The organism is Dermabacter sp. HFH0086 (assembly GCF_000413375.1).
Lineage (GTDB): Bacteria > Actinomycetota > Actinomycetes > Actinomycetales > Dermabacteraceae > Dermabacter > Dermabacter hominis.
This window is the reverse complement of the sequence record NZ_KE340308.1, coordinates 1,300,209-1,356,526: the sequence shown is the minus strand read 5'-3', so window position 1 is coordinate 1,356,526 and position 56,318 is coordinate 1,300,209. Positions and strand designations below refer to the sequence as shown.

At 62.7% G+C, this 56,318-nt stretch carries 54 protein-coding genes and 1 pseudogene (1 of these 55 only partly in view); 23 read left to right on the top strand and 32 right to left on the bottom strand.

The genetic code is table 11. The features are described from left to right. Nucleotides 1–576: the 5' portion of an antirestriction protein ArdA gene (locus HMPREF1484_RS10950; protein WP_255348421.1), read on the bottom strand. Its footprint begins 258 nt before the window's first position; the window shows 576 of its 834 coding nt (coding positions 1–576); the start codon lies at nucleotides 574–576; its stop codon lies beyond the left edge, outside the window. Between the two features lie 68 nt (nucleotides 577–644). Continuing rightward, complete coding sequence (locus tag HMPREF1484_RS11560; RefSeq protein ID WP_016664121.1) at nucleotides 645–1,469, bottom strand: BPL-N domain-containing protein; 825 nt, start codon at nucleotides 1,467–1,469, stop codon at nucleotides 645–647. A gap of 78 nt (nucleotides 1,470–1,547) precedes the next feature. Between HMPREF1484_RS11560 and HMPREF1484_RS11555 the strand changes: the two genes are divergently transcribed. Further along, a complete protein-coding gene (locus HMPREF1484_RS11555) occupies nucleotides 1,548–1,724 on the top strand; it encodes a putative glycolipid-binding domain-containing protein (protein ID WP_147594896.1) in 177 nt (58 codons plus the stop codon). Nucleotides 1,725–1,765: 41 nt separating this feature from the next. Here the strand turns inward: HMPREF1484_RS11555 and HMPREF1484_RS05920 are convergent, their stop codons facing one another. After that, nucleotides 1,766–2,233, bottom strand: coding sequence for a hypothetical protein (locus HMPREF1484_RS05920; protein ID WP_016664120.1), 468 nt, complete (start codon nucleotides 2,231–2,233; stop codon nucleotides 1,766–1,768). Nucleotides 2,234–2,748: 515 nt separating this feature from the next. Here HMPREF1484_RS05920 and HMPREF1484_RS05915 point away from each other — a divergent pair. Both HMPREF1484_RS05915 and HMPREF1484_RS05910 read left to right on the top strand, forming a co-directional pair. After that, nucleotides 2,749–3,165, top strand: a complete 417-nt coding sequence (locus HMPREF1484_RS05915) for a CPBP family intramembrane glutamic endopeptidase (protein WP_016664119.1) — start codon at nucleotides 2,749–2,751, stop codon at nucleotides 3,163–3,165. A gap of 4 nt (nucleotides 3,166–3,169) precedes the next feature. Beyond that, the gene (locus HMPREF1484_RS05910) at nucleotides 3,170–3,763 is read left to right on the top strand and encodes a TetR/AcrR family transcriptional regulator (protein WP_016664118.1); all 594 of its coding nucleotides are present in this window, start codon (nucleotides 3,170–3,172) and stop codon (nucleotides 3,761–3,763) included. Between the two features lie 164 nt (nucleotides 3,764–3,927). On the opposite strand, the gene HMPREF1484_RS11790 is transcribed toward HMPREF1484_RS05910, so the two are convergent. From HMPREF1484_RS11790 to HMPREF1484_RS05895, 3 genes are all read right to left on the bottom strand, one after another. Next, nucleotides 3,928–4,215 carry a GNAT family N-acetyltransferase gene (locus tag HMPREF1484_RS11790; RefSeq protein ID WP_232049727.1) on the bottom strand — a complete coding sequence of 96 codons (288 nt, stop codon included), beginning with the start codon at nucleotides 4,213–4,215 and terminating at the stop codon, nucleotides 3,928–3,930. A 378-nt stretch (nucleotides 4,216–4,593) separates the two neighbouring features. Next, nucleotides 4,594–5,031 (bottom strand): type II toxin-antitoxin system VapC family toxin, encoded by a 438-nt coding sequence (locus HMPREF1484_RS05900; RefSeq protein ID WP_016664116.1) that lies wholly within the window; start codon nucleotides 5,029–5,031, stop codon nucleotides 4,594–4,596. Then, nucleotides 5,028–5,261: a hypothetical protein gene (locus tag HMPREF1484_RS05895; RefSeq protein WP_016664115.1), complete on the bottom strand. Its 234-nt coding sequence runs from the start codon at nucleotides 5,259–5,261 to the stop codon at nucleotides 5,028–5,030. Before HMPREF1484_RS05895 ends, HMPREF1484_RS05900 begins: the two co-directional genes overlap by 4 nt. Between HMPREF1484_RS05895 and HMPREF1484_RS05890 the strand changes: the two are divergent. Next, a pseudogene (locus HMPREF1484_RS05890) lies at nucleotides 5,246–6,046 on the top strand (IS3 family transposase); the annotation flags it as partial. The gene HMPREF1484_RS05895 and the pseudogene HMPREF1484_RS05890 sit on opposite strands and share 16 nt — an antisense overlap. Before the next feature lie 16 nt (nucleotides 6,047–6,062). Here the strand turns inward: HMPREF1484_RS05890 and HMPREF1484_RS05885 are convergent. The 5 genes from HMPREF1484_RS05885 to nrdI form a co-directional block, all read right to left on the bottom strand. Beyond that, nucleotides 6,063–6,881, bottom strand: a complete 819-nt coding sequence (locus HMPREF1484_RS05885; protein ID WP_016664113.1) for an Abi family protein — start codon at nucleotides 6,879–6,881, stop codon at nucleotides 6,063–6,065. A gap of 222 nt (nucleotides 6,882–7,103) precedes the next feature. Further along, nucleotides 7,104–8,258: an ATP-binding protein gene (locus tag HMPREF1484_RS05880; protein WP_016664112.1), complete on the bottom strand. Its 1,155-nt coding sequence runs from the start codon at nucleotides 8,256–8,258 to the stop codon at nucleotides 7,104–7,106. A gap of 280 nt (nucleotides 8,259–8,538) precedes the next feature. After that, nucleotides 8,539–9,567: a class 1b ribonucleoside-diphosphate reductase subunit beta gene (gene nrdF / locus HMPREF1484_RS05875; RefSeq protein WP_016664111.1), complete on the bottom strand. Its 1,029-nt coding sequence runs from the start codon at nucleotides 9,565–9,567 to the stop codon at nucleotides 8,539–8,541. A 102-nt stretch (nucleotides 9,568–9,669) separates the two neighbouring features. Beyond that, a complete protein-coding gene (nrdE, locus tag HMPREF1484_RS05870) occupies nucleotides 9,670–11,844 on the bottom strand; it encodes a class 1b ribonucleoside-diphosphate reductase subunit alpha (protein WP_016664110.1) in 2,175 nt (724 codons plus the stop codon). Next, entirely contained in the window at nucleotides 11,841–12,356 is a 516-nt protein-coding gene (nrdI, locus tag HMPREF1484_RS05865; protein WP_019174207.1) for a class Ib ribonucleoside-diphosphate reductase assembly flavoprotein NrdI, read from the bottom strand. Before nrdI ends, nrdE begins: the two co-directional genes overlap by 4 nt. A 225-nt stretch (nucleotides 12,357–12,581) precedes the next feature. On the opposite strand from nrdI, the gene HMPREF1484_RS05860 reads away from it, so the two are divergent. Next, the gene (locus HMPREF1484_RS05860) at nucleotides 12,582–12,866 is read left to right on the top strand and encodes a transposase (RefSeq protein ID WP_016664108.1); all 285 of its coding nucleotides are present in this window, start codon (nucleotides 12,582–12,584) and stop codon (nucleotides 12,864–12,866) included. Further along, on the top strand, nucleotides 12,836–13,717 hold the full coding sequence (locus HMPREF1484_RS05855; RefSeq protein ID WP_016664107.1) for an IS3 family transposase: 882 nt from the start codon (nucleotides 12,836–12,838) through the stop codon (nucleotides 13,715–13,717). The genes HMPREF1484_RS05860 and HMPREF1484_RS05855 overlap by 31 nt, the downstream gene beginning before the upstream one ends. 219 nt (nucleotides 13,718–13,936) lie before the next feature. Here HMPREF1484_RS05855 and HMPREF1484_RS05850 read toward each other — a convergent pair whose 3' ends face one another. Both HMPREF1484_RS05850 and ychF read right to left on the bottom strand, forming a co-directional pair. After that, the gene (locus HMPREF1484_RS05850; protein WP_016664105.1) at nucleotides 13,937–15,010 is read right to left on the bottom strand and encodes a type I restriction enzyme HsdR N-terminal domain-containing protein; all 1,074 of its coding nucleotides are present in this window, start codon (nucleotides 15,008–15,010) and stop codon (nucleotides 13,937–13,939) included. Beyond that, nucleotides 15,007–16,110 carry a redox-regulated ATPase YchF gene (gene ychF, locus HMPREF1484_RS05845; protein ID WP_034372396.1) on the bottom strand — a complete coding sequence of 368 codons (1,104 nt, stop codon included), beginning with the start codon at nucleotides 16,108–16,110 and terminating at the stop codon, nucleotides 15,007–15,009. Before ychF ends, HMPREF1484_RS05850 begins: the two co-directional genes overlap by 4 nt. A gap of 89 nt (nucleotides 16,111–16,199) precedes the next feature. Between ychF and HMPREF1484_RS05840 the strand changes: the two genes are divergently transcribed. The 7 genes from HMPREF1484_RS05840 to pcp all read left to right on the top strand — a co-directional run bounded on the left by HMPREF1484_RS05840 (nucleotide 16,200) and on the right by pcp (nucleotide 26,252). Beyond that, on the top strand, nucleotides 16,200–17,399 hold the full coding sequence (locus HMPREF1484_RS05840; protein WP_016664103.1) for a DNA recombination protein RmuC: 1,200 nt from the start codon (nucleotides 16,200–16,202) through the stop codon (nucleotides 17,397–17,399). A gap of 125 nt (nucleotides 17,400–17,524) precedes the next feature. Next, entirely contained in the window at nucleotides 17,525–22,129 is a 4,605-nt protein-coding gene (locus HMPREF1484_RS05835) for a lamin tail domain-containing protein (RefSeq protein ID WP_016664102.1), read from the top strand. 145 nt (nucleotides 22,130–22,274) lie between these two features. Further along, nucleotides 22,275–23,558, top strand: coding sequence for an exodeoxyribonuclease VII large subunit (xseA, locus tag HMPREF1484_RS05830; protein WP_156979625.1), 1,284 nt, complete (start codon nucleotides 22,275–22,277; stop codon nucleotides 23,556–23,558). A gap of 21 nt (nucleotides 23,559–23,579) precedes the next feature. Further along, nucleotides 23,580–23,849 (top strand): exodeoxyribonuclease VII small subunit, encoded by a 270-nt coding sequence (locus HMPREF1484_RS05825; RefSeq protein WP_016664100.1) that lies wholly within the window; start codon nucleotides 23,580–23,582, stop codon nucleotides 23,847–23,849. Nucleotides 23,850–23,954: 105 nt separating this feature from the next. Beyond that, nucleotides 23,955–24,668: a DUF969 domain-containing protein gene (locus tag HMPREF1484_RS05820; protein ID WP_016664099.1), complete on the top strand. Its 714-nt coding sequence runs from the start codon at nucleotides 23,955–23,957 to the stop codon at nucleotides 24,666–24,668. After that, complete coding sequence (locus HMPREF1484_RS05815; protein ID WP_016664098.1) at nucleotides 24,665–25,594, top strand: DUF979 domain-containing protein; 930 nt, start codon at nucleotides 24,665–24,667, stop codon at nucleotides 25,592–25,594. Before HMPREF1484_RS05820 ends, HMPREF1484_RS05815 begins: the two co-directional genes overlap by 4 nt. A gap of 13 nt (nucleotides 25,595–25,607) precedes the next feature. Further along, the gene (gene pcp, locus HMPREF1484_RS05810; RefSeq protein WP_016664097.1) at nucleotides 25,608–26,252 is read left to right on the top strand and encodes a pyroglutamyl-peptidase I; all 645 of its coding nucleotides are present in this window, start codon (nucleotides 25,608–25,610) and stop codon (nucleotides 26,250–26,252) included. Between the two features lie 74 nt (nucleotides 26,253–26,326). On the opposite strand, the gene HMPREF1484_RS05805 is transcribed toward pcp, so the two are convergent. Continuing rightward, nucleotides 26,327–26,923, bottom strand: a complete 597-nt coding sequence (locus HMPREF1484_RS05805) for a hypothetical protein (RefSeq protein ID WP_016664096.1) — start codon at nucleotides 26,921–26,923, stop codon at nucleotides 26,327–26,329. A 6-nt stretch (nucleotides 26,924–26,929) separates the two neighbouring features. Continuing rightward, nucleotides 26,930–27,541, bottom strand: a complete 612-nt coding sequence (locus tag HMPREF1484_RS05800; RefSeq protein ID WP_040386493.1) for a DUF4245 family protein — start codon at nucleotides 27,539–27,541, stop codon at nucleotides 26,930–26,932. 84 nt (nucleotides 27,542–27,625) lie between these two features. Here HMPREF1484_RS05800 and HMPREF1484_RS05795 point away from each other — a divergent pair, with 84 nt between their 5' ends. Both HMPREF1484_RS05795 and HMPREF1484_RS05790 read left to right on the top strand, forming a co-directional pair. Next, nucleotides 27,626–28,567: a carbohydrate kinase gene (locus tag HMPREF1484_RS05795; protein WP_016664094.1), complete on the top strand. Its 942-nt coding sequence runs from the start codon at nucleotides 27,626–27,628 to the stop codon at nucleotides 28,565–28,567. Between the two features lies 1 nt (nucleotide 28,568). Further along, nucleotides 28,569–29,978, top strand: coding sequence for an aspartate ammonia-lyase (locus HMPREF1484_RS05790; RefSeq protein WP_016664093.1), 1,410 nt, complete (start codon nucleotides 28,569–28,571; stop codon nucleotides 29,976–29,978). A 9-nt stretch (nucleotides 29,979–29,987) separates the two neighbouring features. On the opposite strand, the gene HMPREF1484_RS05785 is transcribed toward HMPREF1484_RS05790, so the two are convergent. Next, nucleotides 29,988–31,301 (bottom strand): PhoH family protein, encoded by a 1,314-nt coding sequence (locus HMPREF1484_RS05785; RefSeq protein WP_016664092.1) that lies wholly within the window; start codon nucleotides 31,299–31,301, stop codon nucleotides 29,988–29,990. Nucleotides 31,302–31,470: 169 nt separating this feature from the next. Continuing rightward, nucleotides 31,471–32,238 carry a polyprenyl diphosphate synthase gene (gene uppS, locus HMPREF1484_RS05780; protein WP_016664091.1) on the bottom strand — a complete coding sequence of 256 codons (768 nt, stop codon included), beginning with the start codon at nucleotides 32,236–32,238 and terminating at the stop codon, nucleotides 31,471–31,473. A 68-nt stretch (nucleotides 32,239–32,306) separates the two neighbouring features. On the opposite strand from uppS, the gene HMPREF1484_RS05775 reads away from it, so the two are divergent. Then, on the top strand, nucleotides 32,307–33,140 hold the full coding sequence (locus tag HMPREF1484_RS05775) for a hemolysin III family protein (protein ID WP_016664090.1): 834 nt from the start codon (nucleotides 32,307–32,309) through the stop codon (nucleotides 33,138–33,140). A gap of 4 nt (nucleotides 33,141–33,144) precedes the next feature. Here the strand turns inward: HMPREF1484_RS05775 and HMPREF1484_RS05770 are convergent, their stop codons facing one another. Beyond that, nucleotides 33,145–33,414, bottom strand: a complete 270-nt coding sequence (locus tag HMPREF1484_RS05770) for a hypothetical protein (RefSeq protein ID WP_016664089.1) — start codon at nucleotides 33,412–33,414, stop codon at nucleotides 33,145–33,147. Then, a complete protein-coding gene (mca, locus tag HMPREF1484_RS05765; RefSeq protein WP_016664088.1) occupies nucleotides 33,411–34,409 on the bottom strand; it encodes a mycothiol conjugate amidase Mca in 999 nt (332 codons plus the stop codon). Before mca ends, HMPREF1484_RS05770 begins: the two co-directional genes overlap by 4 nt. A 34-nt stretch (nucleotides 34,410–34,443) precedes the next feature. On the opposite strand from mca, the gene HMPREF1484_RS05760 reads away from it, so the two are divergent. Both HMPREF1484_RS05760 and greA read left to right on the top strand, forming a co-directional pair. Further along, entirely contained in the window at nucleotides 34,444–34,848 is a 405-nt protein-coding gene (locus HMPREF1484_RS05760) for a DUF4307 domain-containing protein (RefSeq protein ID WP_016664087.1), read from the top strand. A gap of 139 nt (nucleotides 34,849–34,987) precedes the next feature. Beyond that, nucleotides 34,988–35,476 carry a transcription elongation factor GreA gene (gene greA / locus HMPREF1484_RS05755; RefSeq protein ID WP_016664086.1) on the top strand — a complete coding sequence of 163 codons (489 nt, stop codon included), beginning with the start codon at nucleotides 34,988–34,990 and terminating at the stop codon, nucleotides 35,474–35,476. A 115-nt stretch (nucleotides 35,477–35,591) separates the two neighbouring features. Here greA and HMPREF1484_RS05750 read toward each other — a convergent pair whose 3' ends face one another. Beyond that, nucleotides 35,592–36,860 carry an AI-2E family transporter gene (locus tag HMPREF1484_RS05750; RefSeq protein WP_101686789.1) on the bottom strand — a complete coding sequence of 423 codons (1,269 nt, stop codon included), beginning with the start codon at nucleotides 36,858–36,860 and terminating at the stop codon, nucleotides 35,592–35,594. A 256-nt stretch (nucleotides 36,861–37,116) separates the two neighbouring features. On the opposite strand from HMPREF1484_RS05750, the gene HMPREF1484_RS05745 reads away from it, so the two are divergent. Next, nucleotides 37,117–37,905, top strand: a complete 789-nt coding sequence (locus HMPREF1484_RS05745; protein ID WP_016664084.1) for an ABC transporter ATP-binding protein — start codon at nucleotides 37,117–37,119, stop codon at nucleotides 37,903–37,905. Beyond that, entirely contained in the window at nucleotides 37,890–39,668 is a 1,779-nt protein-coding gene (locus HMPREF1484_RS05740) for a hypothetical protein (protein WP_016664083.1), read from the top strand. Before HMPREF1484_RS05745 ends, HMPREF1484_RS05740 begins: the two co-directional genes overlap by 16 nt. Nucleotides 39,669–40,112: 444 nt before the next feature. Here the strand turns inward: HMPREF1484_RS05740 and HMPREF1484_RS05735 are convergent, their stop codons facing one another. From HMPREF1484_RS05735 to glmS, 7 genes are all read right to left on the bottom strand, one after another. Continuing rightward, nucleotides 40,113–40,562 (bottom strand): hypothetical protein, encoded by a 450-nt coding sequence (locus HMPREF1484_RS05735; protein WP_051120700.1) that lies wholly within the window; start codon nucleotides 40,560–40,562, stop codon nucleotides 40,113–40,115. A gap of 575 nt (nucleotides 40,563–41,137) precedes the next feature. Beyond that, entirely contained in the window at nucleotides 41,138–41,821 is a 684-nt protein-coding gene (locus tag HMPREF1484_RS05725; RefSeq protein ID WP_147594894.1) for a DUF6318 family protein, read from the bottom strand. A 214-nt stretch (nucleotides 41,822–42,035) separates the two neighbouring features. After that, the gene (locus tag HMPREF1484_RS05720; RefSeq protein ID WP_040386486.1) at nucleotides 42,036–42,518 is read right to left on the bottom strand and encodes a GNAT family N-acetyltransferase; all 483 of its coding nucleotides are present in this window, start codon (nucleotides 42,516–42,518) and stop codon (nucleotides 42,036–42,038) included. 23 nt (nucleotides 42,519–42,541) lie between these two features. Then, a complete protein-coding gene (tsaB, locus tag HMPREF1484_RS05715) occupies nucleotides 42,542–43,258 on the bottom strand; it encodes a tRNA (adenosine(37)-N6)-threonylcarbamoyltransferase complex dimerization subunit type 1 TsaB (protein ID WP_040386484.1) in 717 nt (238 codons plus the stop codon). Nucleotide 43,259: 1 nt separating this feature from the next. Further along, the gene (gene alr, locus HMPREF1484_RS05710; RefSeq protein ID WP_016664078.1) at nucleotides 43,260–45,023 is read right to left on the bottom strand and encodes an alanine racemase; all 1,764 of its coding nucleotides are present in this window, start codon (nucleotides 45,021–45,023) and stop codon (nucleotides 43,260–43,262) included. Continuing rightward, complete coding sequence (locus tag HMPREF1484_RS05705; RefSeq protein WP_101686762.1) at nucleotides 45,020–45,469, bottom strand: holo-ACP synthase; 450 nt, start codon at nucleotides 45,467–45,469, stop codon at nucleotides 45,020–45,022. Before HMPREF1484_RS05705 ends, alr begins: the two co-directional genes overlap by 4 nt. A gap of 43 nt (nucleotides 45,470–45,512) precedes the next feature. Then, complete coding sequence (gene glmS, locus HMPREF1484_RS05700; RefSeq protein WP_016664076.1) at nucleotides 45,513–47,381, bottom strand: glutamine--fructose-6-phosphate transaminase (isomerizing); 1,869 nt, start codon at nucleotides 47,379–47,381, stop codon at nucleotides 45,513–45,515. A gap of 71 nt (nucleotides 47,382–47,452) precedes the next feature. Here glmS and coaA point away from each other — a divergent pair, with 71 nt between their 5' ends. Continuing rightward, nucleotides 47,453–48,460 (top strand): type I pantothenate kinase, encoded by a 1,008-nt coding sequence (gene coaA, locus HMPREF1484_RS05695; protein ID WP_016664075.1) that lies wholly within the window; start codon nucleotides 47,453–47,455, stop codon nucleotides 48,458–48,460. A 244-nt stretch (nucleotides 48,461–48,704) separates the two neighbouring features. Here coaA and glmM read toward each other — a convergent pair whose 3' ends face one another. From glmM to truA, 5 genes are all read right to left on the bottom strand, one after another. Beyond that, nucleotides 48,705–50,078 carry a phosphoglucosamine mutase gene (gene glmM, locus HMPREF1484_RS05690; protein ID WP_016664074.1) on the bottom strand — a complete coding sequence of 458 codons (1,374 nt, stop codon included), beginning with the start codon at nucleotides 50,076–50,078 and terminating at the stop codon, nucleotides 48,705–48,707. Nucleotides 50,079–50,145: 67 nt separating this feature from the next. Next, on the bottom strand, nucleotides 50,146–51,738 hold the full coding sequence (locus HMPREF1484_RS05685) for an aspartate:alanine exchanger family transporter (protein WP_016664073.1): 1,593 nt from the start codon (nucleotides 51,736–51,738) through the stop codon (nucleotides 50,146–50,148). An 87-nt stretch (nucleotides 51,739–51,825) separates the two neighbouring features. After that, complete coding sequence (rpsI, locus tag HMPREF1484_RS05680; protein WP_016664072.1) at nucleotides 51,826–52,317, bottom strand: 30S ribosomal protein S9; 492 nt, start codon at nucleotides 52,315–52,317, stop codon at nucleotides 51,826–51,828. 44 nt (nucleotides 52,318–52,361) lie between these two features. Next, entirely contained in the window at nucleotides 52,362–52,805 is a 444-nt protein-coding gene (rplM, locus tag HMPREF1484_RS05675; RefSeq protein ID WP_016664071.1) for a 50S ribosomal protein L13, read from the bottom strand. Nucleotides 52,806–53,156: 351 nt separating this feature from the next. Further along, nucleotides 53,157–54,062 carry a tRNA pseudouridine(38-40) synthase TruA gene (gene truA, locus HMPREF1484_RS05670; protein ID WP_016664070.1) on the bottom strand — a complete coding sequence of 302 codons (906 nt, stop codon included), beginning with the start codon at nucleotides 54,060–54,062 and terminating at the stop codon, nucleotides 53,157–53,159. A gap of 35 nt (nucleotides 54,063–54,097) precedes the next feature. On the opposite strand from truA, the gene purD reads away from it, so the two are divergent. After that, nucleotides 54,098–55,402, top strand: coding sequence for a phosphoribosylamine--glycine ligase (purD, locus tag HMPREF1484_RS05665; protein WP_016664069.1), 1,305 nt, complete (start codon nucleotides 54,098–54,100; stop codon nucleotides 55,400–55,402). Then, nucleotides 55,399–56,313, top strand: a complete 915-nt coding sequence (locus tag HMPREF1484_RS05660; protein WP_016664068.1) for a phosphoribosylaminoimidazolesuccinocarboxamide synthase — start codon at nucleotides 55,399–55,401, stop codon at nucleotides 56,311–56,313. The genes purD and HMPREF1484_RS05660 overlap by 4 nt, the downstream gene beginning before the upstream one ends. The last annotated feature ends 5 nt before the right edge of the window (nucleotides 56,314–56,318 follow it).

Sequence of the window (56,318 nt, the reverse complement as noted above, 5' to 3'; positions counted from 1 at the left end):
GGCGCACAGCGCAGGCCACAGAGTCTCACCGACCTCCTCGTGGACCTCACCCCACTCGGCGACCTCGGCAAGGCCCATCTCGCAGGGCACCGGGATGTTCTCGTGGTCGAGGCACCAGACCTCCTCACAGCCCGTGTACGGGCCGTCAGCGTCCCCGTGGAGCTGGGCGAGGGTGACGTCGGCGGCGTCGGTGCCGGCGGGATGGAACTCGACAGGGCTCGCGAGGATCTCGTCGAAGCCCATCGGCGTGACCGTCTCGTACACGACGTCGACGATGTGCTCCCCGTCGACCACCGGCTGGCCCCGCCAGAGGTTGCCCGGCTTCATGATGGCGCCCATCGACTCCGAGATCCACCAGCCGTGGACGTTGGCGCGGGCCCGCTCGCACACGAGCCATGCGCCGTTGAGGGCTCCTGCCGACGAGCCGTACACCGCGTCGAAGGCCGCCAGCAGGCCGCGTTCCTCCAGCTCACAGATCATGCTGCCGCCGTGGGCTGCTCGCGAGCTGCCGCCCTCGAGCACCACGGCGAGGCGGGCGTCGTCGTCCCGGTGCAGCGGACGGGAGCCCGCGGCCATGCGGGTGCGGATGAGGTTGAGGACGGGGTGCACGGCCCCATCCTGCCGCGCCGAACCGGCGCCCGGGTTCATGGCACGAGCTGGCGCACCAGGGGCAGGGCGTAGGCCCAGTCGTCGCCGTCCTCGTCGATGAGTCCGCTGCCCTTCAGCCAGGTGCTGTCGGCCTCGGGGTGCGGGCCGATCAGGCCGATGCGGCCCTGCCCGAGGACGTAGCGCGCCGCGGCGATGTCGCCGGTCTCGTAGCGGGCATGCACGACGGCGCCACGTTCGGGCAGTCGGGCACCTTCCTGGAAGTACGTCCACCGTCGGGTGCCGTCCCAGGTGACCGCGACCAGGTGGTCGGCACTGTCCACCACGGGAAACCCCGGCGCCCCGACCTCACCGTCGATCTGCCTTGGGATGAGTCCGAACCCGTCGTTGCCAGCCAGGTAGGCCCCCATGCAGACGCCCAGATAGCGGCCCCCGCCGCGCACCCACTCCTGCAGCGCCTCGACGAACGGTGCGGGGAACTCGGCGGCGGCTGCCGGGATGTCGTCGCCGCCGCCCGGCTGGACGTACAGGTCGATCCCGTCGAGGGCCCCCGCGTCCAGCGCAACCTCCTCGTCGGGGCCGACGAAGGTCACCTCCATGTGCAGCGGCGCGCCCGCGAGTCGTTCCGCGAGCGTCTCGGCGCAACCGTCGCATCCGGCTGAGCCGCGATACACGGCAGCGACGGTCGGTCGCGGCGTCGGTTGCTGGGCCGGAGGCGTCGGCGAGGCGCACGACGTCAGCCCCGCGGCGACCGGCACCAGTGCGGCTCCGGTGAGGAACCCGCGACGGGTGGCGCAGGCGGGCGGACGGCAGGACGACGCGCCGGCAGCGGGGCTGCGCTGGTCAGTCGTCGCGTGGTCCATGGGCCACATGGTTATTGGTCGCTGGCGTCGTCACCAGTGACTACTCGACATCCAACCTGAACAACGGCTGGTGATGGCGTGGATCGATCTGCCTTCGCTGGAGGTCAGCGCCTCGGAGCAGTACTACGCCAGCATCGATCGCGGCTCGGTTCGCTTCATCAACGGGACGAGGACTTCGACGCTGTGCTCGACGTCGACGGCGACGGCGTGATCACCGACTACCCCTTCGCCCGAAGGATCGAAACTGGCGCCTGACAAGGGCAACCGGCGAGCATCCCCGCCAGCCGGGACGGTGATCACTCGAACCGGCGCAAGGTACACCAGTCGGGGACGCTGTCCGTCCGGTAGTAGTGGACGAAGATGTCGCCGGCCTGTTGCGCAGTGAAGACCTCAAGCTTCGGAACCGTCTCCGCCCGACCTCGCCAACGAACCTCCAGCTGCGCGGCTCCTTGTTCGTCGGAGCCCCTGCACCCGAGCTTGTACAGACCCAGCTCGCCCGAGGCATCGAACTGGCTCACTTCGACCATCATTGCCGTCGCTGCCCCCGCCGCCTGCAGGAAGCACAGTGGCCACCCGGAGGCCCGGGGATCCCACAACCGCGTCCCCTCGGGGAACCGTGCCAGGGAGACGGCGAACTCCTGCTGACCATCCATGCCCGACAGGACGCGCCGCAGCATCGCCTCCGGATCGAGCAGCTTGCACACTTCCGTCACGGACGCGCCGCCGTTGAGCGTCAGTGCATGCGTGGGATCCCAGGAACCCATACAACCCTCCTTCGAGCAATCAGCGGTGCAGCGAGCACCAAGTATAGCCAGACCAATGACCCGCGAGCGGAGCACGCCCGCAGGCACGGCGTCGCTCATCGAGCCGCAGGACCAGCGGCCCTGCGGCGACGGGCGGGGATTGTAAGAGGTAGCCCGTACGGTCGGCGACACGGGTGAGGTCAAGGAGAATCCCGGGCATGCACCACGATGGATACGGCCAGTCAGGAAAAGGCTGGAAGAGCTGGCAACCGCCGGCGGCAGAGCCGAGCGAGGCAATCACAAGCGTAGAGAGATTCGCTCCTACTGGTGCCGAGACTGCCACGCCTACCACCTCACCGGCAAGCTCCTGAGGTGATGCTTGGAGCGACGAAACCAGGTTCCGACACCGGGGACACGCTGGGCGTTGAGCGAGGCCGCGTCGCAGCTGCACCGCTTGGCTCCCCGAGGTGCCGTCACAGCCCGTTCAGAGCACGGGGACAACTCCGACGAGATCGCTTGACAGGGGGTCCCCCCTGATGGCAGCGGCGTACCTGTCGCTGTGGATCGCCGTGGGCTTCAACGAGGAGATCTGGTTCCGGGGTCTGTTGCTCGCCGCCCTGCGGGGGCGCGGCGACCGGTTCGCGATCGTCGCAGGCGCAGTGATCTTTGCACTCCTCCACCTCGGCAACATCTTCACCGGCCAGCCAGTCGTCTACATCGTCGGCCAGCAAGCGCTCGCCCTGCTCGTGGGGATCGTCCTCGCGGGAATGGTGATCGCATGCCGGAGCCTGTGGATCGGGATCATCTGGCACGCGGTCTATGACTACGCGGCCTGGCTGACCGGGGATTCGGTCGACACTGCAGGGCTGATCAGCCTGTTCGGCACCCTGGCCCTGCTGGCAGTGCAGGCGGTGTGGTGGTGGCCCCGCACCACCCAGGCCGAGGCAGAATGAACCCATGGAACTGACCTCACGGCAGCAGGCCTATGCCGACGCGGGCCTGGCCGTCATGGCTCGCGACGGCATGGGAGCGGTATCCTATCGCAGCGTGGCCGCAGAGGCGGGAATGTCGCTCGGGGCGGTCCAGAAGTCCTTCGCCACCAAGGACGAGCTGCTCCAGGCGATGCTCGCCCGCTTCCGTGCAGCCGCGGCGGCACCGGCTGTCGCCGTGCCGAGTCAGCCGACGCTCGTGGACTGGCTCGTCGCCCTGACGCTGCAGATCCTGCCACTCAACGAACGGAGCCGCCGCCAGGAAATCGTCGCGACGGGATTCGGAAACCTGGCGCACACCAATCAGGCCTTTTCCCTCGCACTGCGCACGGAGGATGCCGAATTGGTGGGGCGCATCGCGTCACTCATCGGACGCGCCATCGCGGAGGGCGAGATCCAGCCCGTCGATCCAACCCGCGCGGCACGCATCTGGCTCGCCCTGGTGCAGGGATATGGCTCGCAACTGCTCTATGACCCACGCACGGCTGACGCCGTCGAGGAAGAGCTCCACATCGCCTTATCGGCGCTGTTCAGACGCGCCGATCGCGTCGAGTCGGCGTAGCCACCTGCACAATGCCCCTGCGGCCCCTTGCTCCAAGTCGCAGCAGCCAACTACACACAAACCGGAACTCGACCGGGTCGCCACGATTAGGGGCAGTCAGGTGGATCTTGGAAGGCTCGCCACAGGGCAGCTGACCTCAGGCCTTACATGCCGCTGCCACAGGGTCAGACGCCTGTGCTCACCCACCGTCTCTCACCGTCGACCACATCGGTCGGGACCATGCCCAGCTTCGCAGCTACCGCCTGCGAGGCCAGATGATCGGGATTGATATGCGCAGCCACACTGTGAACTCCACGTTGAACGAGCCGATCGACCAGCAGCTGCGCGGCCCGCGACGCATAACCGTGGCCCTGCCACGGCTTACCGACCACCCAGGCAATCTCGGCGGGTCCGCCATTCTTGGGAACAGTGGCTTGCACATATCCGATGGGCTGGGCGTCAAGCAGCACCACCAAGTTGATCCAGTCCTTCGAGCCATCGAGGGAGCAGCCCCGAGTCTGGATCGCGTACGGCCGCTCGAGCTCCGTAGCGCTCGGCGGACCCACCGGTGAACTCGTACAGCGATGGGTCCGCCAGCACTTCGGCCATCACCTCCGCGTCATGGACCGACAGCTCACGAAGGTGCACAGCGTTGACCATCAGGAGCATTCCAGCACCAGGATTCACCCCCAAGCAAAGCATTCCCCACGCTTCTGGGGCGGCGAAGCATTCTGGGTGCCGAGGGGTCGTGGCAAGCGAGCCTTAGGCGGCCCGCAAGGGCTTGATCGCAGCGATCTCATCGATTGCCCGATCCTGCGCAAGCTCTAACCAAGGCCCGCGACGAGCCCGAGTCACGAAGCGGGGTGCGAAGTTCCTGTCCACGGATCAAACAAGGAGACACCGGTCCTCAGGAAGTCCTTGATGTTGCGCGTCGCACAGACCGCTCCCCGGGCTCGACAGATCGCCGCTATCTGCGCATCCCCAGTCGAGACCGGAAGACCAGCCGCTTCTCGCTGGGCCAGGGTGTCGGCATAGTGCGGAGCCGCCACGGCATCGAAGGCAAGAATCGCACCGGTGTCGCGATACGGACGCAGAGCACCCTCAACCGCCCCAGTGAGCTCGGTCTTTCGCCTACCATCAGGCAACCTGCGCAGGCCCGCCAAGAGCTCAGCCAGAGTGATTGCGGTGATGGCAACGTCATCAGTGACCGATTCCAGCCATTCCACGACGTTCACTTCCGGACGCGGCCTGAGCACCTCGGAGACGACGTTCGTGTCGAGAACGATCACGAGAAGTCCACTACGCGGGCGCGGTCAGAACGTTCGGGAATCGGCAAGTCTTCGACCCCACCGGCCAGCTGTCCCGCACGCAACAGCGCGAGCCCAATGTTTGGACGGGTCGCCGCCCGCGTCAGGATGTCACGAACTTCCGCCTCCATGGAGCGACCATGCTCCCTGGCCTGAGCAGCCAAGCGAGCCTTGACCGACTCATCAAGCCCACGGACGACAATGGACGACATCACGATCACCTCCCGAAGGTGCTTGCACTCATGCTATCACCCCAACATCAGCTCCAATCGGACTGGCCCCGGAGCCGCCGGCGACCGCCTCACACGTTGAAGCGGAACTCCACCACATTGCGCTTAACCGTAAGACTGTGGCTAAACGGATGTGCATGATGGGGATTGAGGGGATTTCACCGCGGGCCTTTGTCCCGGTGACAACGATTCAAGCTAAGCGTAAGTCCACGCTTCCTGACCTGGTCAAGCGCATGTTTGATACTGGTGAGCTCAACCGGGTGTGGATGTCAGATATTACCTACTTGCGCACCGGTGAAGGCTGGTTGTACTTGTGCGCGGTCCGCGATGGCCATTCCCGCCGGGTGCTGGGCTGGGCTATGGATAGCGTTCAAGATACTTCCCTGGTCGAGCGAGCCCTGCGGATGGCGCACACGTTGCGTGGTGACGTTCCTGATGGGCTGGTGTTTCACGCTGACCGCGGAGCTCAATTCACTAGCGAGCAGCTCTGGGAGGTTTGCCGCAGCCTGAGCATTGCTCAGTCCGTGGGGCGTACTGGTGTGTGCTTCGATAACGCGATGGCTGAGTCGTTCTGGTCGACGCTTAAAACCGAGTTCTACGACCGTAAGCGCTGGACGACCCGTGATGCTGCACGCAAGGCCGTTGCCTACTGGATTGAAGTCGTCTACAACCGTCGACGCCGACATTCCTCACTCGGTATGGTCAGCCCCGTCGACTTTGAGAACCAAATTGGTCTAATCACTAGCAGAAAAGGAATAGCTGCCTAACCACTAGGTAGCTCCACTACGTGTCCACGATTTGCGGGTAACCCCACCGACTTTGCCCCTTCGGGAGACAAGACAGTTCTTGTATCGTTCGGAAAGCATTCGTCGCTGCCGGGGTGAAGTGGCGGTTCCATACGCGGCCGTGATGTGCACCTGTGTTTCGCAGAACGGTGAGTTGTTCGCACCATCGAGCGAGGGGATCTTGGTTGTAGTAGCTCTTCTTCTGCTTAGAGTTCAATCGATCGACGTCGCCAAAGAAACCGAAACTGTGTGCAATACTCCGCTGATCATCAAGAGTGAGGCCATCAAAGAGGATGGAAATATCGGAAAAATCAAGGACATCAGCAAGAACCCAGAATGGGTAATCCCCGTAGTTGACACTGTAGTGATCCACAGCGCGGTTACGTTTTCGCTCGCGATCCACACGCTTCTCAGCAGTCTCTAGCCAGTCTTGATGCCGGAAATCCTCACGAAAGATACCTGGATCTTTGTAAGATAAGGCTCCTTTCGCGACGAGTAGTTCGCCGATCCGTGCACGTAGCGCAACCTCAATCCGCTCAATCCCATCGTAAATAAGTGTGCGCATTTTACGGTCGAATTCGTAGAGAGCGACTATTTCTTCGAACTTCGTGCCTCGCACAAAGCTGTCGGCGCGTTGCGGCTGTTTGGGGTCTTCAGGCTCTGGGAGAATCCGGTAGGCGTACCAATACCCGGACAGCCTGTAGTAAGAGACGCTAGACAGCCACTGCCTTGCTAGGGATTCGTTGAGCTCCATCCCTCGTGAGCGCATGAGGGCAATCTGCACTTCAACCGTGGTGGGATTTTTGATCTTCTTCATCGGGTTTTCATGCCTCGAAAGAAATCCAGCCCGTCTCCAACCTGATGGTCGAAGCGGGCTGAACGATTACCTAAATAATGCCACGGCCCCAGCGCGTTGGGTGGCCTCATTTGGCTACAGGAGCATGACGGCTAGATCGAGAAAAACAAAGACCGGCCCTGGGCTCCCACCAAAATGGGTAGCGGTACCGGTCATGTTGGTATTCAGGCTAGGCGATGACACCTAGCTGTGCAACGGTGAGGGCTCGACAAGCCACTCGATAATGTTTTTGTGTTGGATCCCGTCGCGGCTCATGTCGAACTGGTCCATGCTCAGCACGGTTTTCGGGAAGTTGTCGGTAACCCCGCGAAAGGCACCGAACTCGCGGTCGACGGTGTTTTGGCTGCCGAGCAGGTAACTCACCTGGAAGTACTCAGTGTCGGAACCTTTGCGGGCGATGAAGTCAATCTCGCGCGCGCCGGCTCTTCCGACACTTACCTCGTACCCGCGCGCAAGCAGCTCCACGCACACGATGTTTTCGAGGGTCAGCTCAATGTCGGCCTGGTTCGAAAGGCCGAGCGTTTCACGAAAACCGTGATCCACCGCATAGTACTTCTCAGTTGCCCGAAGCCTCGCCTTCCCCGCAATGTCAAAGCGCGGAACCCGATAAATCAAGAAAGCGTTCACGCAAAACTCAAGGTAGTTCAACACGGTATCAACCGAAACGGTGCGCCCCTCGCTTTTGAAAAAACGCACCAGTGACTGCGCCGAGAAGGTTTTTCCAATATTTGCGAAGCAGTAACCGACGATGCGGTGAAAAATGTCGACGTCGCGGATCTGGTGATACTCAATCACGTCTTTGAGCACAACCGAGTTGTACACCGAGTCAAGGTAGTCGAGCGAGGGTTCCCGGTCGAGGTTGAAGTATTTCAACGCCGGGAAACCGCCGAACTGCACAAAGTGCTGGAAGTGTTCGCTCAGTGTGCGGTCGCTTTGGCGGTGCAGCTCGACAAATTCCGCAAACGAAAACGGTTGGATCAAGAACTCAACGTAGCGACCGGCAAGATGTGTGGCGAGATCACCGGAAAGCATGCGCGAATTCGACCCGGTGACATAGATATCTGCGTCATAGTCGACGCGGATCGCGTTGATGGCTTTCTCCCAGTCGGCGACCTGCTGAATTTCGTCAAAGAAGAAATACGCGCGGGTGTTTTTGTTGAGGTTTTCGGCTTCGATGCGCCGTAGCAGCGCCGCTGCGTCTGTGATGTGAAGCCCGTCAGCGGACTCAAAATTCATCGCAAACACTTGTGGATCAGCGCTGCCCGCGCGAATCACTTCTTGCAGCTGCTGCAGAATCGTAGATTTGCCGCAGCGACGCACACCGGTGAGCACCTTCACGAGGGTTTGTCGATAAAGGGCTGGATCCGCGAAAAGTATCTCGGGCGTTCAATGATTCTGTCCACCACAAACCTCCCTGTCTTGTCGAGTATAGTCGACAAGCTGCTACTTTGCGGAGGTTTTGTCGATCATAGTCGACAAGAATCGCGCTGGCTCGGGCACAAAACAGCGCACCGCGGGAAGGTTGCCGGCGTGTGCCAGCGTCCAACCCGCGGTGCGCTATTCGGACGGTGCGGCCCGAATCGAGCCGCTGAGCCCTCGAGCCGTTAAGCCCTTGAGCCTAGAAGTCCCAGTCGTCGTCGGTGGTGTCTTCGCCCTTACCGATGATGTAGCTCGATCCTGATCCACTGAAGAAGTCGTGGTTTTCGTTGCTGCCAGGTGACAGCGCCGCGAGAATCTCAGGGTTCACTTCGGTCTCTTCAGCGGTAAACCGCGACGGGTAACCGAGGTTCATCAGCGCCTTGTTCGCGTTGTAACGCACGAACACGGCAACGTCGTCCATCAGGCCGAGCGGCTCGTACAGCTCACCCGAGTACTGCAGCTCAAGCTCGTAGAGCTCTTCCAGCAGGTCGAAGGTGAACTTGCGCATCTCTTCCTGACGCTCTTTGCTCTGCGTCTCGAGTCCGCGCTGGTACTTGTAACCAGAGTAGTAACCATGCACTGCCTTGTCACGCAGAATCAGGCGGATCATGTCTGCGGTGTTCGTCAGCGTCGCGTGCACCGAGAAGTGCAGCGGCAGGTAGAACCCTGCGTACAGCAGCAGCGACGACAGCAGCGTCGAAGACACTTTACGCTTGAGCGGATCATCGCCGTAGTAGTGGTGCAGCACCTTCTTGCAGCGTTCCTGCAGCAGATCGTTGGCAACTGCCCAGCGGTAGGCGTCGTCGATTTCCGGGGTGCTCGTCAGCGTTGAGAACACCGAGGAGTACGAGCGGGCGTGCACCGACTGCATGAACGCAATGTTGGTGTAGACGGCCTCTTCGTGTTCGGTGCGGGAGTCTTGGATCTGCACGATCTCACCGACAGTTGCCTGCACGGTGTCGAGCATGGTCAGACCGGTGAAGACGCGCATCGTGAGGGTGCGCTCTTCCTGGGTCATTTTCTGCCACGCGGGGATGTCGTTTGACAGCGGCACCTTCTCTGGCAGCCAGAAGTTCGCGGTCAGACGGTTCCACACCTCGAGGTCTTTGTCGTCGGTGACGCGGTTCCAGTTAATGGGGCGCAGCCGCGCTGCCGGGTCGTGGCGGTACGACGGCGGGGTGACCGAGATCTCTTGCAGCGGGCGGTCGGTGTTCAACGGATCAGTCATAGTTCAATAAAGCTCTTTCACTAGTGGTGTCTGGTGGTCAGTGCGCGGAGTGCGCGGACGGCGCGCGGTGCGCCCGCGCGCGCAGCACGGGCGCGAACGCGACTACAGCGCGCAGGAAACGCAGCCTTCGATCTCGGTTCCCTCGAGCGCGGGCTGGCGCAGGCGGATGTAGTACAGCGTCTTGATGCCCTTGCGCCACGCGTAGATCTGCGCGCGGTTGATGTCGCGAGTGGTCGCCTCGTCTTTAAAGAATAGCGTGAGCGACAGACCCTGATCCACGTGCTTGGTCGCAGCAGCGTAGGTGTCGATGATCTTCTCGGCGCCGATTTCGTAGGCGTCTTCGAAGAACTCGAGGTTGTCGTTTGTCATGTGCGGAGCCGGGTAGTACACGCGGCCGAGCTTGCCCTCTTTACGAATCTCAATCTTCGAGGCGATCGGGTGGATCGAAGCCGTCGAGTTGTTCACGTAGCTAATCGACCCGGTCGGTGGCACCGCCTGCAGGTACGCGTTGTAGATACCGTGTTCGCGGATCGACTCGCGCAGCTGTTCCCAGTCCGCAACCGTCGGCAGCGCAACTCCAGCCTCGGCGAAGAGCTCACGCACCCGCGCGGTTTCTGGCACCCACTCCTCGGCCGTGTAACGGTCGAAGTAGCTGCCGTCAGCGTAGTCGCTCTTCTCGAAGCCCGCGAAGGTCGCACCGCGGTCAATCGCCAGCTGGTTCGAAGCGCGCAGCGCGTGGTAGGTCACCGTGCGGAAGTACGCGTCGGTGAAGTCAATTCCCTCTTCGCTGCCGTAGTGGATGCGCTGCGAAGCGAGGTAGCCGTGCAGGTTCATCTGGCCGAGGCCGATGGCGTGTGACGCACGGTTACCCTCGGCAATTGACGGCACCGCCTGAATGTCGGTCTGATCCGACACACTCGTCAGCGCCCGCACCGCAATCTCAACGGTTGCGCCGAAGTCCGGGCTGGCCATTGCCTGCGCAATGTTCAGCGAGCCGAGGTTGCACGAAATGTCGTGACCGATCGTCTCGTACCCGATTGCGGCGTCGTACTCAGAGGCGGTGTTCACCTGCAGAATCTCCGAGCACAGGTTCGACATGTTGATGTGCCCCTCGAGCGGGTTCGCACGGTTCACAGTGTCTTCGAACAGCACGTACGGGTAGCCCGACTCGAACTGCAGCTCAGCGAGGGTCTTGAAGAACTCGCGCGCGCTGATCGTGGTCTTGCGGATCCGCGGGTTCGCGACGAACTCGTCGTAGCGCTCGGTGATTGACTGATCCGAAAGCGGAATACCGGTTTCGCGAAGCACATCGTAGGGGCTAAACAGGTGCATATCTTTGTTCTGCTTAGCCAGTTCGAAGGTCACATCCGGAATCACAACCCCAACCGACAGGGTCTTAATGCGGATCTTCTCGTCAGCGTTTTCACGCTTCGTGTCGAGGAACCGCATAATGTCGGGGTGGTGCGCGTGCAGGTACGCAGCGCCTGCGCCCTGGCGAGCGCCGAGCTGGTTCGCGTAGCTGAAGCTGTCTTCGAGGATCTTCATCACGGGAACAACACCGGAAGCCTGGTTCTCGACCTGCTTAATCGGGGCACCCGCCTCGCGGAGGTTTGACAGCAGCAGCGCCACACCGCCGCCGCGCTTGGACAGCTGCAGCGCAGAGTTAACGCTGCGGCCAATCGATTCGAGATTGTCTTCAACGCGCAGCAGGAAGCACGACACGAGCTCGCCGCGCTGTTTCTTACCCGCGTTCAAGAACGTCGGAGTTGCCGGCTGGAAACGGCCCGAGAGGATCTCGGTGACCGTCTTCGAAGCCAGTTCCTCGTCACCCTGACCGAGGAACAGCGCCGTGGCAACAACTCGCTGCTCGAAGTTTTCGAGGAAGAGGCTGCCGTCGAAGGTTTTCAGCGCGTAGGAGGTGAAGAACTTAAACGCACCGAGGAAGGTCTGGAACTTGTGCCCGAAAGCGTCGGCCTGTTCGTGGAGGCGCTCGACGAAGTCCTTGTCGTAGGCGCGCAGGTATTCGGCTTCGTAGTACTCGTTTTCGATCAGCCACTCCAGGCGTTCCCACACCGAAGCGAACTGCTTCGTGTTCGGGATGACCTGCTGGTTCAGGTAGGCCTCCGCCGCTTCGTGATCCTTGTCAAACTGGATCGACCCGTCCGCCGCAAACAGGTTCAGCTGGGCGTTGAGCGCGTGGTAGTCCTTCCGCTCGCCGACCCCGCCAACCCGTGCAGTGTTGGGGGTGGTTGTTTCTGATGGTGTGGCGATCGTCATGCGACGTCCTCCTCATTTGCTTCTGCTTCTAATGTGTTCTGTCGTGCCCAAAATTCGTCTAAACCAGCCTTGACTCGAGCAACGTCGCGGTTGGTGCCAAGAAGTTCAAAGCGGTACAGCTCAGGAACTTTGCACTTGGCTGAGATGATCGGTCCTGCGATGCAGTAGTGCTCACCGAAGTTGGTGTTCCCCGCGGTAATCACGCCGCGGATCAGCGCGCGGTTTGCAGGATCGTTCAGGAACGTAATCACCTGCCGCGGCACCGCCCCGGCCTGCGCTCCGCCGCCGTAGGTCGGAACCACGAGCACGTAGGGCCTGGTCACTCGGATCATTCCCTCTGTGCGCGGTCGGAGTGGGATCCGCACCGCCGGGCGCTCGAGCTTCTCGACGAAGCGGAGGGTGTTCTCCGAAACGCTCGAGAAAAACACCAGGTCAGGTGAATCTTGCCCCTCGAGCACTCGCACCTCCGCGACGCTTCGTGTTCGGCCTTCCCTGCGTTCACTCATCAGCATGTTCTCCTCTCAGCATTTGCACCTCAGCAATCCCACCCCTACATCTAGTCCTGACCCACATTGCGGGCACCACATATAGTGGTTAGCACGAATAATCTCACAAATCTACGACACGCCGAAGTACAGACTACGTCATACCGAACCTGGAGTGCTCTAGGTTTTTAGGTCCAGGTGACTTGAGTGCTGTCCATTGATGCCCTGCCTGTGGGTGGGGAGAATGGATGAATGGTGAAGAAATTCAGCAAGCATACTCCCGAGCAGATTGTTCGTAAGCTCGATAGGGCGCGGGAATTGAAGGAATCGGGATCAACTACAGCTCAGATCCTGACCACGTTGGGGATTAGCGAAGCCACGTTGAACAGGTGGCAGGCTACCTATGGGGCGATGACCAAGAGCGAGGCGAAAGAGCTCCAGCGCCTGCGCGAGGAAAACACGCGCCTCAAACGCCTCCTAGGTCAGGCAGAGCTGGAAAAGGCTGCGTGGAAAGAATTGTCGGAGGGAAACTTCTAAGCCCAGCTCGCCGCCATGATGCCGTCTGGCATCTGGTCGGGCTGGGCTACTCCCAAAGACTTGCCTGCCAGATTGTTGGGCTCTCTCGCAGTGCTTACCGGCGCGCTAGGACCCGCGAGAACAAGCCGGATAAGTACGCGGACCTACGGGCGTGGATGCACGACTTCGTTAAGGATCATCGCCGGTGGGGACACCGGCGCGCCTGGAGAAACGCCCTCGCCGAAGGGTACGGGATATGCCGCGAGACTTTCCGCAGGATCTGGCGTGAAGAGGGCTTGCGTGTCTTGCCTAGGAAGAAGCTCAAGCGTCTAGCTGCCGATACCCATCGTGATGTTCCTGCCGGCCAGTACCCGAACAACGTGTGGGCGTTGGACTTCCAGTTCGATTCAACCTGGCACGGCAAGACAATCAAAATCTGTAACATTATCGATGAATACACCCGCGAACACCTCGCCTTCACGGTCGACAAGAACATTAACGCGGTCTCGGTGACCGAACTCCTTGACGTGGCTTGTCTGGAGCACGGCGGGCGCCCGCGGGTGATCCGGATGGATAACGGGCCCGAGTTCATCGCTCATGCGCTCCAGGAGTGGGCAGCCGAGGGTGAGACAATCCAGGCATTCATCCCACCAGGCCAGCCCTGGCATAACGGGTTCGTTGAGTCTTTCCATAACCGGATGAGAGACGAACTCTTGGAGGACAACAGTATCGAGAATCTCGAGCATGCCCGCCTACTCGTGGCCCAATGGTCATCACGTTACAATAACTTCCATCCGCATTCCTCACTCGGCTACCTCAGCCCACGGAAATACGCGGAACAATGGAAACAAGAAAACACGGTCAACACTTAAACCGAGTGGGCCTAATTCTTAGGCCACTCCACTCGACGCCCCAGGCATAAGGGCGTTGGTATTCAGGGATGACAAACTCGTAGTCTCCATCATTAAGTAACCTGCCGACGCTTATTTCCTTTGCATCGAGCTGCCTATTTTCGCCAGTCATTACTTGCCCCTAAGTCGTCGGTTGGATGGCATTCTCTCAAATTGCTCATGGATTGCGGAGTGAACCAGTCAGGCGGCCAAATCGTAGCTCGCGCGCGTTTGTATCCGTCGTGGAATGAAAGTTTCAAGTATGAGGTCTTTGTCGCTGGGGTCCAGCATCTCGACCATCATGTTGCAGACGTTGCGGGGGGTGAAGAACTCTCCTCGGTCCCCGCGAAGGTTCGAACCTACGACCTCTTCATACGCCTTACCCTTGACGTCCACATCGGAGTCAAGCAACGAGAACATCTGAAGCTGCGTGACAATGTATGCCAGAACCTTAGGGTCGAGTTCGATTTGCTCGACTGGTTTGAAAATCTGAGGGTACTGAGTCTTGACGTTCTCGAATAGCTTCCCGATCCGCGAGGAGCACCGCATCAGGCCAGTCATGTTCTGACGTTCCTTAGGTGTTGCGTAAAACTGCGGCGAGCTGGAATCACGTTCATCCTGGATCTTGCAAAATATGAGCTTCAGCAGCTCCCAGAACGCCTCCGGCTTTTGCATCCCCTGATTACCAGCGATATAGCTGTGAGCCCTCCGGAAAGCAAACAGCAAAGAGTCCGATGCAGCCGGGCGCAGTTGGTCGAAACGCGGCGTGCCCGCCTCAGCACTGTCACCACAGTGGGGAATGTCAGGGATCTCAACGGAGACCCGCTGGCCAGACGTCCCCGTTTCAAAGGCGTAGCTCGCCATATCCTCACCGTTGGTCCACATGCCGACTTCGACGTTCGGACATGCGGCCATGTAGCTGAGCATCTGTTCGACACCGTCCTTCTTCATTGAGGGACGGACCTTGGCGCTCTTGCACTCAATGATGAGCCAGGCAGTTGATTGGGTCTGCTCTGACGCCCGAAGGTCGGGCGGGAACACCACGATGTCGACGCGGACCCGTCGACTACCGAACTTGATCGGGAATTCGACCCGAATGTCGCGTTTGTCGTACCCGTACTCGCGCACGAGCGACTTGAGGATCTCCTGACGGACATACTCCTCGGGCGTGTCCTGCCTCAACGTGGCGCCGTCGATGAAGTCGAGCACTTTGCCGGGCGGGACAATCGCAAACCCGCCATGCGGCGCATCGCTCTGGACAACTGGGCGGCTCACCTTCTACCGCCAGACGTTAGTCCTGATCGAAACTCGACCACGTCTCCGTCTTGCATAACGTAATCCTTGCCCTCCATGCGCACCTTGCCGCGGGCCTTCGCTTCTTGCATGGAACCGGCGTCGTCGAGCTCGTCGAAGGAAACGATTTCGGCCTTGATGAAGCCACGCTCGAAGTCGGTGTGAATCACACCTGCGGCTTGGGGCGCAGTCCAGCCCTTGTGGATGGTCCAGGCACGCGATTCCTTGGGTCCAGCCGTGAGGTAGGACTGCAGGTTGAGGGTGTCGTAGCCGACCCGGGCGAGCTGGTCGAGGCCGGATTCCTCCTGGCCCGTCGAGGCGAGCATCTCCGCGGCTTCGTCGGCCTCGAGCTCGATGAGTTCGCTCTCAAACTTCGCGTCGAGGAAGATCGCCTCCGCGGGGGCGACAGCCTTGCGCAGTTCCTCCTGCATCGCGTTATCCGCGAGCCCCTCTTCGTCCGTGTTGAACACGTAGATGAACGGCTTGGCAGTCATGAGCTGCAGTTCTTTGAGGAGCGACACGTCGATCCCGGCACCGTCGGCCCCCTGGAAGAGGGTGCTCCCGGATTCGAGGAGCTCTTTTGCTTTGAGCACCTCGGGAAGGATCGCGGCATCGATGACCTTGCGCTTCGTGTCTTTCTCGAGGCGCGGAAGGGCGTTATCGATCGTCTGGAGGTCGGCGAGGATGAGCTCGGTCGAAATCGTCTCCATGTCGCCCGCGGGAGTCTCAGAGCCGGGAACGCGCGTGACGTCGGGGTCGCTGAAAGCGCGGGTGACTTGGCAAATCGCATCGGCCTCACGGATATTTGCGAGGAACTTGTTGCCAAGGCCTTCACCTTCGCTCGCGCCCTTCACGATGCCGGCGATATCCACGAAGCTCACGGTCGCGGGGAGGATCTTCTCGCTCCCGAAGATCTCTGCGAGCCGCGCGAGGCGGGGATCCGGAAGCGGCACCACACCGACGTTCGGGTCGATCGTCGCGAACGGATAGTTCGCCGCGAGCACCTCCGCACGGGTGAGCGCGTTGAACAGGGTCGATTTACCAACGTTGGGCAGGCCAACGATTCCAATTGTCAAAGCCACGCCCCTCATTCTAGGGGCAGGGCCCGACGCTTGCCCTCCTCAGGGCGTGCCGCACTTTAAATGTCTCACCCCCGTGGTGAGGTAGAAGTATGAACTTTTCGACTCTTGTGACCGTTCTCCTTCCGTTGCTCATCGGGGCTGCTCTCGGAGCAGCGGTCATGTGGATCCTCATGCGCGAGCGGGTTCGTGCTGCTGAAGCCAAGGCCTCGGCGAACGGAACCGACATCGAAGCACTTGCCGCACGCGCGGTTAACGCCTCGAGCACGCAACTGCTGCAGCTCGCTTCGGAACGCTTCGATCGCGATTCGGCTCGGCGCGAAGCAGTCGATGCGGCACGCTCGGAGCAGCTTGCCCGCACGCTCTCCCCCATTTCGGAAACCCTCACGAGTTTGGAGCGCTCGGTTGCGCGCACGGAGGCGGCCCGGCAAAAGGCCGATGGTGACCTGGCTTCGCAGTTGAAGAATCTCTCGGAGCGCACACGCGATCTGGGCATGGGGGCGAACGCCCTCGTCACCGCCCTCAAAGCCCCCACGAGCCGAGGCCAGTGGGGAGAGGTGCAGCTGCGACGCATCGTCGAGGCTGCGGGCATGCTCGAGCACACGGACTTCACCGAACAGCTCAGCGGGAAAAACGTGAGCGGAGAGAAGAACCAGCGCCCCGATCTCGTCGTTCATTTGAGCCACGGGCGCACGATCGTCGTGGACGCAAAGGCTCCCATGGACGCTTACCTGCGTGCTGCCCAAGCCACGGAGAAAAACGAACGGGCGAAATACCTCGCGGACCACGCGCGAGCATTGCGATCGCACGTCACGCACCTCAGCTCGAAGTCGTACTGGGCCTCGCTCGGCGACTCCCCCGAATTCGTGGTGCTGTTTGTGCCGAGCGACGGTCTTCTCGCGGGCGCGCTCGAGGCGGATCCAGGGCTGCTCGATGGTGCCTTCACGCTCGATGTTGTGATCGCCTCTCCCGCCACCCTCATGGCACTTCTTCGAACCGTCGCCCACACGTGGCGCACGGACGCACTGAACCAGGACGCCCTCCGCGTTCTCGAGGCAGGTCGCGAGGTGCATAAGAGGCTCGGCACTCTTGGCGGGCACCTTGCGAAACTCGGCCGTTCGCTCGATTCGTCGGTGCGGGCGTTCAACAACGCGGTGGGCTCGTACGAGGCGCGAGTGGTGCCCGCGGCGCGCTCGATGGAAGAGCTTCACATCGTCGGTGGCGCCCTCGAAGGAGTCGAACCAGTGACGCAGCTCGCACGCGATATCGATCCGTCAAACCTGAATGCCTAATCTCCACTCGTACACGGCGCGTACAGCCAACAGCCCCCATTTCTTCACCAATCCGTTAAACGCCAAGAGCAACGTTGAGGAGCTTCCCCGAAACTCCCAACAGGCACTTAGCGAAAGTGAAGGGTATGACTCCTCAGTCGCGCGGCACGCGCCGCACTCCTGCCATTTACTCCAAATCCCTCGCCGCAGCGGCACTCGGCTTCACTCTTGTCGCGAGCCCCGCAATCGTCCCCGCCGGCATCGCCCCTTCAACGATGAACGCCGCCCAGGCAGCTCCGGCGAGCACCTGGCCGCTCGTCGTCACCGAGATCGCACCGAACAACGCAGGCGACGACCACTACGAATTCGTCGAGGTCACTAACACGACCGACAAACCCCTCACGATCGGTGAGGGCGGCTACTCGCTCGCCTACATCTACGAGGACAGCACTAACACCGCGAAGGACGTCGCCCTCGCATCCGAGAAGCCGATCGAACTGGCCGCCGGGGAGACCGTGACCCTGTGGCTGAGCTACACGAGCGATGACGGCAAGGTCGATTCGGCCGCGCATACCGTCGAAGAGTTCCGCACGCAGTGGGGCATGGATCCGAACGCGCGCGTCGAGCGCATCACCGGCCAAACGGGTATGGCGAACGGCGGCAACCGCGGCATTCGCGTTCTCGACTCGAACGGCGCCGAAGTCTCGCGCTCGTTCTACCCGAAAGGCTCGGTCGCTGAGGACAAGTCCGCACAGTTCCGCACCCCTGCCGATTCGAGCGTGAAGAGTCTCGAGGTTCTCGAAGGCCCGGCTGCTCCCACCGCAGGCAAGGTCGACCCGAAGCAGCTCGAGGACCGCATTGCAGAGCCTCAGCCCGAGAAACCGGCTGAGCCCGCCCCCACCGAAGACGTCCCCGGCCCGGCGGCCGATACGACCGTCGGCCAGCTCCTCATTACCGAGCTCGTTCCCGATTCCACCAACACCGGCGAGGGCGACGGCTACGAATTCATTGAAATCTACAACCCCACTACCAAACCGATCAGCCTCGCTGACTACCAGGTCGCCTATCAATACCCCGGTGAGGGCCGGAAAATGGGCAACCAGGCTGTGTGGCCCATGGAACCTGCCGATAAGGTCGTCAAGCCCGGCGGCACGGTCATCGTATGGATCAAGAACGGCTCTAACGATGCCAAGACCGTCGAAGACTTCGCCAAGAACTACGGTGTTGACCCGAACAGCCTCACCATTGTTGAGTCCTCGGCGGGCGGTATGGCCAACGGCTCGCTTCGCGGTATGGAGATTCAGACCCGCACGGGCCACACCGTAAGCCGCGTCTTCTACAACGAAAACGGCCGCGATGACACCCAGGCGGATCAGGGCATCCACTACGCGGTCAATCCCGAAAACTTCCAGGTGAGCGAGATCGGGGAGATCTCGAAAGCAACGCCGGGTCAGGCGGCTCCCGCGAAGGTTCCCTCGAAGCTCGTGAAGCTCAACGAGGACACCGAAAAGCCAGCTCTGGTGGATCAGACCGCAAAGTCCCTCGACCCGACAAAGGACGCCCAGATCACGATCAAGGCGACCGATAACGTCCAGGTTCGTCGCCTCACCGTCTCCCTCCAGTCGAACACTGACGATAAGCCGATGGCCAAGGACCTCCTCGCGAACGAGGATGGCACCTTCACCCTCACGATCCCCCAGGCGGACCTCACGGGGAAGAAGTACTTCGAGTATTCGGTTGAGGCCTCCGACGGCACCAACATCGCCACCATTCCGCTGACTCGCGTTGAGGTCGAAGGGGCCGAGCAAGGTCCGGTTCGCCTCAACGTCTCGGAAAAGCAGTACGTGAGCGGCACGACCCGCCTCTCGGTTTCGAGCGATCACGAAAACGACACTCGCACGCTTGCCGTCGACGGGACCGAAGTCAACGCGGATATTCCCTCGCTCGAGAAGGAGCCCGTCTTCGCCATCGACGCGACGCAAACCGATGCGTTCTTCCGCAACGGCGTGCTCGTCAAGGACGAGGTCCTCACGATCTTCGACAAGGGTTTCTACGAGAACTGGGAAACCGTGACTGCCGATGTCCCGCTCAAGTACGTCACGAAGGGCGAGTCACTCCAGGTTGACGTCGCGGCGGGCACCAAGGCCAAGCCCGGCATCGACCCGAACGAAAACAACGACGACTTCAACGCCCGCAACGCACGCCTCGTCCTCCCCGACGGGCGCACCTTGCGCGCGGCCGACTACACAGACGCCGAGGGTAAGACGGTCCCGGCCAGCGATCCCACCCAGATCATTAACATGGGCGATTCGAAGGGGAAGGTCGAGATTCTCAACGCGACGTTCTCGATACCGGACGATGCGTTCACCGCGAACGCCTACCAGTGGGACACCACCAAGGTCGCTGACGGCGAGCACAAGGTGAAGGGCACGCTCGTTGGTTCGGGTTCGACGACCAGAATCGCCACTTTCGCTGCCGACTCAATCAGCGACACCTCCGAAGTGGAGACGACCGTCATCGTCGACAACACCGCCCCGGTGATCACCTCCTCGATCGCCGACGGCTCCGAGCAGCGCGGCGAGTTCACCCTGGACTTCGAGGCAACCGACGCCGGCGTCGGCGTCGCGAGCACGTCCGCAACCTTCGACGGCGAGAAGGTCGAATCCGGCACGACGTTCTCCTCGCTTACCCTCGCGGCAGGCACGCACACGCTGACGATCGTCTCGACGGACAAGCTCGGTAACGAGTCGAAGAAGACGATCACGTTCACGACGCCCGTCGAGCAACCGTCGGCCACCCTTGATACGGCGGATGGCGCGGGCCTGAACGTGTGCGTAGACGATTCGCTTTCGGCGACCGCGACCGACCCCAGCAAGGATGACCTCTCGGTCTCCTTCCGTGAGGGCTACTCGACCTCGCTTAGCGAAGGTACGCTCGCGGGCACTGCGGGAAGCGTCCACGACGCCGACCAAGCAGACCGCCAGGGCGATGCGCTCAAGGCCGGTGAGACGACAACCGCGGGTTCGGCACTTCCCTTCCACGAGTTCTCGACCGCCGTGCCCGAGGGCGCAGGCGAAGACTCGGAGATCCGCGTGAGCTGGACCGGTGCTTCCAACAAGGGACAGCGCGTGCGTCTTCTCGTGTGGAACACCGAGAAGAACAGCTGGGAAGAAGTCCAGTCGCTCCTTACGGATAGCGAATCTGGCGAGGCGAAGCTCGAAGCGATCGTCCCGCTCAAGGGTCACAACGTGGATGGCGAGATCAAGGCTCTCGTTCAGCAGGGTGTTGGATACGCCGGTGCAGACCTCTCCGATCGCACAGGAGCGGAGCCCGGCGAGCATGCAGAGGACACCAAGCGCGCGGACTACGACTACACCTTCGCCGTTGAGTCGGACACCCAGTACTACAACGACGCCGCGAACATCTACCACCACCAGGTCGCGATCCACGACTACCTTCTGCGCGTGCGCGAAAAGATGAACCTTCAGTACGTGTTCCACACGGGCGACATCGTCGACAAGATCGACAATGCCGAGGGCTGGGTCCGCGCCGATGAGTCCTACAAAACGCTCGACGACGCGAAGCTCCCCTATGGCGTTCTCGCAGGCAACCACGACGTTGGCCACCACGCCAACGACTATTCGAAGTACGGCGAATACTTCGGAGAGAGCCGTTACAGTGGCAACCCGTGGTACGGCGGTAGCTACAAGGACAATCGTGGCCACTACGACCTCATCAGCGCCGGGGGCCAGGACTACATCGTCCTGTACATGGGATGGGGCCCGGGCGATGAAGAGATCGAGTGGATGAACGAGGTGCTCAAGAAATACCCGGAACGCATCGCCTTCATCGAGCTTCACGAGTACATGCTCACGACCGGCGGCCTCGGCCCGATCCCGCAGCGGATCTACGACGAAGTCATCGCGACCAACCCGAACGTGCGCGCGGTCATGAGCGGCCACTACCACGACGCTCACACGCGCGTGGATAAATTCGATGACAACGGCGACGGCACCCCGGACCGCACCGTGACTCAGATGCTGTTCGACTACCAGGGCCTTGCCGAGGGTGGCCTCGGCTACCTCCGCCTCATGCACTTCGACAACGAGAAGGGCCGCATGATCGTGCGCACCTACTCGCCGTCGCTCAAGGACTATGACTCGGAGGATCCGAGCTTCGAGCCGATCGACCAGGAGTTCGAGGTGAGCTACGCCGATCTTGGCCTCACGCCCGAGAAGAAGACCCTCACGACCGCCGAAGCTCGCATCGACGTGCTCACGACCAAGGAATTCGGCCACAAAGACGGCGTTGCCTCCGGCGACACCGTGAGCGTCCCCGCGAGCGATCTGCCCGAGGGCGAGTTCTCGTGGTACACGCTCACGACCGACCCGTACGGCGCGAAGCACTACAGCGAGGTGCGCAACGCTTCTGTGACCAAGACCGAGTGCGGCCAGGATGGCGGCACGACAGTCGACCCGGACGGCACGGTCGTGCCCGGTGAGGGAGGCAATCCCGGCAAGCCCGGCGAGACTGAAACCGGCAGCACGGGCAACACCGGCAACACCGGCAACGCCGGTTCTGGCAAGGGGCATCCGGGCGAGGGCTCGCACGGGTCCTCCGCCACTGGCGCTAAGGAGCACTCGACAGGGCTCCCTCGCACGGGTGCCGAGGTGATGGGCATTCTCGCGGCGGGTCTCGTGCTCGTCGCGGGTGGCGCCGCGGTTCTCCGCTCGCGCCGCGTCTCGCGCTGATCGTTATAAGCCCCGCGTGAGCGGGCGCTTCCCGAAGGCCGGCGCTACCCGAAAGAGGGTGGCGTCGGCCCTTTGTTGTGCTTTGGTTATCCACAGCGGCGGGCGGAGCCCACGCAAGCCGAGGCTGGTCTGGCACAGTAGAGACATGCAGGAAAGAGGCGTGGACCTACACCACATGACCGCACTCGAGGGAGGAGAGCCCCCAGCGCTGCCGGCGACGGCCGCGGAAACGACCGCGGAGCGCCCTTGGCCCGTGGGGCTGCTCAGCCAGAAGGTGCGCGATTACGTGAACCGCATGAGTGTCGTGTGGGTGCGCGGCGAACTGGTGCAGGTCAGCCGGGGCAAAGGCGCACTGGTATTCATGACTCTTCGCGATACCGACATTGATGCGAGTTTCTCGGTATCGATGCGTGCGAGCGCGTTTGCGCGCCTGCCCCTCGAACCGCAGCAGGGCAGCGAAGTGGTGGTGCAGTGCAAGCCGACGTTCTGGGGGCGGCGTGGAACGCTCCAACTTGAAGCCGCCGATATCCGCGCGGTAGGAATCGGCGATCTGCTCCAGCGCCTCGAGCGTCTCAAGAGGGCGCTCCACGACGAGGGGCTCTTCGCCGCGGACCGCAAAAAACCTCTCCCGTTCCTCCCCCGCACGATCGGGCTCATTTGCGGGCGTAAATCTGCGGCGGAGCGCGACGTCATCGTCAATGCCGAGAAACGCTGGCCGGCGGTGAGGTTCGAGACGCGCGAAGTCGCTGTTCAGGGCACGCGCGCCGTCGGCGAAGTCAGCGAGGCACTGCGCGAACTCGACTCGCGCGAGGACGTAGACGTCATCATCATTTCCCGCGGCGGTGGCTCACTCGAGGATCTTCTCCCGTTCTCGGATGAATCCCTCGTTCGCCTCGCCGCGGCCGCTCGTGCCCCTATCGTGTCGGCCATTGGGCACGAGATCGATACGCCGCTTCTCGATCTCGTCGCCGACTATCGCGCATCGACCCCCACCGACGCCGCGAAGAGCGTTGTTCCCGATATGGCCCTCGAATGCGCACAGTTGGGCGATGCACGCCGTCGCTCGCACGCGGCTCTCTCTTCGCGTCTCGAGCGGGAGCGGGAGGCACTTGCTACTGTCCGAGCCCGCCCCGCATTCGCACAGCCGCACACGATGATCGACAGCCACGCGCAGGTGATCGACGGCGCGATTGCCTCGGCTCGCGCAACCATTGCGATTGCCCTCGACCGCGCCGGTGAGCGCGTGAGGTCCCTCGCCGATCAAGCTCGGGCGCTCTCACCACTGCATACACTCGAGCGCGGCTACGCGGTCGTACAAAACGCGAATGGAGCCGCGCTCACCGACCCGAGCGAAGCACCCGAGGGAACTCGCGTATCAATCAGGCTCGCGGGCGGTCGCCTATCAGCGACCTCCCTCGGCGAGGAATAACGAACTGTGAAGGAAGAGATCATGGAAAGCGAAGGCACGACTAGCGAACCGCAAGAGTTGCCCGAGGACATTCAGGCGCTCGGCTACGAGGAAGCGCGCGACCAACTGTTCTCGATCGTGCAGACCCTCGAGCGCAACCAGAGCGGGCTCGAGGAATCAATCGCGCTGTGGGAGCGCAGCGAGCTTCTCGCACGGCGATGCGAGCAGTGGCTCGACGGAGCACGCGTACGGCTCGACCGCGCGCTCGAGCGCCAGCAGGATGTACCCGAAGAAAGCTCTTCGCAGGACTAACGCTCGCAACGAGGCGTCTCACGCCTGTGCACGGCTCGACGTCACCGTTTTGTAACGACTAGAGTGACTGCGCACACTTACTTACCGTTATGAGAAAGGCTACTCATGGAGTACCTGAAGCTCATCGGCATCGTGATTATCGTGGTGGGCTTCGTGCTCAAACGAGACACGCTTGCCGTCGTGGTCGTAGCCGGTCTGGTTACGGGCCTCGTGGCTGGGCTGAGCCCACTGGAACTGCTGACCCTTCTCGGCCAGTCGTTCACCGATCAGCGCGTTGCTACGTTGTTTATCCTGACCCTGCCCGTCGTGGGCATCTGTGAGCGCTACGGCCTCAAGCAAAAAGCCGTGGACCTCATCGGATCCGTCAAGAATGCGACGACCGGCACTGTCCTGTCGCTCTACCAGCTGATTCGCGCGGTCGCCATCGCGTTCTCGGTCCAACTTGGCGGCCACCCGCAGTTCGTGCGCCCGCTCATTTCACCGATGGCTGAGGGCGCCGCCGAGGCCAAGTTCGGCTCGATTACCGAGAAGCAGCGCGACTCGATTAAGGGCGCCTCCGCCGCCGCCGATAACTTCGGCAACTTCTTCGCACAGAACCTGTTCCTCGGCGCACCGGGCGTACTGCTCATCGTGTCGACAATGGCGGAGCAGGACTACACCCAGGTCACCCCGCTTGCGGTGGCACTGTGGTCGATCCCTGTCGCGATTGCAACCATGATCTTTGGCGTCGTGCGCAACTTCCTTCTCGACCGCCGTCTTCGCGCCGAATCGACCTCCGGCGCTGCGTCGGCCGGTACCGAAGGGAGCGTGAAGGCATGACTCCCGATATCGTGATCGGCGAATTTTTCTTCATCCTCGTCGGCGTGATCTTCGCGATTACGGGCGGCCTGTGCGGGAAAGATGCCGCACTCAAGAACCGCATCCCGGCGGCGACCTTCTGGTTCATTCTCGCGTTCGCGTTTATCACCGGCCCTTGGGTACCGGCGTGCCTCATCGGCATCTGCGTCATCGCGCTCGCCACGATCACCGCCGTGTGGGGCGTAAAGCCCGCCGCGGTCGATCGCCCCGACCCCGCGCACGTTGAGGAACGCGCTTCGAAGCTCGGCTACAAAGTCTTTATTCCTGCACTGTCGCTCGCTGTTTTCGCGCTCGTCGCGGCAACCGTGTACCAGAAACTCGAGATGCCGACCTACCTCGCGGTGGGGACCGGCGCCGTGCTCGCCACCGTCGTGGGCCTCGTCGTCACGAAGGCGCCCGCAAAATTCGTGGCGGTCGACGGCGCACGCCTCACAATGGACGTCGGACCGGTGGGAATTCTTCCCCAGCTGCTCGCGGCCCTCGGTGCGGTGTTTACCGCCGCGGGCGTGGGCACGGTCATTGCCGACACCGTCGCGAAAGTCATTCCGGCACACAACCCCCTCGTGGGAGTCATCGCCTACTGCGTGGGCATGGCCCTTTTCACCGTGATCATGGGCAACGGCTTCGCAGCGTTCTCCGTGATTACCGTCGGCATCGGTATCCCGTTCGTCGTCGCGCAGGGTGGAAACCCGATCATCGTGGCAGCGCTCGGCCTGACCGCGGGCTACTGCGGCACACTCCTGACCCCTATGGCCGCCAACTTCAACGTGGTTCCCGCGGTCTTGCTCGAGATGAAAGACAAGTACGGGGTCATCAAGTCTCAAGCCGTGACTGCCACGCTGCTTTTGCTTGTGCACATCGTGCTCATGTACACCCTCGCGTTCTAATTGGAGGAACACCATGTCAATCCTTGTGACCGCATTTGATCCGTTTGGCGGGGAGAAGATCAACCCCGCGCTCGAGGCCGTGAAGGCACTTCCCGCCGAAATCGCGGGAGAAGAGGTCATCACGGTCGAAGTGCCCACAGTGTTCGGCAAAGCTATCGAGGCGGCGACGGCAGCGATCGAGAAGCACCAGCCGAGTGCCGTGCTCTGTGTCGGCCAGGCTGGCGGGCGCTTCGACATCACCCCAGAGCGCGTCGCGATCAACATCGACGATGCGCGCATCCCCGATAACGACGGCAATCAGCCCATTGATGAGCCCGTGGTTGACGGGGCACCGTCGGCGTACTTCGCGACCCTGCCGATCAAGGCGATGGCCGCGGCGATTCGCGACGCGGGCGTTCCCGCCTCGGTCTCGAACTCGGCGGGGACCTTCGTGTGCAACCACATCATGTACGGCGTTCTGCACCACCTCGCAACCAAGGGCCCGAAAGACACCCGCGGTGGCTTCGTGCACGTGCCGTTCATCCCCGAGCAGACCGTGGGCAAGCCTGGTCAGCCCTCGCTTTCCACGGAGACGATCACGAAGGGGCTCACCGCAGCGATCCGCGCGATCGCTGAGAACGCGAGCGATGTGGCCACGGTCGAGGGCACGACACACTGAACCCCACGCACACACCGCACTCGGGGCGCTATGGCGCCACGGATACGAGTGCGTATCGCGGCAGCGCGGATCTCTTACCGCGCTGCCGCGCGTGCGTGAAGGTACGTGCCGAGAACGGCCACCACGAGAGCGACGACGGCAACGCCTGAAACCCACATGCCGATCGCCCCGAAGATGAGCGTGCTCGTGACGGCCGCTCCCCCCTGCACAACGATCCACACGAGAAGCGGGGCGAACAGGAGAACAAAGGCGAGGATCCACGCAGTGACGAGGGCGCCCGTTGTTGTGCACGTGCGCACCGCGACGATGCCCGTTAGCGCAAACAGCGCTGCACCTGCGATCACGCACGCGAGCTGGGCGGTCGAGAAAATGCCTCCCCAGGCAAAAATTGCGAGGAGCGCGGAGGCGACGAGGCCAAGCACGATGACGACGGGGGCGGTTGCTGAGCGCGGGTGTTGCCGGCTCTGTCTTCCGGGGGCCTCTACCGGCGTCGAAGCCGCGGTGCGGTCGGGCGCAGACGTGCGCGCGGGCCTCGCGGTGGGCGTTGACGCAGTTGGGTCGGGACTCGCGACAGGCGCGAGGACCTCGGTGGGGTCTGCACCAAGCGGCGCATCGAGCTTTTCGGTGGCGTCGGCACTACCGCGCGACGGACGGTGGGAGTTGTCGTTCATGGTTCCTCACTTGTTGACACGGTCGAGGGCGGCCTTCATAAGCGCGGCGTGCTCATCTTTCTCTCCTGCCCCGTAAACGATGAGCGTCGTCTCTCGAGCGGAGCATACGATTCCCGACACCGGCTTAGCAGCGTCCGCGTTTGTGTCGCTCGAGGGGGATTGAATTTCGAGATTCGCACACTCCGTGCCTCTGATCTCGAAGTAATCGGTCTGCGTCACTTTTCCGCGGATTCGAGGGGCGAGCGTGGAAAAATCTGTTTGCGCCTGAAGGAGAGTTTCCAGCTCACCGGAAGGCGAGGTGTAGCGCACCTCCCAGTTGGCCGGTTCGGTCGTCGACATTTTCGCCTCACGCACCGTAAACCCTTCCGGCTCGACGTCGGCCGCGCGAAATCCGAGTGACTCACTCGCACGCGCCGCGCTTTCGCCCACATTGACATGTGAACGCGCGGAGGAGGCCGTATCACGATCGTTCCGTCCGAGCCCGACGATGACAACCGCGGCAATAGCTACCACAATGAGGTTCAGTCCGATCGCCCACACAAGGTTCCGTACCGAGGTGTTTTTCTTCGTGGGCAGCTCGCGCTTTTTCCGCTGCGGTCTCTCGTGAGATTCGGCCATACCGCCATTGTTCCAAATTCCGAAGCGTCGCGCGCCGTGACTGAGGACCATGCGGCCCCCGCTGTGATCTGAAACAATACTGGCGTGAGTACCTATCTAACGATCGGCGAAGCGCTGACAGACATCGTAATCCGCAAAGACGCTCCCAGGGCCGAGCTCCCGGGTGGGTCCCCCATGAACGTGGCCGTTGCCCTCGGCCGCCTCGGCCACACCTCGCACCTGCTCACCCACATCGGCGATGACGAGCGCGGGCGCGCCATTGTGCAGCATGTTGAATCCTCGAACGTCTCGCTCACCCCCGGTTCGGTAAGGCCTGGGGCTCACACCTCGACTGCGGCCGCGACGATCGGCGAAGGCGGCGCGGCTTCATACGACTTCGACATCACGTGGGACCCCGATCCACGAGGACTGCCCGCAAAGGTCGATGCGGTGCACACCAGCTCGATCGCCGCGACACTCGAGCCAGGCGCCGATACCCTCCGCACGGTCGTGGCTTCGCTCCGCGAGAGCGCCCTTATCTCCTACGATCCGAACGCGCGCCCCACCCTCATGGGAGATCCCGCGATTGCGCGCGAACCAATCGAGGAGAACATCGCGCTCGCCGACATCGTGAAGGCCTCAGACGAAGACCTCGAGTGGCTGTATGAAACGACCGACATCGACCAGGCTGCGCAATCATGGCTTCGCAGAGGCGTGAAGCTCGCGGTCATTACGCGCGGTGAGAAGGGCGCGACGGCGTTCACCGCGCAGGGGCGATTCGATATTCCGGGCGTCCGCGTCGACGTCACCGACACGGTTGGAGCGGGAGACACATTCTCGGCCGGCCTCCTCGATGCACTCTCACGCAAGGGGCTCCTCGGGGCTTCGGGCCGCGAGAAGATCAGCGCGCTCGAGGGGACGGCCATCGAGGACATCCTCGCGCACGCCGCGCTCCTCGCATCCGTGACAGTATCTCGCGCGGGCGCGAATCCGCCGTGGACGCGCGAAATCGCTGATCGCTGCACGCTCACATCCACGGAGGACTGACATGACTGGCACCGAAGATTTCCGCATCGAACACGACACCATGGGTGAGGTGCGAGTTCCCGTTTCGGCGCTCTACGGTGCGCAAACCCAGCGCGCAGTGGAAAACTTCCCCATCTCCCATCGCCCTCTCGCACCGTCGAACATTCACGCGCTCGCGGAGGTCAAGCGCGCCGCTGCCCTAGCGAACGCCGAACTCGGCGTTCTCGACGAGGAGCGCGCCGAGGCCATCGCCCGGGCCGCCGAGCGCGTCAGCGAAGGCGAGTTCGATGCACAGTTCCCGATCGACGTGTACCAAACGGGTTCGGGCACGAGCTCGAACATGAATATGAACGAGGTGCTCGCGCATCTCGCGAGCACGAACGAACGCCCGGTGCACCCGAACGACCACGTCAATGCTTCGCAATCGAGCAACGACACCTTCCCCACAGCCGTGCATCTCGCCGTGACGCGCGATGTCACGACTCTCCTCATACCGGCCCTCGAGTCGCTCGCGGGCGCGCTCGAGCGCAAAGAACGCGAATTTGCGGGGGTCGTCAAGAGCGGCCGCACGCACCTAATGGACGCTACCCCCGTCACCCTCGGCCAGGAATTCGGTGGTTTTGCCGCGCAGGTACGCTACGGGATCGAACGTGTCGAGGCCGCAATCGGCCGCACCGCCGAGCTGCCCCTCGGCGGGACCGCCGTGGGCACCGGCATTAATACCCCCGCGGGTTTCGCCTCGCGAGTCATTGAACTCCTCCGCGAGCGCACTGGCCTCCCGCTCACGGAGGCGCGCAATCACTTCGAAGCGCAGTCGGCACGCGACTCCCTCGTCGAAATGAGCGGGGCGATTCGCACACTCGCGGTTTCTCTCACGAAGATCTGCAATGACCTTCGATGGATGGGATCGGGCCCCAACACGGGACTTGGCGAAATCGCGCTACCCGATCTCCAGCCGGGCAGTTCGATCATGCCCGGGAAGGTCAATCCGGTTATTCCCGAGGCGGTGCTCATGGTGTGTGCACGCGTTGTCGGCAATGATGCGGCGATCGCGTGGGGCGGCGCACAGGGGGCGTTCGAACTGAACGTTCAGATCCCTCTCATGGGAACGGCACTTCTCGAGTCGATCACACTTCTCTCAAACTCCTCGCGCGTCCTTGCGACGAAGACGATTGAAGGAATCCGTGCGAATGAGGAGCGGACACGGTTCTTTGCGGAGGCCTCTCCCTCGGTCGTGACGCCTCTCAATAGGCTGATCGGCTACGAGAGTGCGGCCGCGATCGCGAAGTATTCGGTTGCGAACCGCGTTTCGGTCCGCGAAGCGGCTATCGCACTCGGTTACGTCGAGCGCGGTGAGCTCACCAAGGAGCAGCTTGATACCGCGCTCGACGTGTTCACGATGACCGCTCCCCCTGCCCCTCGGGGCGAGTAGGGGCGCCGTTTAGGCGATTGGCGCGTCGAGGACTCGCGTGACGAGTTCGGCGACCTTGGAGCGTTCGGAGCGTTGGAGCGTCACGTGTGCGAAGAGCTCGTTGCCTTTGAGGGCTTCGATCACTGAGGTGACTCCGTCGTACCGCCCGACGCGCAGGTTGTCACGCTGCGCAACGTCGTGCGTGAGCACGACCCGGGAGTTCTGGCCGATGCGCGAGAGCATCGTGAGCAGGACGTTGCGCTCGAGCGACTGCGCTTCATCAACGATGACGAAGGCATCGTGGAGGGAGCGGCCGCGGATGTGGGTAAGCGGCAGCACTTCGAGCAGTCCACGGCCGAGGACTTCGTCGACCACGGCGCCCGAGACCATCGACCCGAGCGTGTCGAACACCGCTTGCGCCCAGGGCCCCATCTTGTCGTCGTGATCCCCGGGAAGGTAGCCGAGTTCCTGACCGCCTACCGCGTACAGGGGCCTGAACACCATGATCTTGCGCTGGTGGCGTTTTTCGAGAACCGCTTCGAGGCCCGCGCATAGGGCGAGGGCGGACTTGCCGGTGCCGGCGCGGCCACCGAGGCTCACGATGGACAGTTCGTCGTCGAGCAACAGGTCGATCGCGATGCGCTGCTCGGCGCTTCTTCCGGTCACACCGAAAACGTTTCCGTCTCCCGGAACGAGACGCACGTTGCCGTTTGGCAGGACGCGCCCGAGGGCCGAGCCGCGCGGGGACGTGAGCTTGAGACCAGTGTGGATGCCGAGATCGGCGAGCTCGGGGATCTCGATGCCCGTGTGGCGGGCACCGCCCTCATCACTCCACAGCGCCGCCATCTGTTCTTCGGTGATATCGGCGGAGGTGATACCCGTGTAGGCGCGGTCGCGTGCGAGTTCTGCGCGGTATTCCTCAGCCTTGAGCCCCGATGCACTCGCCTTGATCCGCATGGGAAGGTCTTTCGAGACGAGAGTGACCTCGGCACCTTCCACCTGCAGGTTTTTCGCGACGGAGAGGATCCTCGTGTCGTTATCGCCGAGGCGGAAGCCGTCGGGCAGGTTTTCGGGGCTTTGGTGGTTGAGTTCGACGCGTACCGTGCCGCCCTGGTCCCCGATCGGCAACGGTTCGGCGAGCGTACCGTGCTTTTCGCGCAGGTCGTCGAGGATGCGCAGAGATTGGCGGGCGAAATAGCCGAGTTCGGAGTGGTGCCGCTTCCCTTCGAGTTCGGTGATCACGACGATGGGGAGCACAACGTGGTGCTCCGCGAATCGAAAGATCGAGTGTGGGTCCGCCAGCACAACGGACGTATCGAGAACATAGGTAAGCGGCGCATTCATGGTCTCTCGCTTTCGAAGTCCTTCCGGTCGTCCACGACCGGCTACCGCTTCGATCCTTGCACCGTTTTCGGCTTCTTCGATCGGCTGACGCGCCGCTCATCCACGACGGTCACTTAGCCTTCACCCAAGCGTTACCCGAGAAACTCTTTGTTGGGAGACGCCGCGACGATCAAGCCCCGAAACGCCGCTCGCGGCGAGCGAACTCCGCAAGTGCCGCATCAAAGTCGGCACGAGTGAAATCGGGCCACAGCGCCTCACAGAACACGAGTTCTGAGTGCACGGACTGCCACAGAAGGAAGCCTGAAAGGCGCTGCTCTCCGGAGGTGCGAATGAGCAGGTCGGGGGCGCTTTGCCCAGCCGTGTACAGGTGGTTTCCGACGGTAGCTTCACTCACGGCGTCGCGCAGGCTCGCGAGGTCTCCCCCGCGCGCAATTTCCTCGTCGATGAGGGAGTGAACCGCATCGACTATCTCGCGCCTGCCGCCGTAGCCGATCGCGAGATTCACCTCGAACGTCGTGGAGGAAGCCTCAGCAGGTTTCTGCGGCGCATCGAGCGCGGCGAGTCGTGCGGCGAGAGAGTCGGGGAGCACGCTTTCGGCACCGAGGATGCGAAGCGGAAACCCCATGTGTGCCACCTCGCGCGCGAGGTCGACGATGATGTCAAAAAGCTGCGCGAGTTCGGTGTCGGGCCTACGGAAGTTGTCGGTCGACAGGAGCCACAGCGTCAGCGTTTCGATTCCACTTTCGCGCGCCCACTCGATCGCTTCGAGAATAATCGCTGCCCCGGCGCGATGACCTTCGTAAGTCTCGAGCCCTCTCATTTTCGCCCAGCGACGATTGCCGTCGAGGATGATGCCGACATGGCGCGGCACGGACCCCGCGGGAAGTGCGGAGTGCGGCGTGGTGTCAGCAGGTCTCGAGGAATTCACGCCCTCCATTGTGGCAGGAGCGTCCCAGCCGACGCGCGCTTGCCCGGCATTTCCCACGACTCCTTCACAAAAGATTCGTGGAAGAGTCAAAAAAGTGGACGTCCCGTGACACCTACGCCACCGTAAGTTACGCTACCGTTATGAGCACCGATCAGCGAAACACGCAGCAGAGCGTAGCGAGCGTCGGAACCTCTCCCACCAACGGCGAAGCGGTGCCCACCGCCGCCAACGGGGCGAGCGTTCCCGAGCTCCTTGGCGCGTACGGAATTCACCTGCCCACGCTCCCTAAAAAGCCGAAGCTGCGCGGAATTATCCACCTCGTGGCTTTCCCCACCGCACTGATCGCGGGCATGCTGCTGATCGCGACCGGCTCGTCGCTCGCGGTGCGCCTGGCAACCGTCGTCTTCATCGTCACGGCGGGAATGCTTTTTGGCGTCTCAGCGACCTACCACCGCGGAACCTGGTCGGTACAGGGAACTCTCGCACTGAGACGTTTCGACCACGCGAACATCTTCCTCATCATCGCTGGCACATACACGCCTCTCGCAGTCGCGCTGCTCAACCCCCACGACGCGACCGTGCTACTCACGGTCTGCTGGATCGGCGCGCTCATCGGCGTAGCATTCAGGCTCCTGTGGACGAACGCGCCGCGATGGCTCTACGTACCCGCCTACGTCGCCCTCGGCTGGGTTGCCATCTTCTACATGCCTCAGCTTTACGCAGGTGGCGGCGCGGCCGTCATCGCCCTCATCATCGCGGGCGGCATCGCCTACACACTCGGTGCCATCGTCTACGGCACTAAGAAACCCAATCCCTCACCGGCGTGGTTCGGCTTCCACGAAATCTTCCACTCTTTCACTGTCGTGGGTTTCGTGTGCCACCTGATCGCCGTGTGGCTCGCCGTCGTTTAAAGCGCTACGCCTCTTCCTGAGGCTCCGCGGCCTCGTGTTCCGCACGCTCAGCTTCCTCCATGCGAATACGCACGTTTTCGCGGGCGCTCGAACGCCGCACGCGCCTCGACAAATCGAGCGCAAGAAGCACAAGCGCAATCGCCATCACAAAAAACACGACAAAGCCCGGCAGACCCGGCGTCACCGTCGCCGTCGTCATGTCTTCCGAGCCGGGAGGCGTCGTCGGAGCACCATCAGCGAGAATACCCACGGCCGAAAGATGCGCGAGAGTCATTGTCGGATCCCTTCGAACAGGTCGGATTCCGGAAGCGTCACGCCAATACGCGAATGACGCAACTGAAAATCCTCGGTAGGCCACGCCTCGCGCTTAATTTCGTTGGAGACAGCGAAGAAGAAACCGTCCGGATCGACCTGAGTCGCATGCGCGAGGAGCGCGGCATCACGCACGTCAAGATACCTCGAAACATTCACTCGCGTCGTGATCGGTCGCTGATCGAGGCCCTCGAAATACTCCATTTGCGCCTCGAACGGGTTGTCGAGCCCATGCTCGCGCATGTAGCGCGCGTACGCGATCATCTGGGCCGGCGGGAACAGAAGCTGGTAGTAAATCTTTGCGACCGCCCACGGCTCACCGAGCTCAGGCATGTAGCTCGGATCAGCTGCAAGCTCATAGGCGAGCATGCTGATCCTGTGCGAGTGGATGTGGTCGGGGTGGGGGTAGCCACCATTTTCGTCGTACGTGAGCATCACGTGCGGTCGCAGCTCACGCACGAGCTTCACGAGGGGGCGCGCTGCCTCTTCGGGATCGATGAGGGCAAAGCAACCGTCGGGAAGTGCGGGCAGCGGATCCCCTTCGGGGAGCCCCGAGTCGACGTAGCCAAGCCACACCTGGTTGATGCCGAGAATCTCGCGTGCGCGATCCATTTCACGATGGCGCACCGCGCTCAGATCCGCATTTGCCTCGGGATCGTCCTTCAGCCGCGGGTTAAGGATGTCTCCGCGCTCACCGCCCGTGCAGGTCACGACGGTCACCTCGGCACCCTCGTCGACATAGCGGGCCATCGTCCCAGCCCCCTTCGACGACTCGTCGTCCGGGTGGGCGTGAACAGCCATGAGCCGCAAGCGGCAGGGATTCTTCTCGACTTCTGCTTCGGGGTGTCCACCGTGATTCAGGAGTGCCTTGAAGGTCTCATCGCTCGGTGCAAGCGCCGCCTTTGGCACCCCCGCATCCTCGGGCGCTACGCCTGCGCGGTAGCGCCCCGTCGTCATTACGCAAAGTTCACACACGTGAAACAATGTAGGCATGAGTACCCGCGAGCGCACACTTCAAGAACGCTACGGCGTGAGAAATTCCCCCCAAAAACGCCGTTTTGCACTCGTGGGCACGATCGTGATCGCCGTCGGATTCATCGCAACGGTCGTCTGGGTCGCCTTCGCATTCATCTCTTCGCAGCCGATCAAGGCCAATACGCTTTCCTACACCCACATCGACGACTCACGAATTTCTGTGAGCTTCTCGGTCAACGCCTCTCCCGGCACCGCGCTCGATTGCTCGCTCGAGGCCCTCAACTCCGTCCGTGCACAGGTGGGCTATACGGTCGTCCATATTCCTGCTCAAGCGGAAAGACTCACGACCCACCGGGCCGAAATCACGACGCAAGGGAAGGCTGTGAGCGCGATCGTAAGGAGGTGCGAAGCCGCAGAGTAGGCGGGGATACCGTCGACTTGTGGCGCGTGCCTCACCCCTTTTTTCTGACGCTCGCGTTATACTTTTATGACCACTCAGACGTGGATTCGGAGCCCATGGAGCCATGGGGTCCGCATTTTTTTTGATTCCAAGGAGAACCATGAGCGAACCCAACCAGGGCACCTGGCTCACTCAAGACGCCTACGACCGCCTCGTCAAGGAACTCGAGCACCTCGAGGGCCCCGGGCGCAGCGAGGTCGTTGAGCGCATCGCGGCCGCCCGCGACGAGGGCGACCTCAAAGAGAACGGCGGCTACCACGCCGCACGCGAAGAGCAGGGCAAACTCGAAGCTCGCATTGCCGAGCTCAAGGCCCTTCTCAAGACCGCCGTTGTAGGCGAGACCCCGGCAGACGACGGCATCGTCGAGCCCGGCATGCTCGTCACCATCACCATGGCCGGCAAGGAACGCACGTTCGTGCTCGGCAATCGTGAAATCGCCGACGACAAGGACATCGAGGTGTACTCGCCCGAGTCCCCGCTCGGCGCCGCCATCGTGAACGCGAAGGCCGGCGACACGGTCGATTACACCGCCCCTAACGGGAAGGCGATCCCGATCGTGATCAAGGCTGCAAAGCCGTACACGGTGTGAGCCCCAAGCTCGATAGACGAGAAAGGACGTGGAGCCTCCCTCTCGGGAGCGCACTCCACGCCCTTTCTCTATACCCCAGTTTGCGCGGCAGCTGCCCTAGCCACGGGGCACCTAGCTACTTTTTCGACAAAAGGCGCTCGCGCTGGGCGAAGGTCTTCTTCTGCTCGCGTTCGCGTGCCTCGAAGTACGCCATTGTCTTGGTGTCTACGCCAAGCGAGGGATCGGGATCGCGCCCATCGAGGTAGCAGTACAGGGCGTTGAGGAAGGCCAGGAGCGGAATCGAGAAAAGCGCACCGGGGATCCCCGCAACAACTGCGCCCGCAGAGACACCGAGGAAGATCGCGAGCGGGTGAAGCTCCACCGCCTTCCCCATGAGAATCGGCTGCAGGATGTTCGATTCAAGCTGCTGCACGAGGATCACGATGCCGAGCATGATGAGCGCGGGGATCCACCCCTGGAGCACGAAGACAAGAAGCATCGCGATCGCACCCGACACGATCGCGCCCACAAGCGGAATGAAGCTAAAGAGGAACACGATAAGCCAGATCGGCACTGAGTAGGGGGAAAGTGCAATCGCGCTGCGCCCCATCATGCCGCTCACGACGTCGATACCAACCATGCCGAGCGCAATGCCCGTCGCGTCGACAGCCGCGACGAGGATCTGCGTGCGGCAGTACGACGACAGTGCCTTCCAGCCGCGGCGGAACGCCTCGTGCGTCACGGCGCGGGAGTGTGCCGGAACAAAGCCGAGGAACCAACGCCAAATATTCCCGCCATCGGCAAGGAGGAAGAACAGGGCAAAGAGGCACACGAGCAGGCCCGTGCCGAGGTCGCCGACGGTGCTCGCAGCACTCGAGGCCCCCGAGATAATGCTCGAGGAGTTCTTTTGAAGCTGTTCGATGGCTTCTTTCTGGATCTGCCCCAGATTCCCGAGACTATCGACGTCAATTTTGAAGTATCCCGTGATGTCGTTCCACAGCTGCGTGAAACCCGAAACGGCAGCTTTCGAAATCGCGCCCCACGAGTCCACGAGCTTCCTGCCCGCCAGCACAAACATGCCGACGACGACCACGATGAGCCCCACGAGTGCAATCGCCGCCGAGGCCATGCGCGGAAGGAACGTATGCTTCGTGAGCAGTTTGACGAACGGCTGCAGCATCGAGGCGAGAAGGATTGCCACAAGCACGCTGATAAACAGGGTTGACACCATCCCGAGGCCCTTGAAGATGAGCCAAAGTGCCCCGATCACAACCATGAAGCGCCAGCTCCACGACGCTGCCCGGCGAAGGCCCATGGGCAGCTCTTCGACTTCGCGGGGGAGCGTGAGGCTCTGCCCCTTGCGTCCAGTGGATTTGTCGACGGGAAGATTTACGCGCCTAGGCATTTGCATATGCACTCCAAGAGGTGGGGCCCGGCGCTCACGGCAGCCGAGACGGAAGGTCCACAGCGTATCGTATCGAACGGCCCACCCGGTTCCCTCGCAAAAGTGAGGTGCCGAACGTGACAGTTGAGGACGTTTCCCGCCTCTTCACCGCACGTGGTTCGCACGGTCGTGGGCGCGGGGAACCCTGGCACGGTCGCCCGCAATCTCTACGCCGATACTGAAAATACTCTGCGAAGACACCTGTTAGGTTTGAGTCATGACTGCGATTGACCCATCGGTCGATAACTCGGCCGTAACATCAGCACTGTCCATGCGCGGCCTGCGCAAATCCTTCGACGGCACCGAGGTCCTCCACGGCGTCTCACTCGAAGTTCCGCGCGGTTCGTTCTACGCAATCGTCGGCCCCAACGGCGCGGGCAAAACAACAGCCCTGTCGATCGCGACAGGCTTGCTCCGCCCCGACGGCGGCAGCGCCGAGGTGCTCGGGACCGACGTCTGGACACACCCCAACGAAGCCAAAGCCCACATGGGCGTTCTCGCCGACGGCCTTCCGACGTTTGACCGCCTCACGGGACGCGAACTCCTGACGTACGTCGGCCTCATCCGCGGCATGGATATCGACACGGTGAACACTCGCGCGCAGTCACTCCTCGAGGCACTCGGTCTCGCCGATAGCGAAGGCAAACTCGTCACCGACTACTCCGCGGGCATGACGAAGAAGATCCTGCTCGCGTGCGCGCTCATTCACGCGCCGCGACTGCTCGTGCTCGACGAACCCCTCGAAGCCGTCGACCCGGTCTCAGCCCACGGCATCCGCACCTTCCTCACCTCGTACGTTGAAGGCGGCGGCACCGTCGTGATCTCGAGCCACGTTATGGAGCTCGTCGAGGGCCTGTGCACACACGTTGCGATCATCGCCGAAGGCGAGGTGCGCGCCGAGGGCACGATCGACGAGGTTCGCCGCGGCGGTAGCCTCACGGATCGCTTCATTGAAATCGCCGGTGTCGACGAAGCGCAGGGGGATCTTTCGTGGTTGAACCAGTAGACGATCAGGCCCCGGCAACCGTCGGAACCGAAGAGTTTTTCGAAAACCTCGACCGAGAAAGCTCGACCACCGCCGACGATGGGTCGAAGGCAGCGCCTAAGAAGACCCCGAGCCTCATGCGACTGCTCCCACGGCTTCAATGGACACTGCTCAAGCGCAGCTTCCACAAGAACTGGCCTAAGATCATCGGACTCGGATTTGCGCTTTTGTACGGCGTCGGCGCACTCGTGCTCTTTTCGATCGCAATGTCGGGCATGTTGTTTGTTCCCGCCGACTCGGGACTTTTTGCCCTCGTGATTCGCGCGGTGGGCCTCGGCGCCGTGGTTGTGTGGACCCTCCAGTCGCTCTTCGTGTTCGGCGTGGACGACACGCTTTCCCCCGCTCGCTTCGCGCAGTTCGGGCGAGGACCGAAGGATCTCTTGAAGCCGATCCTCGTGGGCTCGTTCATTTCGGTCGGTTTTCTTTTCACGTCGCTCGCGGCGCTCGTGGCGGTCGTGTTCGAGGCGATTTGGCTCATAGGTGCACTGGTCTCGAATAACGGCGCCGCAATCTCGACGCCGGGGGCCATCGTTGCCCTCGTCTCGCTCGTTCCCATGACCGCGCTCGGGCTTCTCCTTTGCGTGCTCATTCCTCGCGCGATTTTCGCGTGGACCTCGACGATCCGCATCGCGAAGCGTAAGAAGGAACGACTGCAGGCATTCCTGCTCATCGCCGTCCTCGTCATCGCCTACGGCGCAAACCTCCTTCTCAACTCGGGCGGTGGGGTCATGGATGGTCTTGCTCGCCTCGCGGGGCCCGTGTACGAATTCCTCCTATGGACGCCTTTCGGCGCGCCCTTCGCAGTACCCATGGACCTCGCCGAAGGACTGTGGCTCGCCGCGCTCATCCGTTTTGTTCTCACAATCGCCACCATTTGGCTGTTGTGGCAGTGGTGGGGCCTGAGCTTTGCCGAAGGGCAGCTCCAGGCACTCAAGGGCGCGAGCCAGGAGCAAGATACCAAGATCAAACCTCTCGTACCGAGGTTCCTCAAGCCAGGCCCGCTCGGAGCTTCGGCGGGGCGTTCGCTCAAGTACTGGCGCCGCGATACTCGTTATTCGACGGCGCTCATCATCGCGCCGATCCTCGCGATTTTCATGCTCGCGATGAGCGTCATTGGGGACGGTAACGCTTTCATGGCGTATTTCGCTGTGGCGCTCGTAGCGTGGCTTGCCGGCATCACGATCAGCAACGAGATCGGCTTCGACGGCCCCTCCTCGTGGGTCAACATCGTCGCGGGGATGGATAACCGCGCCAATTTGCTCGGCAGGTATGTCGCTCTTGGCATTCTCATGCTTCCGCTCGTGGTGATCGTCGCGATCGCGGCTCCGCTTCTCCAGTCTCAGCCGCAGTTCATCGCGCTCACGGTTCCGGCCTCGCTCGGGTTCGTGGCGAGTTCGTGGGGTGTTTCCCTTCTCACGACGGCGTTCCTTCCTTCTCCCGCTCCAAAGCCGGGGACGATGAAGAATTCCAGTAGCGGTGGCGGCAACGGCAACATGTGGATGACTTTCCTCGCGACGTTCGTTGGCACGTGGCTCCCCCTCGCCCCGAGCATCATCCTCATGGTCGTGGGCCTCAAGCTGATCCCGGGGCTTGAGTACGCGGGAGCGGCGCTTGCGCTCGTGATCGGCGTTGTCACGCTTTATCTCGGCCAGAGGTTCGCGGTAAAGCACCTCGACGCTCACTACGCGGATGAGTTCCAGAAGATCAGGCGTTTCTCCAACTAGCCCCTCCCCTCTCTGGATTGCATAGGCCCTTGGGTATTGCATAGGGGTTGTGGGGGTTTGTCCCTGGATTGCATAGGGTTTGTGGGGGTTTGTCCCTGGATTGCATGGGGTTTGTGGGGGTTTGGTACCTGGAATTGGTGCACGTTCTCCCTTGCCCTGGCACAATGCAGCGTCACGTCCCCTCGTGCGATTGGGTACACGGGTTGGCTGGGGTGCGCTGGCGGGTCAAGCTTCCGTTTGGGAAGCGGGGGAAGGATTCCGACGCTTACTCTCCTCACATTGCGGCCACGTGGCGCATCGAGAACGGGCGACAGCACGGTCGATTAGAGCTTGATCGATCAGGGCGCGGTCTATTGCGACACGGAAAATCAGGCGTTTCCCCCACAACCCCTATGCAATAGATCTGAGGGGCGGGCGGGGTACGGCTTCAAACCCCCACAGCCTCTATGGAATCGGGGAGGGGTGCGAAGCGGTCAGTGTTTCTACTCGCGCATTCGGATTCACGGGACCCAACGTGTCGGGCCCACGCTCCGGGACGTTCCGATACTCTTCGGGAACCTCATCACCAGCAAGGCGCGACTCACGAAGATCCGAATAGATCCATCGCTTCTCACTCGCTACCGAGACTGTTCCAGCAATCGGCTGCCAAGGGCCACCATTGACCGAATACTCACCACTGAACTGCGTCACAAGTGAAACTTCATACCATCCCTGGTAGGCATATCGCATCGAAACGTCCCGCGCGGGATACTCTCGGCCAGGAAACGTTGTCGTCAACACAGTCCCATCCCCGAAGTCCCACACATACTTCACCGGGGTTGCCCGAACCTTCACTGCCTGCCCCAGCATCACCACGTCGAAGGTCTGCTCCTTGGACTCGGCCCACGCAATCATGTCGATCCCTACCGGAATCCAACCACCAGGTGGACCGATGTGTGCGGCAAGAGGCTCGATTCCAAGCGAGCGAAAATCCGACTCCGTCACCACCGGCACCGCAGGCGCCGCGCCAGCACCGCCTGACGACGGTCGCGAACAACCAGACCACCGTTCCGTACCGAAAACGGGAGCGCCTGTGGACGAGTCAACGTCCCTTCCAATATTCATTGACGCCCCAGGGATCGCGGTCGAACACACAACACCTATTCCACTGCACCCAAGACCCACAACCTGCACAGCAAAACTACTTTTATCAGCCCGACAACCCAGATCCGGATCATCAGCCGCAGCCCACACCCTCCGAGGCCCATCCGACACCACGCCACCTCGCGCACGGCCCCTGTCATCAGGCAGTTCAGTGGCGCCACCTTGACCAAAATCGTGAAGATCGGCCTCAACCAGAATCGAGCTATTATCTCCGTCCACATCAAACTGAAAATCTGGATCTTCTCCAGACGCGACCGCGAACGGAGGTAGAAGGAATGCCACCAGTAGGGCACCTAGAAGCCAATGCGCACGGAACTTCAAAAGTTTCATTGTGCTGATATCTTTTCCCAAGACGCGTTCGAGACGACCCACTTGTCGTCTTGCCATGTAAGCAGCAGTGCCGCTTCGTATGTCATCGGCGGAAAACTCTTTCCTTTGTCTCCCTTATCGAACTCATCGGTTTTCCCCCTCGTAAATTTCAAGGCGACCGGCGTTTTTCCTCCGTATTGTTCACGATCGGGCAATCGCTCGACAGCATCAAATGTGAGGGTCGGAGGGGTGAGAAAACGGTGATCGCCTCTCCAGCGATCGATCTCGTCCGACACTTGGCTGCATTTGTCGCAAGTCTTCTGATCGCTGATGCCTTTGAAGGGTGACGAGTCACCGGTCGCATAGCCGTAATACATCGCGTCGAAAAAGTACTTTGCGGCCGCTTGCGCACCCTGGTCCGTTGGATAGGAAATGCCAAGGTAATCAGCTTTGTCAGGAGCTTTCAGCGCCTCATTCTCCGGTGGCAGCCCCTTCGTCCGGACATCTGAATCCGCACCACCGGCATCCGAAGCACCACCGCTTGCGTCGCTTCCGCCAGCATCGCTGCTTGACGAAGCTGCGGTGGTGCGCGCAGGTGACGTCGGACCTCCGTTGGTGTTCTCGCCACCGCAACCCGCCAACGCCACCATCAACATCCCCGCGCCGATAGCACCCATGACACGCGTATACCTGCTGTGCATGCACTCCCCCTCTAGAAAACACCCCACTTCCCCGAGCGAGGCCCACGTCACATAGCCAACCATGCACATCCCCCGCGCGCAACGGGTGTGGCACAAATGTGGAAAAGGGGTCCCCTGGGAGCCGTCAAACCCCCACAAACCCTATGCAATCCGGGGAGGGGCGAGGGAAGGGCGGGCGGGGCACAGCTTCAAACCCCCACAACCCCTATGGAATTCAGGTGGGGAGGGGTTTGTGCATGACAAAAGCGTCGACCGGCCCCGCGGGCGTTCGGTAATACCCACGTCGCACGCCAATCTCGGCAAAACCCGCGCGCTCGTAGAGCTCACGCGCGCGAGTGTTGTCGCGCCGCACCTCAAGAAACAGACCCTCCGCGCCCTCCTCTCGCGCGCGCTCCTCGCACCACGCGAGCAAGGCGCGACCTATTCCCACGCCTTCGCGCACGGTGCCGATCGTCTGCACATCTGCGGCCTCGCCACCAACGAAAATCCCCGCATAACCGAGTGCGCCACCGTGCTCGTCTACAGCCGCGACATAGGCGCGACTGGGGTGCGTGATCTCCTCGAGGACCATCTCGAGGCTCCACGCCTCATCGGGAAAGAGCTCTCGCTCGAGACGAGCGAGCGCGGGCGCATCCCCGCGCGTAACCGGACGAAGATTCCAAGGCCCCGAACCGGGCCGCGCGCGCGAAGGCTCCAAAGGCCTACCTAACGCGGGCACGGCTAAAGCGGGCGATCGCCAAGGCCGAGCGCTGACTTACGGCGCTTCGGCTTTGCCGCATCAGCCTCGCGCAAATAGAGAGGCTCGGTCGACGTGAGATCCTCCCCCCGGGCCTCGGCGCTGAGTGCTGTGCGAATCAAGAAGCCCGCATCCGCGTGACGCACCTCGCCCGTCGGCGGCAAAATCTCCGGATACAGATGCGCACCGCTTCCCACGAGCACATCGGCAGCGGTCAAACTCGACGCGACATCTGCCGGCGCCGCAACACCCGGTTCAAACGTGCGCACAATGTGGCGCGAGGAGGCGTCGGAACCGTCACCGCTCACCTCATACAGCGCCCAGTACACCTCGCGGCGACGCGCATCGAGCGCGACCGCAATCGTTTTCGCCTCCGGGCATCCCTCCGCCGCCTCGAGTGCGATCGCATCGAGGCTCGGCACGCCAATCAGGCGGGCCCCGAGGACCGTCGCGATAGAACGAGCCGTCACGAGCCCCACGCGAAGGCCCGTGAACGGACCGGGGCCGCGCCCGCCAACAACGCACGTGAGATCGGACCGCGAGGCGCCCGCCTCAGAAAGGGCCGAATCGATCATCTCGAGAAGCACCTCATCGTGGTGGCGCGCGCGCTCATCCATGCGGCGCGACAGGATGCGACAACCGTCGGAAACCGCCACACTCACCGCACCAGACGTATCAATCCCCAACGTCAGCTCTGCCATGTCACTCACCGCCCTGCTCCGGGTTAAACCCTGCCTCGCGCAGATCAATACCGATGCGCACGAGCTCCTCGCGCGTGTATCGCTCGCCGACGAACGTCACGGTGAGGCTGCGCTCCTCATCGGTGTCGTCCGGGTCATCAAGCGGGCCACTCTGGAGGCTCTCCGCGCGGCGAAGCTCCACAATCGCGTACGAGCTCGCGAGATGCTCAACGCGATCGCGGCCCCACTCCACGAGGGTGATTGACGTGTCGAGATCCGAATCCAGGTCGAGATCCTCGATGTCCCAATCCTCGTCGAGTCGATAGGCATCGACGTGCACGAGATTGGGGCCCTCGGCGTTCGCGGGATGCACGCGCGCGATGACGAAAGTCGGCGATGCGACGTTGCCGCGAACATCGAGCTCCCGCGCAAACCCCTGCGTGAATGTTGTCTTCCCAGCGCCAAGCGGACCATCAAGCACGAACAAGTCGCCTGCCTTCGCATGATGCGCAATGGCACGAGCGGCCCTTCGCGTGTCCTCCGCCCCCGACGTGCGCACCGTAAACGAGCGCGGCGCTGGCCGCTCCCCCTCAACGCTCCACGTGCGCTCGTTTGGGTCCGACGCCAGCGGGAGCACAATGCGCGGAACGCGCGAGGACACCGACGTCAGAATCTCGTACGAGATGGTTCCGGCCTCTCGCGCGAGATCCTGCGCGGTCCACACGCCCGGATATCGCTGCGGGTCGCCGAAAATCACGACGCGGTCGCCGGGCTTCGCATCACTGTCGGGGCCGAGGTCCAGCACGATCTGGTCCATCGAAATTGTGCCCACCTGCGGGACAAGCCTCGATGCCGAGGTCGTCTGCACAAGTACCTGGAGCCGATTCGTCAGCCGACGATCGAGGCCATCCGCATAACCGATCGGCACGAGCGCGAGAGTCGTCGCGCGCTCGGTAACAAACCGCGCGCCATAGCCCACGACTTGCCCCGCCTCGACGCTTTTGACGAGCGAGATGCGGGAGGTCAGCGACATCGCTGGACGAAGATCCAGATCAGTCTCCACCGGCGAGTAGCCGTAAAGCGTAATGCCCGGGCGCACCATGTCGTAGCGGAACTCCTCCCCCGCGAGCGCCCCCGCACTCGCCGACAGATGCCGAAGCGGAATGGGACCCGCAGAAGCCTCGAGCCGCTCACACATCGCCTCAAACCGCTCAGCCTGCTCTCGCACGCTCGCATCGCCCGGGACATCCGCATTGAACAGATGACTCATGGCGCCTGCGAGCGACACGTGCGGGCTTTCGAGGATCACCGCTCCGATCTGCTCGACCTCGCTTGCAAAAGCACCTTCGCGGCCCATTCCGGTCTCGAAGGAGACATGCACTCGCGCGCGCCGCTCAATGGAGCGCGCGGCCTCAATCACAGCCTCGAGCTGCGCGAGAGAACTCACGGCGAGATCAACGCCCGCGCCGATCGCGTGGGGAAGCACATTCTTCGCGGACACCGGCTCGTGAAGCCACGCGAGAATCGGCACGTCAAGATCGGCATGCGCGAGGTCAAGAGCGGTCATGGGGTGGGCGACACCGAGCCACGTTGCACCGCCAGCGATCGCCGCGCGGGCCGCTTCCACCATGCCGTGCCCGTATCCGTCGGCCTTCACAACCGCCATGAGAGCGATGTAGTCCGGGATCGCCTCACGAAGCTGCGCGGCATTGTGGGCGATCGCCTTGAGCGAAACCTCAGCGCGGTTCGGGCTCATGAGCGGATCGATTTCGGGTGTCAGGTTCATGCTTGGGGCTCCTCATCCCCGCGCGCCCCGCCTCGCGTGTCGCGGGCCTCCAGGACGACCATTGCGGTCGCAAGGTTGCCATCGTGCGAAAGCGACAGGTGCGCAAAACGTAAGGACTGCGCATTCGCGGTCGCAAGCGCAGCACCGCGCAGCACGAGGTAGGGGCGTCCATGCTCGGTGCGGCGCACGATCACGTCGTGCCACGAAAGGTCGCCCGGATTCCCGAGCGCCTTGCCGAGCGCTTCCTTCGCGGCCACACGAGCAGCGAGAGAGGCAAGGCTCAACTCGCGCTCCTCAGGGGCAAAAAGCCGTTCACGAAGGCGCGGAGACCGCTCGAGGCGATCCCCTAGGCGCTCGATATCAACGATGTCTACTCCGATGCCCGCGAACGCTTCGTTACCGAAAGGCAGGAAGCTTCGCTCACACGCAATCGGAGAGTTCGACATGGCCTCCATTGTAGGTCGGGCCGTAGAGCCCCGCCCGGGCTCGTTACTCGACCGTGACCGACTTCGCGAGGTTTCGGGGCTGATCGACGTCGAGCCCCTTGGCGGTCGCGAGTTCGCACGCGAAAATCTGCAGCGGGATGATCGTGAGCAGCGGCGCAAACAGGGTGCGCGTTTCGGGGTATCGGATCACGACGTCGGCGTACGGCTCAACGTCGGTATCGCCTTCTTCTGCGATCACGAGCGTGAAGGCGCCGCGAGCGCGGACCTCCTGAATATTCGAGACGACCTTCGCGTGCAGGGAGTCGCGCCCGCGGGGGCTCGGCACGACGATAAACACCGGCTGGCCCTCTTCGACGAGCGCGATAGGCCCGTGCTTGAGCTCGCCCGCGGCGAATCCCTCCGCGTGAATATAGGCGATTTCCTTGAGTTTAAGGGCGCCTTCGAGCGCGGTTGGGAAACCCACGTGACGGCCGAGGAACAGCACGCTCGTCGCGTCCACCATGTCTCGCGCAAGCTTCTCGACCTGACCGGAGCGATCGAGCACCTCTTGGATTTTGCCGGGGATTTCCTCGAGATCGCGCATGATCGCCTCAATCTCATCCCCGTAGAGGTTACCGCGCACCTGGGCGAGGAACAGCCCGAGGAGGTAGCACGCCGCGATCTGCCCGAGGTATGCCTTGGTCGAGGCAACCGCGATTTCGGGACCAACGTGAAGGTAAATGGCGGCGTCGGATTCGCGCGGGATGGTCGCGCCTCGCGTGTTACAGATCGCGACAACCTTCGCGCCCTGTTCCTTCGCGTAACGGACCGCCATGAGGGTGTCCATCGTCTCGCCCGATTGCGAGATAGCAACCACGAGCGTGCGCTCGTGGACGATCGGATCGCGGTAGCGGAACTCGTGAGCGAGTTCGACCTCGACGGGGATTCGGCACCAGTGTTCGATGGCGTACTTGACGACCTCACCGGCATTGGCGGCGGTTCCACACGCGACCACGATGATCTTGTCGATCGAGCGCAAGTGCGAGGGGTCGATGCGCATTTCGTCGAGAACAATCTCGTTATTGTCGAGACGCCCGAGGAGGGTGTCGGCGATAGCCTTCGCCTGCTCGTGGATCTCCTTCGCCATGAAGGAGGGGTACCCGGATTTCTGAGCGGAGGCCGCGTCCCACTCAATCGTGTACTGCTTCGGCTCGGGGACGGGGGTGCCGTCGAACTCGATCACGTCGACGCGTTCGGCACTCACGGTGGCAATCTGGTCTTGGCCGATCTCGACGGCGTGCTTCGTGTGGTCGACGAACGCGGCGACATCGGAGCCGAGGAAGTTCTCCCCCTCGCCGAGGCCGACAACGAGCGGGCTGTTGCGGCGAGCTGCGACGATCACGTCCGGATTGTCTTCGTGGATTGCGAGCAGCGTAAAGGCCCCTTCGAGGTGCGCGACGCACGCACGCATGGCCGCCGTGAGGCTCTCGGCGGTCTCACATTCGCGCGCGAGCAGGTGGGCGACGACCTCCGAGTCGGTGTCCGAGAGGAACGCGTAGCCGTCGTCGGCAAGCTCCTTTTTGAGGGCGGCGAAGTTTTCGATGATGCCGTTGTGGACAAGCGCTACCTCGCCGTTTTTACCACCGAGGTGGGGGTGGGCGTTCGTGTCGCTTGGACCGCCGTGAGTCGCCCAGCGGGTGTGCCCGATGGCCGCTCGCGCTTTCGAGGATTCGTGGCCCTCGAGCTTGTCGCGAAGGTTTTGAATTTTTCCGGACGCCTTGAAGAGCTCAATTTCCGTTTCGCCGCAGCGGGCGATCCCTGCCGAGTCATAGCCGCGGTATTCGAGGCGACTCAGTCCCCCAAGAACGACCTCACTCGGTCGCGATGACGTGCCCGCTCCGGCGGGCCCTACGTATCCTACGATTCCACACATGAAACAGAGAGTAATCCTCGCCGCATGAAAAAACGCTGCTTCACACGTGCGCGTCACCATAAACTTGAGGAATGCACGAGCATCAAGACCTCTCCGTTCCTTTCGAGCGCGACCCACACCGGGGACGCACACCGATTGATGACTCGCATCTCACGCCGTTCACGGAGATCAGCCGTGCGGACTGGGCCCGGTTAAGCGACCAAACCCCTCTACCCATGACCCCCGAGGAGGTCACGGAGATTCGCGGCCAGGGAGACCCCCTCGATTACGCCGAGGTCAACGACATTTACCGTCCCATTTCGAGGCTCCTGAACCTCCAGGTCATGACCGCCCAGCATCTGCGTAATCTCCGCCAGAGCTTCCTCCAAGAGCACTTCCGCCGCACGCCCTTCGTGATCGGCGTTGCGGGGTCAGTCGCGGTTGGTAAGTCCACAACCGCGCGGCTTTTGCGCCTGCTGACGGCCCGTTGGCCCGAGACCCCCCGGGCTCAGCTCATCACGACCGATGGTTTTCTCTACCCGACCGCCGAGCTCAAGCGCCGCGGCATTCTCGAACGCAAGGGTTTCCCTGAAAGCTACGACCGCCGCGCTCTTTTGCGTTTCATCGCCGACGTCAAGAGCGGCAAGGATCGCGTCGAAGCGCCGGTTTATTCACACATCTCTTACGACCGAGTTCCGGGCGAGCGCATCATCGTGGAGCGCCCCGACGTGCTGATCGTCGAAGGTCTCAATGTTCTCCAACCGGCGCGCCCCCGTGCCGATGGCCGCCTCGGCGTCGCCGTCTCCGACTTCTTCGACTTCTCCATTTACGTCGATGCGAAAGAGGACGACATCCGCCGCTGGTACATCGACCGGTTCCTCACGCTGCGCCAAACGGCCTTCTCGAACCCCGAATCGTACTTCCGCAGCTACGCCGACCTGAGCGACAGCGAGGCAATCGAACGCGCTGGTCACGTGTGGGACACGATCAACGGCCCGAACCTCAAAGAAAACGTGCGGCCCACACGCGGTCGTGCTGATCTCATCCTCCGCAAGGGCTCGAATCACCAGATCCACTCGGTGTTGCTACGCCGCATCTAGCACCCCCGGCAGGTGCTCAGCTCAGCTCCGGCAACTGCCCCAGCCGCCTCCCCGGCACTGCCCGGCCGCTGCCCCAGCCGCTGCTCCAGCCGCTGCCCCGCTTGCAGCCCCCGGCAGCTGCTCAGCTCAGCTCCGGCCGCTGCCCCGGCCGTCTCTCTCTATGAAAAAAATCAGGGCCCGACGACTTCCCAACCGCCGTCGGACCCCAAATTTTCACAAAGTGAAACGCTTCAGATAAAAACCCTCAGCCCTCGAGCGCCAGGCGATCACGCACGATGCCCGCGAGCCGCTCGGCGATGCTGTGGGCTTGGTAGTCATCGGCCGCTTCGACCATGACGCGCACGACGGGCTCGGTGCCCGACGGGCGAAGAAGCACGCGGCCGGTATCACCGAGTTCGGCTTCGGCGTCCTCGACCGCCTTTGTCACGACTGCGTCGATCTGGGCGCGGTTCTTGTCGACGCCCTTGACGTTGATGAGGGCCTGCGGCATGCGGGTCATGACGCTCGCGAGCTCGCGGGCGCTCTTGCCGGTTTCCTTCATGCGCTGGAGAAGGTGCAGGGCCGTGAGTTCGCCGTCGCCCGTCGACGCGTGCTCGAGGAGGATGACGTGGCCGGATTGTTCGCCACCGAGAGAGTAGCCGCCGAGAGTCATTTCTTCGAGGACGTAGCGGTCACCGACGGAGGTCTGCCCGAGCTGGATACCGTGCTCACGCATGGCGAGCTTGAGGCCGAGGTTGCTCATGACGGTCACGACGAGGGTGTCGTCGGCGAGCTTGCCTTTTTCCTTGAGGGCGAGGGCAAGGATCGCCATGATCTGATCGCCGTCGATGACGGCGCCGTCGGCATCAACTGCGAGGCAGCGATCGGCGTCGCCGTCGAAGGCAACGCCAATATCGGCGCTGTGCTCGACCACGGCGCCTTGCAGCTGCTCGAGATGAGTCGAGCCGCAGTCCTCGTTGATCTGGCGGCCGTCGGTTCGGTCGCCGAGCACGTGGATTCGTGCGCCTGCACGCTCGAGGGCCCTGGGACCGGTCTCGAAGGAAGCGCCGTTCGCGCAATCGACGACGACGCTCAGTCCGTCAAGGGAAACGTCGAGGGTCGAGAGAAGGTGATCGACGTAGCTGTCGATCACGTTGTCGTAGGGGGTGATCGAGCCAACCTCTGCGCCGAGCGGCCGCGACCACTCTTCGTGAAGGCGCGCTTCGATCGCATCTTCGACCTCGTCGGGGAGTTTCACTCCGCCGCGCGCGAAGAATTTGATGCCGTTATCGGGGTGCGGGTTGTGGCTCGCGGAGATCATGACGCCAAGATCGGCTTCGGACTCTTTCACGAGGTAGGCGAGGCCCGGAGTGGGCAGTACGCCTGCATCGAGCACGTCAACGCCAGCGGAAGCGAGACCTGCACAGATCGCCGCGGAAATGAAGTCGCCCGAGGGGCGCGGATCGTGGGCGACGATTGCGCGGGGCTTCGCCCGGCCCTCGCCGCTTTCACTCGGTTCGAATGCGCCGAACTGCCCGAGGACGTGGGCTGCTGCGACGGCAAGTTCGACCGCGAGCTCCGCGGTGATGTCTTTGTTCGCCACTCCGCGAACGCCGTCGGTTCCAAACAAACGTGCCATGTGGTGTCTTCCTTCATTAGGGTGCACGAGGCGTGCACGAAAACTCTTCGAGTGTAACGGGGGCGCTTTAGGTGACCATGAATTGCACGAGTAGGAGCTGCACCACGATGCCGAGCGCGTAGACCGCGGCGTAGCCGGAGGCGGTGCGTTCATCGTCGTGGCCGAGGTTGAGTGCGTGCTCGAGAACGACCGACTGACCGACGAAGGCCGCGACGGCACCCGCCGAGCGCTCGAGGCTCACCCCGAGCAGCGCTCCCGCCACGGGAACGAGGGGAAGCATGAGCATGAGGGAGGCAGCCGCGACAAGAGCAACCTTGAGGCCGTCGAGGGTGAAGGCATTCTCCGCGAACGAGGGCCCAGAGATCACCCCTACCGCCGCCAGAAAGACCGACAGACCGAGTTGGCGAATGGTGAGATTCACGGGTCTTGGCAGAGTCCACAGGATGGGCCCCGTGTGCTCCCACCGGCCGAGGATGAGGCCCACGACAAGCGGTCCCGCGGCGCTGCCAAGCGCGAACGACGCGCCCCCGCCGATGGGGATGCTGACGAGCCCCAGGAGCAGCCCGAAGGAAATCCCGAGGCCGAGCGCGAGAAAGTCCACGCTGTTGATGCGCTTTTCGCTGTCGCCAAGGTATTCGGTGATGCGAACGATTTGTTCGCGTGGCGCAACGACGCGGACACGGTCGCCGAGTTCGAGGCGAGTCCACGGCGACGCGACCATGTCTTCATCCCCACGACGCAGGCGGGTCACGATAGCGCCATAGCGCGAGGCGATCCGGGTTTCGCGAAGGAGTCGCCCTTCGAGTCTTGGGTTGGAGACGAGGATGCGGCGGTAGTCCACGGCGCTGCGGTCATCGAGGAGCCGGTGTTCGGCGCGCTCGCCGATTGTCTCGAGTGCCTGATCGAGCGATTCTGGAAAGCCCACAAGCACAACCTCATCGCCTTCGTGCAAAACGGTGTCGGTCCGCACGATCGTCATCATGCCGCGCCTGAGCAGGTACGACGCCGATACCGTCCCCTCGCGCACACCCGGCACATCCATGAGGGCAATCGTTGAGGTCACGCGCACACTCATGTCTCGAATCTGGGAGCCGCGGGGGCGGCCGGGGTCCCTTCGAGACGCGAACTTCGAGCGCACCCACGTGCTCGACATCATGATCGACACGAGAATCATGGGAATGATGACGCCGAACGGGTATGCAATCGCGTAACCCACGGCGGGGATCGTCGAGCCGCCGGTCGCCCTGCTCGCGGCTGCGAGGGCCGGAGTCGAGGTGAGCGTGCCAGTGAATGTGCCCGCGGTCAGTTCTTTCCCGAGCCCAGCGGCGGAGCCGAGAATGCTGACGCCCACGGCATAGATGGCGAAGAGTCCGACGGCGGCTAGCATGAGCCGGTATTGCTTTCGCATGTCGCGGAAGAAACCATTACCGGCACTGAGCCCGATCATGTAAACGAAGAGGGCAAGCCCGAACGTTTGATACACGCCAAAGCTTTCGCCGAGGCGCGGATCGAGCGCGCCGACGATGAGGCCCACGAAGAGGGCACCCGCCGCACCAAACTGGACGGGGCCAAAGCGCATGCGACCGAGGAGCGTGCCGAGCGCCATGACGAGGAACAGCGCTAGCAGTGGCTGCTCGGTGAGAATTTCGAGGACGACCACGTTTACAACCTTAGGCCTTCACACCGTTAACGACCGAAGGCGCCACCGGTGAGGTGACGCCTTCGATGCAGTGCAAAGTGCTGGCGATCAGCGCTTCGAGAACTGCGGAGCCTTACGGGCCTTCTTGAGGCCGGCCTTCTTACGCTCGATGACGCGGGCATCGCGCGTGAGGAAGCCCGCCTTCTTGAGCGCGGGGCGGTTCGCTTCGGTGTCGATCTCGTTGAGCGCACGCGACACGCCGAGGCGCAGCGCACCGGCCTGGCCCGAGGGGCCACCGCCGGAGATGCGGGCGATTACGTCGAAGCGGCCCTGGAGGTCGAGAAGCTTGAACGGATCGTTCACTTCCTGCTGGTGCACCTTGTTCGGGAAGTACTCCTCGAGGGTGCGCCCATTGACCTTCCACTCGCCGGTGCCGGGCACGAGGCGCACGCGGGCGACAGCCTGCTTGCGGCGGCCGGTGCCGTAGCCGGGAGCGGAGATCGACGAGCCCTTGCCGACGGGCGCGTCGTTCGTAGATTCGGTGGTGTAGTTCGAGGCGTCGCCTTCGAACTCCTCAACTTCGGGGGTGGTTTCTGCCACTTGATTTCCTCAGATCTCGTATCGGCGTAGCCGGGCGGGGCCCGTTACTGCGCCACCTGGTCGATGGTGAACGGGACCGGCTTCTGAGCCTGGTGCGGGTGCTCGGGACCCGCGTACACCTTGAGCTTCTTGAGCTGCTGGGTGGCAAGCTTGTTCTTCGGGAGCATGCCCTTGACAGCCTTCTCGATCGCGCGCTCGGGGTTCTTCTCGAGCAGCTCGGCGTACCGAGTCGCGCGCAGGCCGCCCGGGTAACCCGAGTGGCGGTATGCGAGCTTCTGCTCGAGCTTCTTGCCCGTGAGGGCAACCTTCTCAGCGTTGATGATGATGACGAAGTCGCCCGCATCCACGTGGGGTGCGAAGACCGGCTTGTGCTTGCCGCGCAGGAGCTGAGCGGCGTGGGAAGCGAGCCGGCCGAGGACGACATCAGTTGCGTCAATGACGTACCAGGAACGCTCGACGTCGTCGTGCTTCGGGGTGAACGTACGCACTCGTGCCTTCTTCTCTCGTTTAAGTGCCTCGCGACGCCCCTTGTGGGCGCGCAAGAACACGGTTCGAATGGACCGTGGACACGCTTCCTTTGGTTTAAAGCATGACCAAGAAATGTCGTGCTGAACCGGCAGCCCGGGTTTAGGGGCGGGCGTGGGGCTCAGATGCGTGTGAGGAGCTCTTTCGCGCCGAACGTGAGAAAGCGGCAGCGGCAAAGCGCGCATCTATGGCACAACAGCCCTCTACTCTAGTGCGGATCCGCAGCGAGGGCAACGGGCCGACGGCTGCTCGCCTCTTGTTTTCCCTCACATTTGGCGGGCGAGGCTTCGCCGGTATTGGGCAACCGTCGGACTTTAACGGCGTTCAAACGGCGCACCGCGCTTGCCGCGCGTTTGACGAGCCCGTGCCGCCCATTCGGCTTCTTCCGGGTAGTCGATCCGCTCGAGCGTAAGGCCGGAGGGGGCGAACATGGGGGCGCTGCCGGCTTCGTCGCGCCTGGGAATTGTGATGAGCGCAGCCATCCACTCGGCGTCGAGGCGGTGCTCGCCGACCGCGACGCTCGCGCCGACGATCGAACGGACCATGTGATGGCAGAACGCGTCGGCGGTGACGGTGGCGACAACGAGCCCCTCGTCTTTGCCTGTTTCGGGGCGCTCCCACGTGATCTCGTGGAGCGTGCGGATTGTCGTCGCATCTTCACGGGGTTTGCAGAAGGACAGGAAGTCGTGTTCGCCGACGAGTGCGCGCGCGGCAGTGTTCATCGCCTCTGCGTCGAGCGAGCGCTTGTGGAAGGCGACGTCGCGGCGCAGGGGGTCGCGCCGCGCATGCTTGTCACAAATGCGATAGCGGTAGGTGCGCGCAAGCGCGCTGAAGCGGGCATCAAAATCTTCACTGACGACGCTCGCGCGCCGAACGGCGATGTCGCGGGGCAAAACTGCGGCGAGGCGCTGAACGATTGAGTCCTCGCACGAGCGGTCACTCCTGCCCGGCATTCGCTGCCACCGCTCGTATGGAATGTCGACGTGCACGACCTGGCCGCTCGCGTGGACACCAGCGTCGGTGCGACCGGCGACCGTGACTCGAATGTCCTCACGCACGATTTTTGCGAGCCCCGCTTCGAGTTCCCCCTGGACAGTGCGTAGCGTCGGCTGAATTCCCCACCCCTTAAAGTCGGTACCGTCGTATGCGAGGTCGAGGCGCACTCGCAGCCGCGGCACTGGCTCGAGCGAGGACTTGGGGGCTGTGGGCTCGGTGTTCACCCCAGAAGCCTAGCCCGAACCGCTAGGGTTAAGGCGTGAAAATTCTCGTAGTGGGCACCGGCGCGCGCGAGCACGCCCTCGTGCGACGCCTCAGCCAAGATTCCATCCCTCACGATCTCCACGCCGCCCCCGGCAACCCGGGCATGGAGGCCCACGCGGCCATCCACGACGTTTCTCTCGGTGATAGCGCGGCCCTCACCGCGCTTGCGCTCGAGCTCGGCATCGAACTCGTCGTCATTGGCCCCGAGGCGCCGCTCGTTGCGGGTCTTGCCGACGATATGCGCGAGGCTGGCCTCACCGTGTTCGGCCCCTCGAAGGCTGCGGCGGAGCTCGAAGGCTCGAAGGACTTCGCGAAGCGCATCATGAGCGAAGCGGGGGTGGCGACCGCACGCTCGATGACGGTGGCGGATCCGGCGTTGCTCGAAGCAGCACTCGACGACATGAACCCGGGAGGGAGCACCCCCTACGTCGTCAAGGCCGACGGCCTCGCTGCCGGCAAGGGCGTCGTCGTTACGTCCTCGCGCGAGGAGGCACTAGCACACGCCCGCGACTGCCTCGCAAGCGGAGCACACGGCTCGCGCGTCGTTCTCGAGGAGTATCTCGACGGGCCCGAGCTTTCGGTGTTCTGCGTGTGCGACGGCGAGAGGGCCGTTCCGCTCGTTCCAGCCCAGGACTTCAAGCGCGCGTTTAAGGGAGATGAGGGCCCGAATACGGGCGGCATGGGTGCCTATTCACCGCTGCCGTGGCTCGACGAAAACGCCGCGATGAACGCGACCGTCGAGTCGATCGCCGAACCCGTCATACGCGCCATGCGTGAGCGCGGCACTCCGTTCACAGGTCTCCTTTTCTGCGGCCTCGCGGCCACCAGCGAGGGACTCAAGGTCATCGAGTTCAACGTTCGCTTCGGCGACCCTGAGACCCTCGTGGTCCTCGAGCGCCTCGGGAGCGACCTCGGTGAGCTCCTGCAGGCCGCCGCGACCGGGGATCTCGCGAGCGTACCTGACCTCGCGTGGCGCGACGAGAGCGTGGTCGCCGTCGTGCTCGCGAGCGAGGGTTATCCACTCGCCGCCCAGACCGGGCGAGAGATCACGGGTCTTGACGAGGTAGGAGAGGAAGGCTGCACGGTGATCCACGCTGGCACCGAGCGAGATTCCGACGGCACCTTGCGCTCGAGTGGCGGCCGTGTTCTCAGCGTCGTGGCGCGCGAGAACACGCTCGAGGGTGCACGCGTTCGCGCACAGTCGGCCATCGCACGGGTCTTGCTCGAAGGCTCCCACTACCGAACCGACATCGCCGAGCGGGCAGCTCTCGGCGCTATCGAAAGGGTGACCCAGCTGTGAACACGAATGTGAATGGCGCGCTGACCGAGGCCCCCGCTCTCGAGGGCTGGGACCACGTCTTGAGTGGAAAGGTGCGCGAGCTGTACGTTCCCCACGGGAGCACGCTTGCCGAGGCGCACGAGGTGCTCGTCGTCGCGACCGATCGAATCAGCGCATTCGATTACTCGCTCACCCCGGGAATCCCCGATAAAGGACGAATTCTGACGGCGATGTCGCTTTTGTGGTTCGACCATCTCAAGGGCGTCACGGACAATCATGTGAAGAGCGCCGTCGACGTTCCCGATGCGGTTCGGGGGCGCGCCCTGCACTGCGAGGCTCTCGACATGGTCCCGCTCGAATGCGTCGTGCGCGGCTACCTGACCGGCTCGGGGCTCGCGGACTACCTGCGCGACGGCGCGGTGGGCGGTCACGTCCTTCCCGAGGGCCTCGTCGACGGCTCCCGCCTCCCGTCCCCGCTCTTTACCCCCTCGACGAAGGCCGAGCAGGGAGAGCATGACGAGAACATCACCGTTCACGAGGCTCGCGCGAGGCTTGGGAAGGACCTCGTCGACGAGCTCGAGGAGCGCACTGTCTCCGTCTATCGAGCAGCGGAGCATTTTGCGCGAGAGCGGGGCATCATTCTTGCTGATACAAAGCTCGAGTTCGGCCACTCGCGACACACCGATAACATCGTGCTGGGTGACGAAGTTCTCACTCCGGATTCCTCGCGATTTTGGGCCGCTGACCAGTACGAACCCGGGCGCGCGCAGGCCAGTTTCGACAAGCAGTTTGTGCGCGATTGGCTCACGAACGAGAGTGGCTGGAACAAGAACACCCAGGTCGCACCGCCTGTACTCCCCGCAAGCATCGTCGAGGCGACTCGCGAGAAATATATCGAGGCCTACGAGCGCCTTTCGGGCGAGAAATTCTAGCCCTC

What these genes read in the sequence shown, in the direction of transcription:
- HMPREF1484_RS05725 (WP_147594894.1), bottom strand. Translation starts at nt 41,821, where the DNA reads ATGCACAGCAGGTATACGCGTGTCATGGGTGCTATCGGCGCGGGGATG.
- HMPREF1484_RS05735 (WP_051120700.1), bottom strand. Translation starts at nt 40,562, where the DNA reads ATGATTGCGTGGGCCGAGTCCAAGGAGCAGACCTTCGACGTGGTGATG.
- HMPREF1484_RS05785 (WP_016664092.1), bottom strand. Translation starts at nt 31,301, where the DNA reads ATGAATGCGCCGCTTACCTATGTTCTCGATACGTCCGTTGTGCTGGCG.
- HMPREF1484_RS05835 (WP_016664102.1), top strand. Translation starts at nt 17,525, where the DNA reads ATGACTCCTCAGTCGCGCGGCACGCGCCGCACTCCTGCCATTTACTCC.
- nrdE (WP_016664110.1), bottom strand. Translation starts at nt 11,844, where the DNA reads ATGACGATCGCCACACCATCAGAAACAACCACCCCCAACACTGCACGG.
- HMPREF1484_RS05705 (WP_101686762.1), bottom strand. Translation starts at nt 45,469, where the DNA reads ATGTCGAACTCTCCGATTGCGTGTGAGCGAAGCTTCCTGCCTTTCGGT.
- HMPREF1484_RS05920 (WP_016664120.1), bottom strand. Translation starts at nt 2,233, where the DNA reads ATGGGTTCCTGGGATCCCACGCATGCACTGACGCTCAACGGCGGCGCG.
- HMPREF1484_RS05840 (WP_016664103.1), top strand. Translation starts at nt 16,200, where the DNA reads ATGAACTTTTCGACTCTTGTGACCGTTCTCCTTCCGTTGCTCATCGGG.
- HMPREF1484_RS05825 (WP_016664100.1), top strand. Translation starts at nt 23,580, where the DNA reads ATGGAAAGCGAAGGCACGACTAGCGAACCGCAAGAGTTGCCCGAGGAC.
- HMPREF1484_RS05805 (WP_016664096.1), bottom strand. Translation starts at nt 26,923, where the DNA reads ATGAACGACAACTCCCACCGTCCGTCGCGCGGTAGTGCCGACGCCACC.
- HMPREF1484_RS05770 (WP_016664089.1), bottom strand. Translation starts at nt 33,414, where the DNA reads ATGACTCTCGCGCATCTTTCGGCCGTGGGTATTCTCGCTGATGGTGCT.
- HMPREF1484_RS05790 (WP_016664093.1), top strand. Translation starts at nt 28,569, where the DNA reads ATGACTGGCACCGAAGATTTCCGCATCGAACACGACACCATGGGTGAG.
- HMPREF1484_RS05815 (WP_016664098.1), top strand. Translation starts at nt 24,665, where the DNA reads ATGACTCCCGATATCGTGATCGGCGAATTTTTCTTCATCCTCGTCGGC.
- HMPREF1484_RS05800 (WP_040386493.1), bottom strand. Translation starts at nt 27,541, where the DNA reads ATGGCCGAATCTCACGAGAGACCGCAGCGGAAAAAGCGCGAGCTGCCC.
- glmM (WP_016664074.1), bottom strand. Translation starts at nt 50,078, where the DNA reads ATGGCACGTTTGTTTGGAACCGACGGCGTTCGCGGAGTGGCGAACAAA.
- HMPREF1484_RS05910 (WP_016664118.1), top strand. Translation starts at nt 3,170, where the DNA reads ATGGAACTGACCTCACGGCAGCAGGCCTATGCCGACGCGGGCCTGGCC.
- HMPREF1484_RS05750 (WP_101686789.1), bottom strand. Translation starts at nt 36,860, where the DNA reads ATGCCTAGGCGCGTAAATCTTCCCGTCGACAAATCCACTGGACGCAAG.
- HMPREF1484_RS05915 (WP_016664119.1), top strand. Translation starts at nt 2,749, where the DNA reads ATGGCAGCGGCGTACCTGTCGCTGTGGATCGCCGTGGGCTTCAACGAG.
- mca (WP_016664088.1), bottom strand. Translation starts at nt 34,409, where the DNA reads ATGACGACGGGGCGCTACCGCGCAGGCGTAGCGCCCGAGGATGCGGGG.
- uppS (WP_016664091.1), bottom strand. Translation starts at nt 32,238, where the DNA reads ATGGAGGGCGTGAATTCCTCGAGACCTGCTGACACCACGCCGCACTCC.
- HMPREF1484_RS05760 (WP_016664087.1), top strand. Translation starts at nt 34,444, where the DNA reads ATGAGTACCCGCGAGCGCACACTTCAAGAACGCTACGGCGTGAGAAAT.
- alr (WP_016664078.1), bottom strand. Translation starts at nt 45,023, where the DNA reads ATGAACCTGACACCCGAAATCGATCCGCTCATGAGCCCGAACCGCGCT.
- HMPREF1484_RS11560 (WP_016664121.1), bottom strand. Translation starts at nt 1,469, where the DNA reads ATGGACCACGCGACGACTGACCAGCGCAGCCCCGCTGCCGGCGCGTCG.
- greA (WP_016664086.1), top strand. Translation starts at nt 34,988, where the DNA reads ATGAGCGAACCCAACCAGGGCACCTGGCTCACTCAAGACGCCTACGAC.
- glmS (WP_016664076.1), bottom strand. Translation starts at nt 47,381, where the DNA reads ATGTGTGGAATCGTAGGATACGTAGGGCCCGCCGGAGCGGGCACGTCA.
- tsaB (WP_040386484.1), bottom strand. Translation starts at nt 43,258, where the DNA reads ATGGCAGAGCTGACGTTGGGGATTGATACGTCTGGTGCGGTGAGTGTG.
- HMPREF1484_RS05860 (WP_016664108.1), top strand. Translation starts at nt 12,582, where the DNA reads ATGGTGAAGAAATTCAGCAAGCATACTCCCGAGCAGATTGTTCGTAAG.
- pcp (WP_016664097.1), top strand. Translation starts at nt 25,608, where the DNA reads ATGTCAATCCTTGTGACCGCATTTGATCCGTTTGGCGGGGAGAAGATC.
- xseA (WP_156979625.1), top strand. Translation starts at nt 22,275, where the DNA reads ATGCAGGAAAGAGGCGTGGACCTACACCACATGACCGCACTCGAGGGA.
- coaA (WP_016664075.1), top strand. Translation starts at nt 47,453, where the DNA reads ATGCACGAGCATCAAGACCTCTCCGTTCCTTTCGAGCGCGACCCACAC.
- HMPREF1484_RS05820 (WP_016664099.1), top strand. Translation starts at nt 23,955, where the DNA reads ATGGAGTACCTGAAGCTCATCGGCATCGTGATTATCGTGGTGGGCTTC.
- HMPREF1484_RS05745 (WP_016664084.1), top strand. Translation starts at nt 37,117, where the DNA reads ATGACTGCGATTGACCCATCGGTCGATAACTCGGCCGTAACATCAGCA.
- HMPREF1484_RS05885 (WP_016664113.1), bottom strand. Translation starts at nt 6,881, where the DNA reads ATGAAGAAGATCAAAAATCCCACCACGGTTGAAGTGCAGATTGCCCTC.
- nrdI (WP_019174207.1), bottom strand. Translation starts at nt 12,356, where the DNA reads ATGCTGATGAGTGAACGCAGGGAAGGCCGAACACGAAGCGTCGCGGAG.
- HMPREF1484_RS05895 (WP_016664115.1), bottom strand. Translation starts at nt 5,261, where the DNA reads ATGTCGTCCATTGTCGTCCGTGGGCTTGATGAGTCGGTCAAGGCTCGC.
- nrdF (WP_016664111.1), bottom strand. Translation starts at nt 9,567, where the DNA reads ATGACTGATCCGTTGAACACCGACCGCCCGCTGCAAGAGATCTCGGTC.